The organism is Sphingomonas sp. DG1-23, from assembly GCF_030730875.1.
GTDB lineage: Bacteria > Pseudomonadota > Alphaproteobacteria > Sphingomonadales > Sphingomonadaceae > Sphingomonas.
On record NZ_JAVAMA010000005.1, the window covers coordinates 112503 to 169288 of the forward strand.

Annotated in this window: 51 protein-coding genes (2 of these 51 cut by a window edge); 27 read left to right on the top strand and 24 right to left on the bottom strand. The window is 67.4% G+C overall.

Annotated features, from left to right (window positions below):
- On the bottom strand, positions 1-471 hold the 5' portion of the coding sequence (locus Q9Q95_RS10130) for a hypothetical protein (protein WP_306096601.1). 210 nt of this gene lie to the left of the window's left edge; only the first 471 of its 681 coding nucleotides appear in the window; the start codon lies at positions 469-471; its stop codon lies off the left edge, out of view.
- Positions 472-571: 100 nt separating this feature from the next.
- Positions 572-811: a hypothetical protein gene (locus Q9Q95_RS10135; protein WP_306096603.1), complete on the bottom strand. Its 240-nt coding sequence runs from the start codon at positions 809-811 to the stop codon at positions 572-574.
- 174 nt (positions 812-985) lie between these two features.
- Here Q9Q95_RS10135 and Q9Q95_RS10140 point away from each other — a divergent pair, with 174 nt between their 5' ends.
- Positions 986-1810 (top strand): hypothetical protein, encoded by an 825-nt coding sequence (locus Q9Q95_RS10140; protein WP_306096605.1) that lies wholly within the window; start codon positions 986-988, stop codon positions 1808-1810.
- Between the two features lie 213 nt (positions 1811-2023).
- Here the strand turns inward: Q9Q95_RS10140 and Q9Q95_RS10145 are convergent, their stop codons facing one another.
- Entirely contained in the window at positions 2024-3667 is a 1644-nt protein-coding gene (locus Q9Q95_RS10145) for a DUF4157 domain-containing protein (protein ID WP_306096606.1), read from the bottom strand.
- Between the two features lie 307 nt (positions 3668-3974).
- Between Q9Q95_RS10145 and acnA the strand changes: the two genes are divergently transcribed.
- Positions 3975-6644 (top strand): aconitate hydratase AcnA, encoded by a 2670-nt coding sequence (gene acnA, locus Q9Q95_RS10150; protein ID WP_306096607.1) that lies wholly within the window; start codon positions 3975-3977, stop codon positions 6642-6644.
- A 111-nt stretch (positions 6645-6755) separates the two neighbouring features.
- On the opposite strand, the gene Q9Q95_RS10155 is transcribed toward acnA, so the two are convergent.
- The 4 genes from Q9Q95_RS10155 to Q9Q95_RS10170 all read right to left on the bottom strand — a co-directional run bounded on the left by Q9Q95_RS10155 (position 6756) and on the right by Q9Q95_RS10170 (position 10133).
- On the bottom strand, positions 6756-7262 hold the full coding sequence (locus tag Q9Q95_RS10155; protein ID WP_371876732.1) for an FKBP-type peptidyl-prolyl cis-trans isomerase: 507 nt from the start codon (positions 7260-7262) through the stop codon (positions 6756-6758).
- Positions 7263-7317: 55 nt separating this feature from the next.
- Positions 7318-7749 (bottom strand): hypothetical protein, encoded by a 432-nt coding sequence (locus Q9Q95_RS10160; RefSeq protein WP_306096608.1) that lies wholly within the window; start codon positions 7747-7749, stop codon positions 7318-7320.
- A 99-nt stretch (positions 7750-7848) separates the two neighbouring features.
- Positions 7849-8715, bottom strand: coding sequence for an S-methyl-5'-thioadenosine phosphorylase (gene mtnP / locus Q9Q95_RS10165; RefSeq protein ID WP_306096610.1), 867 nt, complete (start codon positions 8713-8715; stop codon positions 7849-7851).
- Entirely contained in the window at positions 8712-10133 is a 1422-nt protein-coding gene (locus Q9Q95_RS10170) for an amino acid permease (RefSeq protein WP_306096611.1), read from the bottom strand. The genes mtnP and Q9Q95_RS10170 overlap by 4 nt, the downstream gene beginning before the upstream one ends.
- 234 nt (positions 10134-10367) lie before the next feature.
- Here Q9Q95_RS10170 and Q9Q95_RS10175 point away from each other — a divergent pair, with 234 nt between their 5' ends.
- Positions 10368-10871, top strand: a complete 504-nt coding sequence (locus Q9Q95_RS10175; protein WP_306096613.1) for a rhodanese-like domain-containing protein — start codon at positions 10368-10370, stop codon at positions 10869-10871.
- Here the strand turns inward: Q9Q95_RS10175 and Q9Q95_RS10180 are convergent.
- Complete coding sequence (locus tag Q9Q95_RS10180; RefSeq protein ID WP_306096615.1) at positions 10849-11148, bottom strand: YciI family protein; 300 nt, start codon at positions 11146-11148, stop codon at positions 10849-10851. The two genes, Q9Q95_RS10175 and Q9Q95_RS10180, sit on opposite strands and share 23 nt — an antisense overlap.
- Positions 11149-11339: 191 nt before the next feature.
- Here Q9Q95_RS10180 and Q9Q95_RS10185 point away from each other — a divergent pair, with 191 nt between their 5' ends.
- Positions 11340-11777, top strand: coding sequence for a DMT family transporter (locus Q9Q95_RS10185; RefSeq protein WP_306096617.1), 438 nt, complete (start codon positions 11340-11342; stop codon positions 11775-11777).
- Positions 11778-12145: 368 nt separating this feature from the next.
- Positions 12146-12460, top strand: a complete 315-nt coding sequence (locus Q9Q95_RS10190) for an energy transducer TonB (protein WP_306096618.1) — start codon at positions 12146-12148, stop codon at positions 12458-12460.
- Between the two features lie 86 nt (positions 12461-12546).
- Here the strand turns inward: Q9Q95_RS10190 and Q9Q95_RS10195 are convergent, their stop codons facing one another.
- From Q9Q95_RS10195 to mutS, 6 genes are all read right to left on the bottom strand, one after another.
- On the bottom strand, positions 12547-13167 hold the full coding sequence (locus Q9Q95_RS10195; RefSeq protein WP_306096620.1) for an Isoquinoline 1-oxidoreductase subunit: 621 nt from the start codon (positions 13165-13167) through the stop codon (positions 12547-12549).
- A complete protein-coding gene (locus tag Q9Q95_RS10200) occupies positions 13164-15308 on the bottom strand; it encodes a xanthine dehydrogenase family protein molybdopterin-binding subunit (RefSeq protein ID WP_306096622.1) in 2145 nt (714 codons plus the stop codon). Before Q9Q95_RS10200 ends, Q9Q95_RS10195 begins: the two co-directional genes overlap by 4 nt.
- A gap of 3 nt (positions 15309-15311) precedes the next feature.
- A complete protein-coding gene (locus Q9Q95_RS10205; protein WP_306096624.1) occupies positions 15312-15773 on the bottom strand; it encodes a (2Fe-2S)-binding protein in 462 nt (153 codons plus the stop codon).
- Between the two features lie 104 nt (positions 15774-15877).
- Positions 15878-16915 carry a sensor histidine kinase gene (locus tag Q9Q95_RS10210; protein ID WP_306096625.1) on the bottom strand — a complete coding sequence of 346 codons (1038 nt, stop codon included), beginning with the start codon at positions 16913-16915 and terminating at the stop codon, positions 15878-15880.
- Between the two features lie 53 nt (positions 16916-16968).
- Entirely contained in the window at positions 16969-17778 is an 810-nt protein-coding gene (locus Q9Q95_RS10215; protein ID WP_306096627.1) for an ATP-binding protein, read from the bottom strand.
- A 150-nt stretch (positions 17779-17928) separates the two neighbouring features.
- Complete coding sequence (gene mutS, locus Q9Q95_RS10220) at positions 17929-20511, bottom strand: DNA mismatch repair protein MutS (protein ID WP_306096939.1); 2583 nt, start codon at positions 20509-20511, stop codon at positions 17929-17931.
- A 208-nt stretch (positions 20512-20719) separates the two neighbouring features.
- On the opposite strand from mutS, the gene Q9Q95_RS10225 reads away from it, so the two are divergent.
- The 4 genes from Q9Q95_RS10225 to Q9Q95_RS10240 all read left to right on the top strand — a co-directional run bounded on the left by Q9Q95_RS10225 (position 20720) and on the right by Q9Q95_RS10240 (position 25288).
- Positions 20720-22978, top strand: coding sequence for an NADP-dependent malic enzyme (locus Q9Q95_RS10225; protein WP_306096630.1), 2259 nt, complete (start codon positions 20720-20722; stop codon positions 22976-22978).
- Between the two features lie 67 nt (positions 22979-23045).
- Positions 23046-23420: a BlaI/MecI/CopY family transcriptional regulator gene (locus tag Q9Q95_RS10230; RefSeq protein WP_306096632.1), complete on the top strand. Its 375-nt coding sequence runs from the start codon at positions 23046-23048 to the stop codon at positions 23418-23420.
- Entirely contained in the window at positions 23420-24874 is a 1455-nt protein-coding gene (locus Q9Q95_RS10235) for a M56 family metallopeptidase (protein ID WP_306096634.1), read from the top strand. The genes Q9Q95_RS10230 and Q9Q95_RS10235 overlap by 1 nt, the downstream gene beginning before the upstream one ends.
- An 87-nt stretch (positions 24875-24961) precedes the next feature.
- A complete protein-coding gene (locus Q9Q95_RS10240) occupies positions 24962-25288 on the top strand; it encodes a UrcA family protein (protein WP_306096636.1) in 327 nt (108 codons plus the stop codon).
- Here Q9Q95_RS10240 and Q9Q95_RS10245 read toward each other — a convergent pair.
- Positions 25285-26070 (bottom strand): SDR family oxidoreductase, encoded by a 786-nt coding sequence (locus tag Q9Q95_RS10245; RefSeq protein WP_306096638.1) that lies wholly within the window; start codon positions 26068-26070, stop codon positions 25285-25287. The genes Q9Q95_RS10240 and Q9Q95_RS10245 overlap by 4 nt on opposite strands.
- 129 nt (positions 26071-26199) lie before the next feature.
- Positions 26200-27345 carry an acyl-CoA dehydrogenase family protein gene (locus Q9Q95_RS10250; RefSeq protein ID WP_306096640.1) on the bottom strand — a complete coding sequence of 382 codons (1146 nt, stop codon included), beginning with the start codon at positions 27343-27345 and terminating at the stop codon, positions 26200-26202.
- 149 nt (positions 27346-27494) lie between these two features.
- On the opposite strand from Q9Q95_RS10250, the gene Q9Q95_RS10255 reads away from it, so the two are divergent.
- Entirely contained in the window at positions 27495-28928 is a 1434-nt protein-coding gene (locus tag Q9Q95_RS10255; RefSeq protein ID WP_306096642.1) for an MFS transporter, read from the top strand.
- A gap of 217 nt (positions 28929-29145) precedes the next feature.
- Here Q9Q95_RS10255 and Q9Q95_RS10260 read toward each other — a convergent pair whose 3' ends face one another.
- Both Q9Q95_RS10260 and aceA read right to left on the bottom strand, forming a co-directional pair.
- Positions 29146-29304 carry a hypothetical protein gene (locus Q9Q95_RS10260; RefSeq protein WP_306096959.1) on the bottom strand — a complete coding sequence of 53 codons (159 nt, stop codon included), beginning with the start codon at positions 29302-29304 and terminating at the stop codon, positions 29146-29148.
- An 11-nt stretch (positions 29305-29315) separates the two neighbouring features.
- The gene (aceA, locus tag Q9Q95_RS10265; protein WP_306096644.1) at positions 29316-30593 is read right to left on the bottom strand and encodes an isocitrate lyase; all 1278 of its coding nucleotides are present in this window, start codon (positions 30591-30593) and stop codon (positions 29316-29318) included.
- A 198-nt stretch (positions 30594-30791) separates the two neighbouring features.
- Between aceA and Q9Q95_RS10270 the strand changes: the two genes are divergently transcribed.
- From Q9Q95_RS10270 to Q9Q95_RS10285, 4 genes are all read left to right on the top strand, one after another.
- A complete protein-coding gene (locus Q9Q95_RS10270) occupies positions 30792-32171 on the top strand; it encodes a short-chain fatty acyl-CoA regulator family protein (protein ID WP_306096646.1) in 1380 nt (459 codons plus the stop codon).
- Positions 32172-32338: 167 nt separating this feature from the next.
- Positions 32339-32749: a DUF2147 domain-containing protein gene (locus Q9Q95_RS10275; protein ID WP_306096648.1), complete on the top strand. Its 411-nt coding sequence runs from the start codon at positions 32339-32341 to the stop codon at positions 32747-32749.
- A gap of 45 nt (positions 32750-32794) precedes the next feature.
- Positions 32795-34096: an OmpP1/FadL family transporter gene (locus Q9Q95_RS10280; protein WP_306096650.1), complete on the top strand. Its 1302-nt coding sequence runs from the start codon at positions 32795-32797 to the stop codon at positions 34094-34096.
- A gap of 121 nt (positions 34097-34217) precedes the next feature.
- On the top strand, positions 34218-34712 hold the full coding sequence (locus Q9Q95_RS10285; protein WP_306096651.1) for a GAF domain-containing protein: 495 nt from the start codon (positions 34218-34220) through the stop codon (positions 34710-34712).
- A gap of 137 nt (positions 34713-34849) precedes the next feature.
- Here Q9Q95_RS10285 and Q9Q95_RS10290 read toward each other — a convergent pair whose 3' ends face one another.
- Positions 34850-36625 carry an ABC-F family ATP-binding cassette domain-containing protein gene (locus Q9Q95_RS10290; protein WP_306096653.1) on the bottom strand — a complete coding sequence of 592 codons (1776 nt, stop codon included), beginning with the start codon at positions 36623-36625 and terminating at the stop codon, positions 34850-34852.
- Between the two features lie 74 nt (positions 36626-36699).
- Here Q9Q95_RS10290 and Q9Q95_RS10295 point away from each other — a divergent pair, with 74 nt between their 5' ends.
- The 4 genes from Q9Q95_RS10295 to Q9Q95_RS10310 all read left to right on the top strand — a co-directional run bounded on the left by Q9Q95_RS10295 (position 36700) and on the right by Q9Q95_RS10310 (position 40360).
- Positions 36700-37041: a hypothetical protein gene (locus Q9Q95_RS10295; protein WP_306096655.1), complete on the top strand. Its 342-nt coding sequence runs from the start codon at positions 36700-36702 to the stop codon at positions 37039-37041.
- 36 nt (positions 37042-37077) lie between these two features.
- A complete protein-coding gene (locus Q9Q95_RS10300; protein WP_029937243.1) occupies positions 37078-37746 on the top strand; it encodes a response regulator transcription factor in 669 nt (222 codons plus the stop codon).
- 106 nt (positions 37747-37852) lie between these two features.
- Positions 37853-39202 (top strand): HAMP domain-containing sensor histidine kinase, encoded by a 1350-nt coding sequence (locus Q9Q95_RS10305; RefSeq protein ID WP_306096941.1) that lies wholly within the window; start codon positions 37853-37855, stop codon positions 39200-39202.
- A gap of 528 nt (positions 39203-39730) precedes the next feature.
- Positions 39731-40360: a class I SAM-dependent methyltransferase gene (locus Q9Q95_RS10310; RefSeq protein ID WP_306096660.1), complete on the top strand. Its 630-nt coding sequence runs from the start codon at positions 39731-39733 to the stop codon at positions 40358-40360.
- Positions 40361-40399: 39 nt separating this feature from the next.
- Here the strand turns inward: Q9Q95_RS10310 and Q9Q95_RS10315 are convergent, their stop codons facing one another.
- The 3 genes from Q9Q95_RS10315 to Q9Q95_RS10325 form a co-directional block, all read right to left on the bottom strand.
- Complete coding sequence (locus tag Q9Q95_RS10315; RefSeq protein ID WP_306096661.1) at positions 40400-41389, bottom strand: LLM class flavin-dependent oxidoreductase; 990 nt, start codon at positions 41387-41389, stop codon at positions 40400-40402.
- A 104-nt stretch (positions 41390-41493) separates the two neighbouring features.
- Entirely contained in the window at positions 41494-41862 is a 369-nt protein-coding gene (locus Q9Q95_RS10320; RefSeq protein WP_306096664.1) for a hypothetical protein, read from the bottom strand.
- 49 nt (positions 41863-41911) lie between these two features.
- On the bottom strand, positions 41912-44281 hold the full coding sequence (locus Q9Q95_RS10325) for a S8 family peptidase (protein ID WP_306096666.1): 2370 nt from the start codon (positions 44279-44281) through the stop codon (positions 41912-41914).
- Between the two features lie 123 nt (positions 44282-44404).
- On the opposite strand from Q9Q95_RS10325, the gene Q9Q95_RS10330 reads away from it, so the two are divergent.
- The 4 genes from Q9Q95_RS10330 (at position 44405) to Q9Q95_RS10345 (ending at position 47967) form a co-directional block, all read left to right on the top strand.
- Positions 44405-45067, top strand: coding sequence for a pyrimidine 5'-nucleotidase (locus Q9Q95_RS10330; protein ID WP_306096668.1), 663 nt, complete (start codon positions 44405-44407; stop codon positions 45065-45067).
- A 1-nt stretch (position 45068) separates the two neighbouring features.
- Positions 45069-45890 carry a 2,3,4,5-tetrahydropyridine-2,6-dicarboxylate N-succinyltransferase gene (gene dapD / locus Q9Q95_RS10335; RefSeq protein ID WP_306096670.1) on the top strand — a complete coding sequence of 274 codons (822 nt, stop codon included), beginning with the start codon at positions 45069-45071 and terminating at the stop codon, positions 45888-45890.
- Between the two features lie 102 nt (positions 45891-45992).
- A complete protein-coding gene (locus Q9Q95_RS10340) occupies positions 45993-46757 on the top strand; it encodes a tryptophan 2,3-dioxygenase (protein ID WP_306096672.1) in 765 nt (254 codons plus the stop codon).
- Positions 46758-46854: 97 nt separating this feature from the next.
- A complete protein-coding gene (locus Q9Q95_RS10345; protein ID WP_306096673.1) occupies positions 46855-47967 on the top strand; it encodes an aminotransferase class V-fold PLP-dependent enzyme in 1113 nt (370 codons plus the stop codon).
- A 116-nt stretch (positions 47968-48083) separates the two neighbouring features.
- Here Q9Q95_RS10345 and Q9Q95_RS10350 read toward each other — a convergent pair whose 3' ends face one another.
- Both Q9Q95_RS10350 and Q9Q95_RS10355 read right to left on the bottom strand, forming a co-directional pair.
- Positions 48084-48521 (bottom strand): CoA-binding protein, encoded by a 438-nt coding sequence (locus Q9Q95_RS10350; protein ID WP_306096675.1) that lies wholly within the window; start codon positions 48519-48521, stop codon positions 48084-48086.
- Positions 48522-48523: 2 nt separating this feature from the next.
- Complete coding sequence (locus Q9Q95_RS10355; RefSeq protein WP_306096678.1) at positions 48524-49486, bottom strand: Mrp/NBP35 family ATP-binding protein; 963 nt, start codon at positions 49484-49486, stop codon at positions 48524-48526.
- Between the two features lie 70 nt (positions 49487-49556).
- On the opposite strand from Q9Q95_RS10355, the gene hflK reads away from it, so the two are divergent.
- The 5 genes from hflK to Q9Q95_RS10380 form a co-directional block, all read left to right on the top strand.
- Complete coding sequence (gene hflK, locus Q9Q95_RS10360; RefSeq protein ID WP_306096680.1) at positions 49557-50684, top strand: protease modulator HflK; 1128 nt, start codon at positions 49557-49559, stop codon at positions 50682-50684.
- A complete protein-coding gene (gene hflC / locus Q9Q95_RS10365; RefSeq protein ID WP_306096681.1) occupies positions 50681-51538 on the top strand; it encodes a protease modulator HflC in 858 nt (285 codons plus the stop codon). Before hflK ends, hflC begins: the two co-directional genes overlap by 4 nt.
- Before the next feature lie 94 nt (positions 51539-51632).
- A complete protein-coding gene (locus Q9Q95_RS10370) occupies positions 51633-53141 on the top strand; it encodes a Do family serine endopeptidase (protein ID WP_306096682.1) in 1509 nt (502 codons plus the stop codon).
- 70 nt (positions 53142-53211) lie between these two features.
- A complete protein-coding gene (locus Q9Q95_RS10375) occupies positions 53212-54828 on the top strand; it encodes a helicase HerA-like domain-containing protein (RefSeq protein WP_306096684.1) in 1617 nt (538 codons plus the stop codon).
- 221 nt (positions 54829-55049) lie between these two features.
- A protein-coding gene (locus Q9Q95_RS10380; protein WP_306096686.1) for an OPT family oligopeptide transporter crosses the window boundary here: on the top strand, positions 55050-56786 show its 5' portion. Its footprint extends 285 nt past the window's final position; only the first 1737 of its 2022 coding nucleotides appear in the window; its start codon is at positions 55050-55052; its stop codon lies off the right edge, out of view.

Sequence of the window (56786 nt, forward strand, 5' to 3'; positions counted from 1 at the left end):
GTCTCTGGCGCCCGCATAGCGTCGCCCGTTCTCGAACCAGCCGCCCGCCGCTTTCGCCGTTTCCTCGGCATATTTCTCGAGCGCGGCCTGCCCCATCCCCTGCCGGATATCCTTCAAATCGCCGCGCTGGAGCATCACCCGCAGCAGCGAATCCGAATAGCGCTTCCTGCGCGAGATCTCCCTGCCCTCGCGCGTCACCACTTCGTCCCAGCCGAGCACCGCGCGATCGAACGCGGCCTGCTCGACATTGGCCATGCCGCGCGCCTGCGCCCGCGCCCATGCCGCGGCGAATTCCGCCGAATCGCGCCGCGCGCGATAGGCCGAGGTGCTCGAGATCGCCGCCGCACGACAGGCGTCGCGCACGCATCCGGTCTCGCGCAGCCGCTCGAGGAATTTGCGCTGCCGCGCCGGTGTCCAGCCGTCCGCCCGCGGCCGCCGCCCCGGCAGATGCTCCTTGTTCGCTCGCATCATTCCGACTCGCTCCCCCGCTCCGAGAGAACCAGATAAACCGTCATTTCCTATTTTAAAATAACCAAATGGGATATACACAAAGCGCGTATTCGTCGGCCGGCTATTCGCGCACTTCGATCGCGTCGCCGACACAGACCCGCGCGACTTCGGCGCCTTCCTCGTCGGTGACGGTGACGCGGCTGCCGAGCATCAGCCGGCCCTGGCGCTTGATCTGCTCGATCCCGAGGATCAACGCCTCGCGCTTGGCCCATTCGCGCACGGCGCCGTCGTCGGGCAATTCGGCGCCGGCGGGATCGCTCGAATCCTCGGCGCCTTCGCGGTGGAAATAATAACGCGACATGCCCGGAAAATGCGCGAGCCGTCGGGCCGGTTTCGCCGATCAACATGGATCAGGACGATTTCGATGCCCGCTCCCCTTCCGTTCAGGCGAGATCTGTATCATCGCGGATCATTGCCGCCCGCATCCGGCGAAACCCGGATTGGCGATGGCAACAAGGCTGGCTAAGCCACGGCCATGCTTTCGCAAATCGCCACGCTGCTCGCCCTCGTCTTCACACTGGTCCAGCCTGCGCAGACCGGCGGCCAGCCCGATCCGGCGCTCGAGGCCAAGGTCAAGGCGCTCGGCGAGCAGGCCGCCGCCGCGCAGGCCAAGGGCGATCAGGCGACGATGCTCGCGCGGTTCGACGACATCGTCACCCTCACCCAGAATCCCGATGCGATGCACAAGCTCGGCCATTTCTACGAAAGCGTGAAGGATGTGCCCGGCGCGCCGGCCAAGGCGCAGGGCTGGTTCGTCAAGGCGGCCGAGCTCGGCAATGGCGAGGCGCAGAAGGATCTCGCCAAACTGCTCGAGGGCGAGGCGGCTTTGTCGGACAAGGACTATGCCATCCTCGTCGAGGCGCTCGCGCGCGGCGCCGGCAAGGCGTTCAACCCCGAAGGCGATGCGATGCTCGAGAAACTCGCCGCCAAATATGGCGCCGCCACCCGATGTGCGGTCGATGCCGCAAAGCGCCTCGGCTATGTCGCCGACGATTCACAGGCGCTGATGAGCCGCGATCATCCGACCAACTGGTTTCGGGTGCGCAGCGGCAGCGGCACTTCGGCCCGCGGCGACCAGATCAACATTTACGGTGCGGGTGACGACAACGGTTTCCTGCCGGGCGCGCGCTATGCCCGGCTCAAGGTCGGCGGCTCGGGCTTCACCGGCATCAAGGTGAACCGCTATCCGGGCGGCGAGGGCCGCACTCTCGAGGTCAAGGAATATACCGGCTATGTCGAGGCGCCCTCGCCCGAGGGCCAGCGCGACGTAGAGATGATCGCCAAAGCCTGCCGGAGCTGAGCAGCCTCTCTTCGTCATCCCGGATGTTAGGCTTTCCCGGAAAACCGCAGGTTTTACGCTGGAAAGCCTTCAGTCCGGGATCCACTCCTCCGCCGGGGGCTTGCCTCACGGTGGATCCCGGACAGCTCGCTTTTCTTTTCAAATCAAAGATTTGAAGAAAATCGGCTTCCGGGATGACGGTGTGAACCTCGACCCCAAACGGGGCGCGCGCCCTCAAAAAATCACCGGCTCGCGGATCGGTCCGATCACCGGAATCGGCGCAGTCCCGGTCGCGACCGTCACCGGGTTGGCATAGTCGCGCCGCGCCTCGTGGAATTCGTGGAAGCTCTGGCCGCTGCGTTCGCCATACATCTGGAAATACCAGCGCGGATCGGCGCGGCCGCCGCGATTGTCGCCGCGCGCGTAATTCTCCAGCGTCACCCGGTCGCCGCCGCTCTGCGCCACCACCGCGCCGAAATGATAGCCCCACGCCAGCACACGGTCCTCCTGCGCGCGTATGTCGCGCACCGTCGCGGTCCCACGCACGGGATCCGAAGCGATCTGCGGCCCCACCGTCGAGATCATATAGGCCTCGCCGACACCGGGCGCCGCCCAGCGATTCATCCCCAGCCGCTCGACCCGGTCGGTCTCCCACTCCTGCGCATGAAGATAGGCGCCGACATTGGCGTTGGGATCGAAGGTGCGGACTGGCTCGTCGAGCAGCCGCGCCAGCGAGTCGTTCGCCCGCATGCTGGCACGCGTGGTGAACAGGGGGCGATTGACGATCTGCGCGGCGAGATCGTTGCAATTCTGCGACGGTGCGGCAGTGAAATCGGGGACGACCCGGCTCAGCGATTGCTGCGAGTACCAGCCGGTCAGGATCGTCAGCCTGCCGCCCTCGCGCTTGAGCCGGACATTCCCGCGCAGCGCATTATTGGCGTCGGCGATGACGTCGTCGGACGCGAAGAACGCCTTGGGCTGACGATTGACCAGAGTCGAATCCTCGATCGCCATGCTCGCATCGTCGGCGACGCGCAGCGACAGCGACCGCGCATTGCGCCGCCGGTCGACGACATTGGCCCGATCGCCTCGGCCCTGCGCAAGGAACTCATGGACCCCGGTGCGCCCGCCGCTGCGTGCCTGCGCGCTGAACATGGTGTTCGGCGGGATGACGACATAGGGATAGCCGAACCACGGCCGGTTCCGCGGCGTCGGCATCTGGGTGAGGAACTTGTCGCGTCCGACCACGGTGTAGCGCTGGATCGGCCGGCCGGCATGCGCGGGGGCCGGCCGCTGCGGCGGCGCCGCTCGATCCCGTGTCGCGAGCTTGCGCTGCACCGGCGCGCGATGCATCGCCGCGCGCTGGCCCAGCCGGTCGGCCTCGGCCTCGAGCGCGCGGTCCTGCACTATCGAGACCCCATCGCCGCTCGCCCGGACCCGGCCCTGCCGCTGCTGGACGACATGGGCGAGTTCGTGGCCGAGCAATTGCTGCCCCTGCACCGAATCGGGCTGATAGCGCCCCGGCGCGAAATAGATGTCGTTGCCGGTGGTGAAGGCGATCGCCCCGATCCGCGCGGGCTGCGCCCCGACATGGACGCGCACGCCCGAAAAATCGGCGCCGAACGCCGCCTCCATCCTGGCGAGCAGAGGCGCCGGCAGCGGACTGCCCCCGCTCCGCGCCAGCCCGAGCTGGACCGGATCGACGGCAAAGCTTCCCTCGCCACCCTTCGCCTGAACCGCGGCGGCTCTGCTCGAAAAAGCCGGCGCAGGCGGCCCCGGCCGCACCGGTCCCGCCACGCCCCGCCGCTGCACCACCGCCGCAGGGCGCACGCCGGGCAGCGGCCGCGCCTGCCCGCCGACAAAATATCCCTGGATCACGCGTGCCGCCAAAGTCTCGCTCCACGCCGAGTCCGCTTATTCTAGACCAACACGAAATCGGGGCAAGCAGTCCAGCGCGCGATCAATCGGTTCAGGAGAGACTGCGCTGGCATGTCCCGACCGTGCGCAACCCGCCCTCGTCTCGTTCACCTTGATCGAAAACCCCGCCCTTCCCCTGCCGCCGCCTCCGCGCTAAGGCCCGCACGAATCTCGCATTCGCAGCACCCAACCGGCGCGCCCGCGCGGTCCTTGTCGGACCTGCGTCCCCCGAGCGCCCGGGCCGGACAAAGAAAGGACCCCGCGCCCCATGACCGCCATCGGCAACGATACGCTCGGCACTCGCGACACGCTCACCGTCGGCACCGCCACCTACAGCTTCTATTCGCTCCCCAAGGCGGCGAAGAAGCTCGGCGACATCAGCCGCCTGCCCTTCTCGATGAAGGTGCTGCTCGAGAACATGTTGCGCTTCGAGGACGGCAAGACCGTCACGAAGGACGATGCCCAGGCGATCGTCGACTGGCAGAAGGACGCGCGCTCGAACCGCGAGATCCAGTATCGCCCCGCCCGCGTGCTGATGCAGGACTTCACCGGCGTCCCCTGCGTGGTCGATCTCGCGGCGATGCGCGACGCGATCACCAAGCTCGGCGGCGATGCCGGCAAGATCAATCCGCAGGTCCCCGTCCATCTCGTCATCGACCATTCGGTGATGGTCGACGAGTTCGGCACGCCCAAGGCGTTCGAGGCGAACGTCGAGATCGAGTATGAGCGCAACAACGAGCGCTACGAGTTCCTCAAATGGGGCTCGAAGGCGCTCGACAATTTCCAGGTCGTCCCGCCGGGCACCGGCATCTGCCACCAGGTCAATCTCGAATATATCGCGCAGTCGATCTGGTCGTCGCAGGCCGCCGACGGCGCGACGATCGCCTATCCCGACACGCTCGTCGGCACCGACAGCCACACCACCATGGTCAACGGCCTCGGCGTGCTCGGCTGGGGCGTCGGCGGGATCGAGGCCGAGGCGGCGATGCTCGGCCAGCCCGTCTCGATGCTGATCCCCGAAGTCGTCGGCTTCAAGCTGACCGGCGCGCTCCAGGAAGGCATCACCGCCACCGATCTGGTGCTCACCGTCACCCAGATGCTGCGCGCCAAGGGCGTGGTCGGCCGCTTCGTCGAATTCTACGGCCCGGGCCTCCACTCGATGACCCTCGCCGATCGCGCGACCATCGCCAACATGGCCCCCGAATATGGCGCGACCTGCGGCTTCTTCCCGATCGACGAGAAGACCATGGATTACATGCGTCTCACCGGCCGTCCGGACGCGACGGTCGCGCTGGTCGAGGCTTATGCCAGGGCGCAGGGCATGTGGCATGATATGGACAGCCCCGAGCCGATCTTCACCGACAGCCTCGAGCTCGACATGAGCAGCGTCCGCCCGTCGCTCGCCGGCCCCAAGCGTCCGCAGGACCGGGTGAGCCTCGACGCGGTCGACGAAGTGTTCAACGCCGATCTCCAGAAGGTCTATCACAAGGACCGTCCCGAGCGCGCGCAAGTCGAAGGCGCGGAGCATGACATCGGCGACGGCGACGTGGTGATCGCCGCGATCACCAGCTGCACCAACACCTCGAACCCGTCGGTGCTGATCGCCGCCGGCCTCGTCGCGCGCAAGGCGCGCGCGCTCGGCCTGACGCGCAAGCCGTGGGTCAAGACCAGCCTCGCCCCCGGCAGCCAGGTCGTCACCGATTATCTCAACAAGGCGGGCCTCAGCGAGGATCTCGACGCGATCGGGTTCAATCTCGTCGGCTATGGTTGCACCACCTGCATCGGCAATTCGGGCCCGCTCGCCGAGCCGATCTCGGCAGCGATCAACGGCAACGACATCGTCGCCGCCTCGGTGCTCTCGGGCAACCGCAACTTCGAGGGCCGGGTGAGCCCTGACGTCCGCGCCAACTTCCTCGCCTCGCCGCCGCTCGTCGTCGCTTATGCGCTCAAGGGCACGGTGACCGAGGACATGTACGAGACGCCGATCGGCGAGGGCACCGACGGCCCGGTGTTCCTCAAGGACATCTGGCCCTCGAACGAGGAAGTCCAGGGGCTGATCGCCGCCAATATCGACGACGAGATGTTCCGCGCGCGTTACGGCAACGTCTATCTCGGCGACCGCCACTGGCAGGGCATCACCGTCACCGGCTCGGACACCTATAGCTGGCCGGCCGGCAGCACCTACATCCACAACCCGCCTTATTTCGAGGGCATGACGATGACTCCGGCGCCGGTGCAGGACATCATCGAGGCCAAGCCGCTGGCGATCCTCGGCGATTCGATCACCACCGACCACATCTCGCCCGCGGGCTCGATCAAGGCGGATTCGCCGGCCGGGAAATTCCTGCAAGAACATCAGGTTAGCCGGAAGGACTTCAACAGCTACGGCGCCCGCCGCGGCAATGACGAAGTGATGGTCCGCGGCACCTTCGCCAATATCCGCATCAAGAACGAGATGGTCCCCGGCATCGAGGGCGGCATGACCAAATATCACGATCAGGTCATGCCGATCTACGACGCCGCGATGCGCCACAAGGCCGACGGCACGCCGCTGGTGATCGTCGCCGGCAAGGAATATGGCACCGGTTCGTCGCGCGACTGGGCGGCCAAGGGCACCAATCTGCTCGGCGTCCGCGCGGTGATCACCGAGAGTTTCGAGCGCATCCATCGCTCGAACCTCGTCGGCATGGGCGTGGTACCGCTCCAGTTCGCCGAGGGGGTCACCCGCGAGACGCTCAAGCTCAACGGCTCGGAGACCTTTACGATCACCGGCATCGCCGGGCTGCGCCCGCGCCAGGACGTCGAGGTCATGCTGACCCGCGCCGACGGCACCACCGAGACCTTCCTGACCCGCTGCCGCATCGATACGGTCAACGAGCTGGAATATTTCCTCCACGGCGGGATTTTGCAGTACGTGCTGCGCAACCTCGCCGCGTAAGGGCGGGCCAAACAAAAGGCCGCGGTGGATCTCCACCGCGGCCTTTTTGCTGCCCGCTCGCCTGATGCGCTCCCCTCCCGCTTGCGGGAGGGGGATCCGCCGGGACGGCGCTTACTCCCCGACTCCCAGCAATTCGATCTTGAACAGCAAGGTCGCGCCGCCGGGGATCGGCCCCTTGCCGACCGGACCGTAAGCGAGGTCCGAAGGCGAGGCGATCTCGATCGTGTCGCCCACGCCCATCTGCGGCACCGCCATCTGCCACGCCGGGATCAGCGCGCCGAGCGGGAAGCTCGCCGGCTCGCCGCGGCTGTACGAGCTGTCGAACTCGGTGCCGTCGATCAGGGTGCCGGCATAATGGATCTTGACCATGTCCTGCACGGTCGGATGCTTGCCCGAGCCGTCGCCCTTGATCCGCCGCCAGCGCAGCCCGCCGGGCAGCGACTGCCAGCCGTCGCTCGCCTTCAATTGCGCCAGCGCCAGCATCTGCCGGTTGTGCCACGCCGCATCCTGCGACGGGCCCTGCTCGCCGCCGGCCTGCATTCCCATCGCCATCGCCACCGCCGCCGTGCCGGCCAGCACCACGGCAAGGCCGAGCCCGACGAATTTCGCGTTCTTCAAACCAGTCACTCCTGTCCCGGATCGTTACCGGACAGCGCCATAGCGTGGCGACGGCCTAGTTGAACAGCGCGTAGAGGACCGCCTTGCCGCGCTTGTCCGCGCCGCGGCCGAGGAACAGGTCGATCGCTCCCTTGACCGGATGCGCGACCGAATAGGTCCGCTGGCCGGCGGGCGCGAGACGCGCCTCCATCTCGAACCAGGCAGTGAAGGGCTGGAAGCGCGCAAGCTCGGCCGGCCGCTTCGGATCGATCGCCGGACGCTCGACCATGACCAGCCGGGCGACGGCCTTGCCCGCCTCGCCGCCGATCAGGAAGCTCGCGCCGGCCAGCTTCTCCCACTCAGCCACTTCGCTCGGCGCGGACGGCGCGGTCTGGCGCTTGAACGAAGGCAGCGGCGCCCGCGCCAGCTTGGCGACGGCCAGCGGCCCCGCGACAATGGCGGCGGCGCCACCGCCCAGCACGAACGCGCGCCGCGAACTACGACTCATGGTTTTCATTGATGTCACCCCCCGGTGCGCCGAGCCTAGCCCGGCTGGCCGCAACGCACCAGAAACATCTCCAGGACGAGCGTTCCCGATCCTGGACGATTAGCCCAGCGCCCGGCCCGCCACCGCATCGAGCTTCGCCAGCAGATCAGGATCGCGCGCCGAAGGCGCCGTGATCAGCGCGGTGTCGAGACAATTATCGATCGGCGAGGCCGGCCGCTCCGCGGGCAGTCCGCGCAGCAGATGCATCACCATCGCGCGCGCCTTGACGGCATTGGCCGAGAGCTGGGCGATCACCTGCGCCACGTCGACCGCCTCCTCGCCTTCGCGCCAGCAATCATAGTCGGTGACCATGCCGACCAACGCGTAGGGCAGCTCTGCCTCGCGCGCGAGCTTGGCCTCGGGCATGCCGGTCATGCCGATGATGTGGCAGCCCCAATTGCGATAGAGATGGCTCTCGGCGCGGGTCGAGAATTGCGGCCCTTCCATCGCCAGATAGGTGCCGCCGACATGCGTCTCCGCCCCCGCCGCCCGCGCTGCGTCGACAGCCAATGCCGACAGTCGCGGGCATACCGGATCGGCCATCGAGACATGCGCGACCATGCCCGTCCCGAAAAAGCTCGACGGCCGCCCCTTGGTGCGGTCGATGAATTGGTCGGCGATGGTGAAGCTGCCCGGCGGACGGTCCTCGATCAGACTGCCGACCGAGGACACCGCGAGAATATCGGTGACTCCCAGCCGCTTGAGCACGTCGATATTGGCGCGCGCGTTGAGTTCGGACGGGCTGATCCGGTGCCCGCGCCCGTGCCGCGGCAGGAAAACCACGCGGACATGGCCGACTCGGCCGACAAAGCATGCGTCGGAGGGCCGCCCCCACGGGCTCCCCGTCTCGACCCATTCACCGTCTTCAATTCCTTCGACGTCGTACAGTCCCGAACCGCCGATGATTCCGATCGTCCAGCCGCTCACGCCACCCCCTTGTCCACGTTGCGCCGCGCCCAGCCGAAATAGAGCAGCAGTCCGATGATGTTCCACGCGCCGAACAGCAATTGCGTCTGATGCGGCAGGCTTATGAAAAGATAGAGACAGCCGAACGCCGCGCCGAGCCCGACCAGCCACGCCGCCGGCGCGCGGAACGGGCGCACCGCATCGGGCGCGCGGCGACGCATCACCAGCATGCAGATGCCCACTGCTGCGAACGCGGTCAGCGTGCCGGCATTGGCGAGCGCGGCGATCTGATCGATCGGGAAGAACGCCGCGAAGAAGCTCACCACACAGGCAGTGAAGATCGTGATCCGCACCGGCGTCCCGCGTCGCGACACCGCCGCGAGGCGCTCGGGCAGCATGCGATCGCGTGCCATCACGAAGAAGATGCGGCTCTGGCCATACAGAAAGGCGAGGATCACCGTCGGCAGCGCGACGATCGTGCACCCGGCGAGGAATTTGGCGGCTCCGGGCTGGCCGAGCTCGCGCAGGATCAGCGCGAGCGGCTCGGGGCTGTTGGTGAAGCGCGTATAGCCGATCGCGCCCACCGCGGCGACGGCGACGATCATGTAGATCGCGACGCACGCCACCATCGAGCCGACGATGCCGATCGAGAGATCGCGCGCCGGGTTCTTCGCTTCCTCGGCCGCGGTCGAGATCGCGTCGAAGCCGTAGAATGCGAAGAAGATGATCGCCGCCGCCGCCATCACCCCGCGCTCGACGCCGTCCGGCGACAGGTGCTTGGCGAAGCCGAACGGTGCGAATGGTGCGAGATTGGCCGCGTCGAAATAGGGCAAGGCGACGGCGACGAACACCGCGAGCGCGATCAGCTTGACCACCACGAGGATCGCGTTGAGCGTCGCGCTCTCGCGCGTGCCGAGGATGAGCAGCCCCGCAACCAGCCAGACGACGAACAGGGCGGGCACGTTCACGCCCCATTGCATGACCTGCCACCGGTCCATCAGCGGGCCATGGGTGAGCGCTTCCGGCACCCCCATCGCGGTCAGGAACGGCGTCGCATAGCCCGACCAGCCGACTGCCACCGTGCCGACCACGAGGGTATATTCGGCGAGCAGGCTCCACCCGACCACCCAGGCGATGATCTCGCCGAGCACGACATAGCTGTAGGTATAGGCGCTGCCCGAGGCGGGAATCATCGTCGCCATCTCGGCATATGCCAGCGCCGCGCACGCGCAGATCGCCCCCGCGACGACGAAGGACAGGATCACCGCCGGCCCTGCCCGATCGGCCCCGACTCCGATCAGCGTGAGGATGCCGGTCCCGACGATCGCCCCGACCCCGAGCGCGACGAGATGCGGCCACGACAAGGTCCGCGCGAGCTGGCGCCCCTCAGCCCGATCCGCCTCCGCGACGATCGCCTTCAGGCGAAACAGGCTGGCCATGTCATCTCTCCCTTGGGTTGCGAAGGGTGATAGCGCCTCGCTTGGGGCTTACAACCACTCGTCACCCCGGCCTTGTGCCGGGGTCCACGGTGCGGCGACCGCTGCATTCACGCATCTACACCTTTCGCCTTCGGCGCGGTGGACCCCGGCACAAGGCCGGAGTGACGAAACTTGTTCAGGGTTGGTGCAGCCAGACACCGTGATCGTCACGGCATCGATCGAAGGAGTGTCCCGATGCTGCTCCCCGCCCTCGCCTTGCTGCTCGCCGTTCCGAACGATCCCGCGCCCAATCCGCAGGTCGATTATGCCGGCTTCGCCGCGCTCACCCGCGACGTGCACAGGCTCCGCGCGCCGCGCCTGCTCGACTTCGCTGCGTTCAAGGCGAAGGCCGCGGACAAGCATGCGTTGATCCTCGACGCCCGCTCGGCGGACAAGTTCGCGGAAGGGCATATCGCCGGCGCGGTCAATCTGCCGCTCACCGACTTCACTGCCGAGGCATTGGCCAAAGCGATCGGGCCGAACCGCGACCGCCCGATCCTGATCTATTGCAACAATAATTTCTCGAACCACCGCGCCCCGGTGATGCTCAAGAAAGCCGAGCTCGCACTCAACATCCAGACCTTCATCAACCTTGTCGGCTATGGCTATCCCAATGTCTGGGAATTGCGCGACGTGGTGGATTTCGAAGATCCCAAGGTCGGCTGGACCACCGGTCCTAGCTCGCCGGGTGGTACATGAACTCGCGGAGTTCCTGCGCGCAGCGGCACGCGACGGCGAGCTTTCGCGCCCATTCGACGGCATCCGCGCGCGTCGGCAATTCGAGCACGGTGAACCCGCCGTCGAGGCGGCTGCCCGGATAGGTCTGGTCGGAGACCGACCCGTCGCCCGAGACCAGCATGGGGTCGATCTGCGCGTTTATGCCCCCGCCGAACACATAGACGCCCGCCGCCTTGGCCTCTTCGATCACCGCAAGCGAATCGGCCGAGACGATCGGGAAGTCTTCCGGGGTGAGCACTAAGGCTTCGCTCGGGAAGGAGATGAGGTATTTGGTCATTCGGCGATGATGCATCGCCGAGCCCGGCAGAGTCCACGCCGTTCGACTATTTGCGGCCCACTGCCTCGACCCGCTTTCGGGCGGCCGGCGAACCGTATAGGGCGCTGACGACGCCGCCTCTCGCCCGGCCGGGCGCAATCTCCGTGGATTCGATGCAGCATATCCTCCCGATCATTCTCGCCCTCGTCGCCGGCTTGTGCGTCGCGGTTCAGACTCCGAGCAATGCGATGCTCGCGCGCAGCACCGGCTCGCTGTGGCTGGCGGCCTCGACCTCGTTCCTCGGCGGCACGGCGGCGGTCGTCACGATCTGGCTGCTGATCGATCGCACGCCGCTCGCCTCGGTGCGTCAGGCCCCGCCCTGGGCCTGGGTCGGCGGATTCTATGGCGCCTTCTTCGTCGCCGCGGTCGCCTTCGCCGCGCCGCGGCTCGGGCTGGCCCTCACGCTCACCTTGACGATCGGCGCACAGCTGACCGCCGCCGTGATCCTCGACCATTTCGGGCTGCTGGGCCTCGATCGCTCCCCGATCACGCTCGCGCGCGTGGCAGGCGTGACCTGCATCCTGATCGGCGTTCTGCTGGTTCGCCGCTGATCCTGAGCCGTCCCTCTCGCCCGGTCGCCGGCGCACCATTGCGCGCTCCGGAGATCGAGCCAGGGCTGATATTGGTGGAAAGCGGACCTTCTGCTTCCGAGAGCCTGAGGCAGGGTAGCTGCCGATGTGGACTGGACCTGCGCGAAGGCGATTAACGCCGATTTTGCAGATATTGGAGTTCCAGGCCGTCTTTCGTGCAGATTGACGCGCTTCGCCTTCGTTAATAGCTTGAAAAGATGCCCTCGGTCCTTTTGCTGCTAGCACTTTTAAGCGTTTCGTCCGTGGGCGCGCAGACCTTCGGTTACCCTCCCGACCCGGGCTCGGGTCAGCCCGCTGCTGTGCAGCCGGTTCCAAGGGTGCCGTTGGAAATGCTGATCGTGCCCGAGGATCATCCCCCCTCCGCCGTTCGTGGCAACCAAGAAGGCACTGTTGGGGTTCACCTGACCGTCACGGCCGGTGGCAAGGTGAGCGATTGTGCCGTCCGGCAATCGAGTGGCGCCCAGATACTCGATATCACTACGTGCAAGCTGCTGGGTCGACGCGCGCGCTTCACCCCGGCACTGGATGCGGCAGGAAAACCGACTGAGGGTCATTTCGACCATGTCGTCCGTTGGAAAATTGCGGCGCGCTGGGAAGTCAACATCCAACTCCCGCGCAAGGTTGATAGCCGCGCTCGCCCTTAAGCTGAATGTGTGTCTGCTTCGGGCAGAGGCGCGGCGATGCCGAATGACCAGCTCCGGGGCGTCAGCTGCCGGCGCATCTTCTCCACTCAGCCCGCCGGGCATTTCGCTCCGCTCGCGAGCCACGCCCGGCTCAATTCGCCGAACTGCGCCTGCGTCCCCGGCACGGGTGTGCGCCCCGGCCCCGGATTCCAGCCCCAGCCGACGAGGCTGTCATGCGCATTATGCTCGACGATCTGCGCGAGGGTCTTGCCGCCGTTGCGCCCACGGTCCTTGATCTGCTGGCAGATCTGGCCGAGCGTCTTGTCTTCCCACGCCATCTCGATCGGCGCGGCGTGCCATTCGGGATGGCCGGGAATGCTCCCCGTGCCGTTGGCGAAGGCGACGTTGCGCGGCCCGTGGCAGGTGCTGCATTCGAGCCCCGCCACCCCGCGATCCTGCGGCCCACGCGCAACCGGCGGATTGTGCGGCTGCTGCGCGTCGCCCTGCAGCGGGCGATCGGTGCGCGGATGGCAATTCACGCAGCGCGGATGCTGGATCACCTTGCCCATTTCGGTGAAGATCGCGACCGAGCGCGCCGCCGGATCGGCGATCCCGGCAAAGGCGCTGACCGGCTTCAGCCCCTCGGTCTGCTGCTCCTTCGCCTGGCCGGCGATCGCGAGCCCGAGCGTCAGCGCCGCGGCGCCGAGTGCGAGTGCGCCCGCTTTCATGCCTTGCCTCCCACCGTGAAGGGCAGCCGCCGCACCGCCTTGCCGGTCAGCTTGCGCCACGCATTGGCGACCGCGGGTGCGATCGGCGGCAATCCCGGCTCGCCGACCCCCGTCGGGTTCTCGGTCGAGTCGAGGATCGCGACCTCGACCTCCGGCATCTCGCCGATCCGGAGCGAGCGATAGCCGTCGAAATTGCTCTGCTTGACGATCCCTCCCTCGCCGAGCTCGACCTCCGAATAGAGCGCATGGCCCAGCCCATAGCCGATGCCGCTCTCCATCTGCGCGCGGATGACGTTGGGATTGACCGCGATCCCGCAATCCACCGCGCACCATACCTTATGCACTTTGGGCAGCCCGTCAGGCCCCTTCGACACCTCCGCGACCTGCGCGACGTACGAGCCGAAGCTCTTCCACGCCGCGACTCCGCGCGCGCGCCCCGCCGGCACTGCCTTGCCCCAGCCGGCGATCTCGGCCGCTTTGGTCAGCACCGCCCTGGTCCGCGGGTCCGCCATCAGCGCGAGCCGTCCGGCGACCGGATCCTTGCCGCCCAGTTCGAGCATTTGATCGAGGAAGGTCTCGACCGCGTACGCCGTGTGGGTATTGCCCACCGATCGCCACCACAGGGTCGGCACGCCGCCTTCCATGATGTGCTGGCCGACATAATGATTGGCGAATTTGTAGCTGTCGGCGATGCCTTCGGTCAGCGCGTCGTCGACTCCGTCCTTCATCCCCATCCCCTCCATCGGGGTGTTCTTGAAGAAGCTCTGCGCCGCGACGACCTGATCCCAGGCGATGATCGTGCCCGAGGGATCGAGCCCGCCGCGCACCGTGTGCACCGCGAGCGGGCGATAGCGGCCGCCGCGAATGTCGTTCTCGCGGGTCCAGACATGCTTGATCGGGCCCTTGCCCCACGCCTTGAACGCCGCCGCCGCCTCGACCGCGAATTCCATCGCGGGCGTCGCCCGCCGCCCGAAGCTGCCCCCGGCATATTGCTCGTGCAGCGCCGCTTTCTCGATCGGCACCCCGAGGGTCGCGCAGATCGCGCGCAGCTCGCCGACCTGGAACTGGCTCCCCATCCACACGTCGAGCCGGTCGCCGTTCATCTCGATCACCGCGTCGAGCGGCTCCATCGGCGCATGCGCCAGATAGGGGAATTGATAGACTGCCTCGAGCTTCCGCGCCGCGCCTTTGAGCGCCGCCACGGTGTCGCCGGTCTTCTCGACCTGCTTGCCCGGCGTCTCGCTCGCTTCGGCAAATTGCGCATAGAGCGCGTCGCTGGTCCTTTTCTCGGCTTTGGCGAAATCCCAGGTCACGTCGAGCGCCGCGGCGCCCCTGCGCGCGGCATAGCTGTCCCGCGCATAGACCACGACGCCGTGCGGAATGGTCTTGACCGCGAGCACGCCGGGCACCGCCAGCGCGGCGGTATCGATCACCGACTTCACCGTCGCGCCGAACGCCGGCGGATGCGCGATCGCAGTGTGGACCATGCCGGGGCGCTGCACGTCCATCGTGAACATCGCGCTGCCATTGGTCTTGGCGGCGCTGTCGACCTTGGGCGTGTCCTTGCCGATCAGGGTGAACTGGTCGGCGGTCTTGAGTACCGGCTTTTCGGGCGGCTTGAGTTGCGCCGCATCCGCGGCGAGCTCGCCGAAGCGCGCCTTGCGCGATCCGCTCGAGACGACACCCTTCGCAATCTTGACCGACGCGACGGGCACGCCCCAGCGCTTCGCCGCCGCCTCGACCAGCATCGCCCGTGCCGAAGCCCCGGCGCTGCGCATCTGGATCCAGCTGTTCGAGATCGCCGAGGACCCGCCGGTGCCCATCGTCCCGAACGCGAGATTTTTGTAGAGCGGGTCGTTGGCCGGCGCCATCTCGACGCGGATCTGGCCCCAATCGGCATCCAGCTCGTCGGCGACCAAAGTCGCGAGGCCGGTCGCCGGCCCCTGGCCGAACTCGACATGCTTGATGATCACCGTGACCAGATCGTCGGTGCCGATGCGGACGAAGGCGTTGGGCGCGAAGGGCAGCCCCGCCGACTGGCCCGGCGCAGCCTGCGCCGCCTTGCCGAGTGGCAGGACCATGCCGAGCACCAGCCCGGTCGATTGCAGGAAGCCGCGGCGCGTGGGCGTGACTGCGTTCATCGCTCAGGCCTCCATCGCGTGCGCGGCGTCTTTGATAGCCTGACGGATGCGGACATAGGTGGCGCAGCGGCAGATATTCCCCGCCATCGCCGCGTCGATGTCCGCGTCACTGGGCTTTCGCTTGATCCTGAGCAGCCCGATCGCCGACATCACTTGTCCCGATTGGCAGAAGCCGCATTGCGGCACGTCGATCGCCACCCATGCGCGCTGCACCGCTTTGGCTTCCTTGCCCGCGACGCCCTCGATCGTGACGACCTGTCTGCCGCCGACCATCGACACCGGCGTGACGCAGGATCGCCGGTTCTTGCCGTCGAGATGCACGGTGCACGCGCCGCATTGCGCGATGCCGCAGCCATATTTGGTGCCGGTCAACCCGAGATGGTCGCGCAGGACGTAGAGAAGCGGGGTTTCGGGATCGCCGTCGAAGCTTGCCGGCTTGCCGTTGAGCGTGAAGTCGGTGGTCATGATCCCTCCGTGGCCGCTGGCCCGGAGGATCATAGGCATGTTTGGGGGGCGGAATCTACCGTCCGGTACAAATCCTCCCCCGGAAGGGGGAGGATTGAGACGGCTTACCCTTCCAAATCCACGGTAACCACAGTCCCCTCCGGTCCGCTCTCGGTCCGGATCGTTCCGCGCGCCTGGCGAACGAACCCTTCGACCAGCCGATGCCCCAGCCCCCCGCCGCGGCGTGCCGCAATGGCGACCGGCGACATCCCCGCACCATTGTCCGCCACGGTCAGGCGCCAGCCTGGCCCGCGCGTTTCGAAGGCGACCTTGATCGCTCCACCGTCGCGGTCGTCAAAGGCATGCTTGGCGGCGTTGGTGACGAGCTCGTTGACGATCAGTCCGATCGAAACCGCCCGGTCGCGGGGCAGCGCGGCGTGATCCGCGGTGCAGGTCAGCGTGATCGCCCCACGCAGGAAAAGCGCCTCCTCCAGCGCGGTGCAGAGTTCGTGGATATAGGTCGCCATGTCGACCGTTCCCGGCGCGGCGGTGCCGCGATAGAGATGGCGATGCGCGCGTGCGATGCTCTCCACCCGCGCCAGCGCGCTCGCCAGCGCCTCGGCGGTCTCGCCGTCGCCGGCGCGGCGGCGCTGCATGTCGAGCAGAGAGGCGACGAGGGTGAAATTGTTCTTCACCCGATGGTCGAACTCTTCGAGGAACAGGTCGCGTTCGGCGATCTGGCGGTCGCGCTCCGTGGCGGCGCGGCGCACTGCGCGGCGGAAGGTCTCCGCAACGGCGATCATGATCACATAGGCGATTACGATCACCAGCAGCCGCGATCCGTCGCCCGGGCCTTTGGGGTAGAAACTGTTGACCGGCGCGAGCAGGAAGTACCAGCTGTGGAGCAAGGTCAGCAGCGCCGCCAGCGCCCCGGACTGCCAGCGGGCGAACAGGGCCGCGACGAGCACCGCCGGATAGCCCAAAGCAAACGGGCCCGCGCCCGGCGCGAAAATGTCGACGATCAGGCGCGCGACGACGCCGGCGGCCGCGCAAAGCAGCGCAAATAACAGCTGCGTCAGCCAGGCCGGCGCGTAAGGCGCCAGTCTCGCGGGCAGATCGAGTTCGCCTATTCGCCCCATCCTGGGCGAAACAGGCGCGTTCATCCAAAGTCTGTCAAGCTCGGTATTTGCGCTGACTAATCTGGATCAACTTTATTTTACAGAGACTTGTTGGAACGACCTGCAAGATCGACGACATATTGCCACGCAACCCGGCCGGAACGGCTGCCGCGGCGCGTCGCCCAGTTGATCGCCTCGGCCGGATCGAAGGTCAGCCCATGCGCGTCGGCATAACCGCGGACGATGTCGACATAGGTGTCCTGATCGATCGCGTGGAAGCCGAGGCTCAATCCGAAACGATCGGCGAGCGCGAGGCTGTCGTCCACCGAATCGCGCGGATTGATCGCGCTGGCCTGCTCGGCGATATCGCGCGGGATCAGATGGCGGCGGTTCGAGGTGACGATCAGCCGCGTATTGGCCGGCCGCGCCTCGGCGCCGCCTTCGAGCAGCGAGCGCAGCGCGCGGGCGTCCCCGGCGGCGTCGAAGCCGAGATCGTCGAGGAAGATCACGAACGGCCGCGCCGATGCGGCGAGCAAGGCGAATAGTTCGGGCAGCGCGTCGAGATGCTGGGTGACCGCCTCGACCAATGCGAGGTTGCCGCCTTGCGCCTGCACCGCCGCGACGGCGCTCTTCACCAGCGCCGACTTGCCGGTGCCGCGCGCGCCCCACAGCAGCACGTCCTGCGCGGCATTGCCGTTCGCGAGGCGTTCGAGATTGGCAACCAACGCGTCGCGCTGCGCCGCGACGCCGCGCAGCATGTCCAACGGCAGCGGCGCGAAGGCGCGCGCGGCGGCGAGGCTATGCCCGCGCCAGACATAAGCGGGGTGGGCGAGCGAATCGGCAGGCGGCGCCGGCGGCGGCGCGAGGCGATCGAGCGCATCGGCGATGCGGGTCAGGGGATCGGTCATCGAGCGGGGCTATAGCTAAAAATCCTCCCCCGGGAACCCGGGGGAGGTGGCGCCGAAGGCGACGGAGGGGCTCTCCGCGAGGGGGACGCTCGCGGTGAGGGCCCCTTCCGTCATGCTGGGCGTGTCACCTTCCCCGCTTCGCGAGGGGTTTCAGGAAGCTTCGCCTGCCAGCCCCTTGAGCCGGTACAACGCCTCCAGCGCATCGCGCGGGCTCAGCGCGTCCACGTCGAGACCATCCAGTTCGGCGCGCAACGCGTCGACCTTCTCTTCCTCGGCCTCGGCGGCGGCGGCGAACAGCGGAAGATCGTCGAGTCCCGCCGCGATCCCGCCGGTCCTGGCGCGTCCCGCCTCGAGCTTGTCGAGTACTGCCTTGGCGCGCTTGAGCGTCGTCGGCGGCAGCCCCGCCAGCCGCGCGACGGCGATGCCGAAGCTGCGATCCGCCGGCCCGTCCGCCACTTCGTGGAGCAGAACGAGATCGCCTTTCCATTCGCGCGCCCGAACATGGTGGAGCGACAGCGCGTCGCAGCGCTCGGCGAGGCGGGTCAGCTCGTGATAATGCGTCGCGAACAGGCAGCGGCAGCGATTGTCCTCGTGGATCGCCTCGACCACCGCCCAGGCGATGGCCAGCCCGTCATAGGTCGAAGTGCCGCGCCCGACCTCGTCGAGGATGACGAAACTGCGCGGCGTTGCCTGGGCGAGGATCGCAGCGGTCTCGACCATCTCGACCATGAAGGTCGATCGGCCCCGGGCGAGGTTGTCCGAGGCGCCGACGCGGCTGAACAGCCGATCGACCAGTCCGAGCGTCGCCGCGCTGGCCGGAACATAGCTGCCCGCCTGCGCCAGCACGGCGATCAGCGCGTTCTGGCGCAGGAATGTCGATTTGCCGCCCATGTTCGGCCCGGTGACCAGCCACAGCCGGGAGTCTTCCGAAAGCCTGCAGTCATTGGCGACGAAGCGCCCACCGCTCCGCGCGACGGCGTCCTCGACCACCGGATGCCGCCCGCCCGCGATCTCGAAACAGGCATGGTCGACCAGTGCCGGGCGCGCCCAGCCGCCTTCGGCGGCACGTTCGGCGAGCGCGGCGGCGACGTCGATCCGGGCGAGCGCGTCGGCGGTCGCGGCCACGCCCTCGCGGCGTTCGAGCGCGGTGCCGGTCAGCTCCTCGAGATGCGCCGCCTCGGCGGCGAGCGCGTGTGCGCCGGCCTGCGTCACCTTTAGTGCCACGTCGTGCAGGTCGGGGGCATTGAAGCGCACCACGCCGGCCAGCGTCTGGCGATGGGTAAAGCCGCTATCGGGCTTCATCAGCGGGTCGGCGGCGCGCGCAGGGACTTCGATATGATAGCCGAGCACGCCGTTGTGGCGGATCTTGAGCGCGCCGATGCCGGTACGGGTGCGATAGTCGGCCTCGAGCGCGGCGATCGCCCGGCGCCCGCCCGCGCCGGCGTCGCGCAGATCGTCGAGCGCGGCGTCATAGCCTTCGGCGATATAGCCGCCATGCGCGGCGTCGATCGGCGGCTCGGGGACGAGCGCGCGGGCAAGCAGATCGATCAGCGCGCCATGGCCGCGCAGCTGCGGCGCCAGCTCGGCGAGCAGCGGCGGCGGGGTACCGATCCCGTCGAGCCGCTCGCCCAGCCGCCACGCGCCGTCCAGCCCGTCGCGCAACTGGCCGAGATCGCGGGGCGAACCGCGTCCCGCGGCGAGCCGGCCCAGAGCGCGGCCGATATCGGGAAGCGCGCGCAGGCTGCCGCGAACCATATCGCGCAGGCCCGGATCGTCGTGGAAACGTTGCACGAGGTCGAGCCGGGCCTCAATCGCGCCGCGGTCCATCAGCGGCGCGGCCACGTCCTGCCCGAGCAGGCGCGCGCCGGCGCCGGTGACGGTGCGGTCCACGGAGTCGAGCAAGCTGCCCTTTCGGACGCCGGACTGGCTGACGCAAAGCTCGAGGCTCTCGCGCGTCGCCGCGTCGATCGCCATCGCCGCATCGGTGCGGCTGAGCCGCGGCGGGCGCAGGAACGGCAGCGATCCCTTGGCGGTGTGTTCGAGATAGGCGACGAGCCCGCCCGCTGCGGCGAGCGCGGCACGCGAGAAGCTGCCGAAGCCGTCGAGCGTCGCCACCCCGAACAGTCGCTTGAGCCGCGCCTCGCCCCCGGCGCTGTCGAAGTCGACCTTGGGCCGCGTGACGGTGGCGAGATCGGGGATGGCGGTGGCGTCGCAGACGATCGTCTCCGCGGGGTTCAACCGGGCGATCTCGGCGGCGACGCGATCCACGTCGGTCTCGATCACTTCGAAACGCCCGGTCGAGATATCGGCGCAGGCGATCGCCATGCCGGTCGCGGCCTCGCCGATCGCCGCGCACCAGTTCGCCGATCGGCTGTCGAGCAAGGCCTCCTCGGTCAGCGTCCCCGCAGTGACCACGCGGACGATCGCGCGGTTGACCAGCGCCTTCGACCCCATCCGCCTGCGCGCGGCTTCGGGGGTCTCGGTCTGCTCGGCGACGGCGACGCGGTGCCCCGCCTTGATCAACCGCGCGAGATACCCGTCCATCGCGTGGACCGGCACGCCGCACATCGGGATGCGCTCGCCGTCATGCTCGCCGCGCGCAGTGAGCGCGATGTCGAGGCAGGCGCTGGCGATCTTCGCGTCCTCGAAGAACAATTCGAAGAAATCGCCCATCCGGTAGAAGAGCAGGCAGTCCTCGGCCTCGGCCTTGAGGGCGAGATATTGCGCCATCATCGGAGTGGGGGCTGCGGAGGACATGGTGCTGGGTAGCCGATGCGCGCGGGCGATCAACACCCCGTGCGGCGGAATCCTGGGGAAAAGTGGCGCCGGCGCGACTGGCGAATATCTATGGTAGCGCTATCAAATTTTCGTATACTTTTGATCCTCGCGTGTTGCGGCCCGGGTATGCGGCTCCTAAAGGATTGGGATCAGGGAGAGCTGCATGTCTGAGGAATCGAACGTCCAATTTTCGGAGCGCGAGGCGCTGCTCTACCACTCCGAGGGACGGCCGGGTAAGATCGAGATCATCGCCTCGAAGCCGATGGCGACCCAGCGCGACCTCGCGCTTGCCTATTCGCCCGGCGTCGCGGTGCCCGTGCGCGCGATCGCCGAGGATCCGGCGCTGGCGTACGATTATACCGCCAAGGGCAATCTGGTCGCGGTGATCTCGAACGGCACGGCGATCCTCGGCCTGGGCAATCTCGGCGCGCTGGCGTCCAAGCCGGTGATGGAGGGCAAGGCGGTGCTGTTCAAGCGCTTCGCCGACGTGGATTCGATCGACCTCGAATTGAAGACCGAGGATGTCGACCGCTTCATCGACGCAGTCGAATTGATGGAGCCGAGCTTCGGCGGGATCAATCTCGAGGACATCAAGTCCCCCGAATGCTTCGTGATCGAGCAGACTCTCCGCGAGCGCATGAACATCCCGGTTTTCCATGACGACCAGCACGGCACCGCGATCATCGCCGCCGCCGGACTGATCAATGCGCTCCATCTCACCGGCCGCGATTTCAAGACCACCAATGTGGTGATGCTCGGCGCCGGCGCCGCGGCGATCGCCTGTGCCGAACTGATCAAGGCGATGGGGCTGCCGCACGACAATCTGCTGATGCTCGACCTTACCGGCGTGATCTATCAGGGCCGGCAGGAGAGCATGAATCAGTGGAAGTCGGCGCATGCCGTCGCGACCGAAAAGCGCAGCCTCGCCGACGCGCTCGACGGCGCCGACGTGTTCATCGGCCTCGCTTCGGCCAATTCCCTCTCGCCCGAACTGCTCAAGACGATGGCGCCCAATCCGATCGTCTTCGCGATGGCCAATCCCGATCCCGAGATCAGCCCGCCAGTCGCGAAGGCGGCGCGCCCCGACGCGATCATCGCCACCGGTCGCTCGGACTATCCGAACCAGGTCAACAACGTGCTCGGCTTCCCGTTCATCTTCCGCGGCGCGCTCGACGTCCGCGCGACGACGATCAACGACGCGATGAAGATCGCCGCCGCCCGCGCGCTCGCCGAGCTGGCGCGCCAGCAGGTGCCCGAGGAAGTTGCCGCCGCCTACGGCACGCAGCACAGCTTCGGCCCGGACTATATCATCCCCGCGCCGTTCGATCCGCGGCTGATGGAGATCGTCCCCGCCGCAGTGGCGCAGGCGGCGATGGATTCGGGAGTGGCGACCAAGCCGATCGTCGACATGGCGGCCTATCGCCAGTCGCTGCGCGCGCGGCTCAACCCGACCACCTCGGTGCTCAGCCTCGCTTATGAAGGTGCGCGCGCCAATCCCAAGCGCGTGATCTTCGCCGAGGGCGAGGAAGAAGTCGTGCTCCGCGCGGCGATCGCGTTCAAGGAAGGCGGCTATGGCACGCCGGTGCTGGTCGGGCGTGAATCGGTGCACGAGCGGCTGCAGAAGCTCGGCGCCAATCCCGAGGATTTCGAGCTCCACAACAGCGTCAACTCGCCGCTCGTGCCGAAGATGGTCGAGTTCCTCTACGGCCGCCTCCAGCGCCGCGGCTATCTGCGCCGCGACATCGAGCGGATCGTCAATCGCGATCGCAACATCTTCGGCGCGCTGCTGCTCCAATTGGGCGAGGCCGATGCGATGATCACCGGCGTCACCCGCACCTATGCCGAGACGATGCGGCAGGTGAAGCGCGTGATCGATTACGAGCAGGGCCGCACGGCGTTCGGCATCCATGTGCTGGTCGGCCAGTCGCATACGGTGTTCATCGCCGATACCACGGTCAACGAGCGGCCGACCGCCGAGGAGCTCGCCGCGATCGCCGAGGGCACCGCGCAGGTCGCGCGCCGCATGGGCCACGAAGCGCGCGTCGCTTTCCTGAGCTACTCGAACTTCGGCAACCCCGAGGGCCGCTGGCTCGACAATGTCCGCGGCGCGATCAAGCTACTCGACGAGCGTTCGGTCGAGTTCGAATATGAAGGCGAGATGTCGCCCGACGTCGCGCTCAACCCGCGCCAGATGGCGAAATATCCGTTCGCGCGCCTCTCGGGCCCGGCCAATGTGCTGATCATGCCGGGGCTCCAGTCGGCCAACATCTCGGCCAAATTGCTCCGCGAGCTGGGCGGCGATTCGACGATCGGCCCGATGCTGATCGGGATGGAGAAGCCGGTCCAGATCGCGCCGATGACCGCGACCGCGAGCGAACTGGTCACCTTGGCGGTGCTCGCCGCGGGAGGCATCGCCCGCTGACGTCAGCGCCCTTGCTGCTACATTTGTAGCATGCTACAAATGTAGCATGATAAGCAGTGAGGGCGTGATGATCGAGTCGCTGCCGCGCCGCGAGCGCGAGGTTTTTGAAGTCTTGTGCGGCCTCGGCGAAGGGACTGCGGCGGCGGTGCGCGGCGCGCTTGCCGATCCGCCCAGCGATTCGGCGGTGCGCACCTTGCTCGGCCGGCTGGTGGCCAAGGATCTCGTCAGCCATCGCACCGTCAATCAGGCCTATGTCTATGCGCCGGTCGAGCAGACCGAAGCGGTTGCCGAGACCGCGCTGCAGCGGCTGGTGCAGACCTTTTTCCAGGGTTCCGCCGCCCAGGCCGCGACGGCCCTGCTGGGCATGGAGCCGCGCCTCGATTCCGACGAGATCGAGATGCTCCAGCGCGCGATCGACAAGGCGCGCAGGGAGGCCGAGTGATGCTGGCGATACTCGTCGATCTGGGCTGGAAATCGGCGTTGATCGCCGGCGCCGCCTTGCTGGCCAATCGCGCGATGCAGCGAAGGCCGGCGAGCGAGCGGGTTTTCCTGCTGCGTACCGCGATCGCGATGTTGCTCGCCCTGCCGGTGGCGGCGGCGCTGGTCCCGGCGCTGGATCTGGCGATATTGCCCGCGCTCACGCCGGTCCAGCCGGTGCCTGTGCGCGCGCTGGCGCCGGTGGTGCCGCCTGCGCCGCGCGCGGATCTCGACGCAGCAACGCTCGCCACGGCGCTGTATATCGCCGGCACCGCAGCGCTGCTGCTGCATCTCGGAGCGGGCATCTTCACGCTCGCCGGTTGGACGCGGCGCGGAACGCCGGTTGCCGACCCGCAATGGCGGGCAGCGCTGCTCCGTGCGACGGCGGGGCTGCCCCGACCGGTGCGGCTGCTAGAATCCCGCGATGTCGTGTCCCCGCTGAGCTGGGGCGCAGCGCCCGCCTGGATATTGGTCGATCGTGACAGTCTGGCGCGACGCGAGCAGGCCGATGCGGTGATCGCGCACGAGATGGCACATATCCGCCGCTTCGACTGGCCGATGCTGATCGCGGTCCGGATCACGGTCGCGCTCTTCTGGGGCAACCCGCTGGCGTGGCTGGTGGCCCGCGCGCTTGCCCATGAGAACGAGATCGCCGCCGATGAGGTTGCGATGTTGCGCGTCGCGAGGCTCGATTATGCCCAGGCCCTTCTCGCCTTCGCCACGGCGCCGGCCGGACATCGGGCCGCGACCGGCATGGCGTTGTGGCCGGGCGCGCTAAAGGATCGGATCTCGCGCATCATCGAGGGAAGCGGGCCGCGGCGGCGCAGCCGGGTATTGCTGGCCGCGATCCTGGTCTGCGGAAGCGGCGCGACCCCAACCCTCGCGGCGCTGCAATTCGTGCGTGCCACCGACAGGGAGAGCACGGTTTCGTCTGCATGGGCGCCAGTCCCGCCGGCGACCACGCACCACACCGCGCCGCCCGCCGAGGTACGAATCACGGGTACCGCGCCCGCGGCATGGCGCGCGCCGCAACCCGCGGCAAATTTCCAGCCGTCGTCCGAAGCTTCGCCGATGGTCGTCACCGGTCCGGTGGTCGTGGCTGCTCCCACTCCCGTTCCGGTTACACTGGCTCCAATCGTCGCGCCGGAAGATCAGGCGGAGGCGCGGCGCGAGATGGAAGAGGAGCGCCAAGACGCGGAGGAAACCGCGCGCGAGGTCAGGCTCGAACGCCGCGAGATCGCAAGGGAGCTGCGTGCCGCGGCCGCAGACATGAGGCGGCAGGCGGACGAACTCGACCGTATCGCCAACGAGCCGGGGCAGCCCCCTTCCCTCCGCGAGGGGCATGCCAGCGGCAGCAAGAGCCTGCGCGACAACGCCGCGAAGATGGAGGCGCAGGCAGCGGGGCTCGAGAAGGGCTAGGCCCCGCCGCCGCCTGTCAAAGCAACGAAAACGGAAGCGCGATTTCGCGCCACGAGGGCGGCTTGCCCTACGCACAAGGGAGCTAGGATGATGCTGTTGACCAAATTGATATCTCTGGCGCTGCTCGGCGCCAGCGTCGTGCAGGCGACCGAGCCGAGCTTCGGCATAGCCTATAGCGACCTCTCGCTCGACAGCCGCTTCGGACGCGCCGAGCTTCGCCAACGGGTGACCGCTGCAATAGGCGGCTATTGTCGGCGGCACGGCGACCGCGTCACGCCGCAGGCGCTGCGGAACGACAGATATTACTGCCCCGACATGATGCGCTCGGCGCTGATGGCCGAAATGCCGCGCGAAGTCCGGCATGCCTATATGCAGGCGCGGCGCGAGGCGGGGGTACGTGGCCGCCGGCTCTAGCCGTCGATGCTGCCCAGCGATGCGTTGACCAGCCCGCCATCGACGGTGATCGTCTCGCCGATCACATAGTCGCCGGCGCGGCTGGCGAGGTAGATCGCGGTGCCGGCCATGTCCTCGTCGCTGCCGATGCGCTTCGCCGGGATCGCCCTGGCGACGGCGTCGCCATGATCGCGCGCGGCCTTGTTCATGTCGCTGGCAAAGGCACCGGGGGCGATCGAGGTGACGTTGATGTGATCGCGCACCAGCCGTGCCGCCATCCGCTTGGTCAGGTAGATCAGCGCCGATTTGGAAGCGTGATAGCTGTACGTTTCCCAAAGATTGAGCCGCTGGCCGTCGATCGAGGTGATGTTGATCACCTTGGCGGGGCGTTCGGCCGAGCCGCCGGCCTTGAGCAACCCGTGCAGCGCCTGGGTCAGGAAGAAGGGCGATTTGACGTTGAGGTCCATCACCTTGTCCCACCCCTTTTCGGGGAAGGTCTCGAACGGCTCTCCCCACGCCGCGCCGGCATTGTTGACGAGTATGTCGAGACGGGATTCGCGCGCGGCGAGGTCCTCGGCGAGCGCGCGACAGCCTTCGACGGTCGCGATGTCGTGGGGCAGCGCGATGCAATTGTCGCCGAGTGCCGCCGCGGTCTCCTCGCACGCCTCGGCCTTGCGCGACGAGACATAGACCTTTGCCCCCTGGGCGACGAAACCCGCGGCGATCATCCGCCCAATCCCGCGCGAGCCGCCGGTGACGAGTGCGATCCGGCCGTCGAGGCGGAAAAGGGTGTTGGTATCCATCTTCTCTCTCCTGTTTCTCCCTCTCCCGCTTGCCGGAGAGGGGGCGGGGTGAGGGTTCAGAGGGATGCCCTTCGAGATGGCATTGCGCTGAACCCTCCCCCTAACCCCTCCCGCGAGCGGGAAGGGAATTTACCCGCCCCGCCTCAATGTCTCGCGGGCGATGATCAATTGCTGGATCTGGCTGGTGCCTTCGTAGATCCGGAACAGCCGCACGTCGCGGTAGAGCCGCTCGATGCCGTAATCGGCGATATAGCCCGCCCCGCCGAAGATCTGCACCGCGCGATCGGCGACGCGGCCGACCATCTCGCTGGCGAAATATTTGGTCGCGGCGGCTTCCATCGTGGTGTTGTCGCCGGCGTCCTTCTTCGCCGCAGTCTCGAGCATGAGCGCGCGCGCCGCCATCGCTTCGGTCTTCGAATCGGCGATCATCGCCTGGATCAGCTGGTGCTCGGCAATCGGCTTGCCGAATTGCTTGCGTGTCGACGCATAGGCCACGCAATCCGCGATCAGCCGCTCGGCGACGCCGACGCACACCGCCGAGATGTGCAGCCGGCCGCGATCGAGCACCTGCATCGCAAGTCTGAAGCCCTGGCCCTCCGCGCCGAGCCGGTTGGCGGCGGGAACCGGGGTGTCGTCGAACACCACGTCGGCGACGCGCGCGCCCTTCTGCCCCATCTTCTTCTCGGGCTCGCCGATCGACACGCCGGGCAAGTCGCGCGGCACGAGGAAAGCGGAGACTCCGCGGCCGCCGGGTTCGTCGCCGGTGCGGGCCATCACGGTGAACAGCTGCGCCTTGTCGGCATTGGTGATGAACCGCTTGGTGCCCGAAAGGCGATAGACGTCGCCGTCGCGGACGGCGCGGGTCTTCACCGAGCCGCTATCGGAGCCGATATCGGGCTCGGTGAGCGCGAAGCTGGTGACGATCTCGCCGCTGGCGATGCGCGGCAGCCATTCGGCCTTTTGCTGCGGGGTGCCGGCCATCACCAGCCCTTGGCTGCCGATCCCGACATTGGTGCCGAAGGAGGAGCGAAACGCCGGCGTGGTGCGACCGAGCTCGATCGCGACCTTGCATTCCTCGACCATATTCAGACCGAGTCCGCCATATTCCTCGGCGATCGACAGCCCGAACAGGCCGAGCCCCTTCATCTCCTCGATCACCGCGTCCGGGATGGCGTCGGCGGCTTCGACATCGCCTTCGAGCGGACGCAGCCTTTCGCCGACGAAGCGGCGGATCGTATCGATCAGCGTATCGAAGATCTCGGGGTCGAGCGCCATCGGAGCAACCGTTCCTGTTGTTCGAACCGGCATTCTATAGCTGCGGCTGCGTATCGGGCAAGCCATACCCGATATTCCAATCGTCGTGATTGACGCGGCTACCACACCTCCTATGGTGCGCCTGAAGAGCATAGTTGAGAGGATCGGCGATGGCGGCGAACCAGGCCAATGCGAGCGCGCCCGCCGTTCCGCCGGTGCGTCGCGTGCGCCAGGCGACGATGCTCGCTTACGGCTTCGGCGCGGTCGCCTATGGGGTGAAGGACCTCTGCTTCTCGACCTTCCTTCTGCTGTTCTACAATCAGGTGCTCGGACTGCCCTCGGCGCAGGTCGGCTTCGCGATCATGTGCGCCTTGCTGCTCGACGCGTTCATCGATCCGGCGATCGGTTTCCTCTCGGATCGCGCTGGCGGGCGCTGGGGACGGCGGCATCCCTGGATGTATGCTTCGGCGGCGCCGATCGCGCTCGGCTGGCTGCTGCTATGGAACCCGCCGGCATGGTCGCAACCGGCGATGCTGGTCTGGGTGTTCGCGACCGCAGTGCTCGTGCGGACTGCGGTCTCGGCCTATGAGGTGCCGTCGCAGGCGCTGAGCCCGGAGCTTTCGGCCGATTATGACGAGCGGACGCGGATCATGGCGTATCGCTATCTGTTCGGCTGGGCGGGCGGCATGGCGATGCTGATGGCATCGTACGGCTATTTTCTCGCCGACGGGCTGCTCGACCGGCGCGGCTATGTCGGCTTTGCCGCCGCGGGGGCCGCGGCGATGTTCGTCGCGATCCTCGTCTCGGCGCTGGGCACCCACCGCGAGATCGCCCGGCTGCCCCGTGCCGAGATCGAGCGCCAGTCGCTTGGCCAGAATTTCCGCGAGCTGCGCGAGAGCGTGCGCAACCGCGCCTTCCTGATCCTGATGGCGGCGGGGATCTGCTATTATTCGGCGCAGGGAATCAGCTATGCGCTGTCCAACTATCTCTACGCCCATGTCTGGGGCTTTCGCGGCGCCGATTTCCAATGGCTCGGGCTGGTCCTGCTGCTCGGGGTGATCGGGGCGTTCCTGATCTCCCCGCGGGTGGCGAAGCGGACCGGCAAGCCGGTCGCCGCGATGGGATTCATGATCAGCGCGGCGATCCTGCTGACCCTGCCCTATTGGCTGCGGCTGGCGGGGCTGTTCCCGGCGCCGGGAAACCCGCTGCTGGTGCCCCTGCTGCTGTCGATCTTCACCGTCAACGCCACCTGCGTGGTCTCCTCGACGATCCTCGGCGCGTCGATGATGGCCGATGTCGTCGAGCATTCCGAGGTCGAGACCGGACGACGGTCCGAAGGGGTATTCTTCGCCGGCGCCTTCTTCGTCCAGAAATGCACCAGCGGACTCGGCATCTTCGTCGCGGGCTCGATCCTCGCTCTGGCCGGCTTCCCCGAGGCGGCGAAGCCGGGGACGGTGCCGGCCGAGACGGTCGACCGGCTGACCATCCTGTTCGCTGCACTCTATCTCTCGCTCGGCTTCGCCGCGGCGTTCTTCTACCGGCGCTTCCCGTTCGGCAAGGCCGAGCATCTCGCGCGGGTCGAGCGGCTGGCTGGTAGCGCTTGAGCGACAGAGCGGGACCATACCGATACTGCTCATCATCCGTTCGCTCCGAGCGAAGTCGAGAAGCGTGAGAGCAAGCGTTTCTCAACTTCGCTCGAAACGAACGGAAAGGAATATCCCGCATTCCAGCGCTGTGCGCTGAACGCGGAAATGCCCGCCGGGGTGTGACCCCCGGCGAGCATCCTTTCCTCCCCAGGAAAGTCTGGCCTCAGGCCCAGAGTCAGGCGACCCGGCCGAGGCGATGATAGAGATTGGCGTATTTGGTCGATTCAGGGGCGTCCTTGACCTTCTCGAGATGGGTGCCGACCGCTTCGCGGATCAGGCGGAAATCCTCGGTCGAGAAGACGGCGCGGCTGCGCTGGGGTTCTCCGGTCATCATCGTGCCTCCTTTCAGGCAGCTTGCTGGTTGAACTGGGCGGCTTCGGTGCTTTCGGCGAGCGCGGTGGTCGAGCTCTCGCCGCCGGCCACGGCCTGGGCGATCGCGTCGAAATAGCCGGTGCCGACCTCGCGCTGATGGCGCGTCGCGGTGTAGCCATGGCCTTCCGCGGCGAACTCGGCCTGCTGGAGCTCCGAATAGGCGGCCATGCCCCGGTCCTTGTACCCGCGCGCCAGCTCGAACATCCCGTAATTGAGCTGGTGGAAGCCCGCGAGCGTGACGAACTGGAACTTGTACCCCATCGCGCCGATCTCGCGCTGGAAACGGGCGATGTCGTCCTTGTCGAGATTCTTCTCCCAGTTGAAGCTGGGCGAGCAATTATAGGCCAGCATCTTGTTCGGATGCGCGCGCTTGATCGCTTCGGCGAAGCGGCGGGCGTCGTCGAGATTGGGCTTCGACGTCTCCCACCACAGCAGGTCGGCATGGGCAGCGAAAGCGAGCCCGCGCTTGATGCAATGATCGACCCCGGTGCCGTCCTTCAGGCGGAAAAAGCCCTCGGCGGTGCGCTCGCCGGTGAGGAATTCGTGATCGCGTTCGTCGACATCGCTGGTGATCAGCTTCGCGCTCTCGGCATCGGTGCGTGCGCAAATCACCGTCGGCACGCCACAGACGTCCGCGGCGAGCCGGGCGCTGTCGAGGTTGCGGATATGCGCCTGGGTGGGGATCAGCACCTTGCCGCCGAGGTGCCCGCATTTCTTTTCCGATGCGAGCTGGTCTTCATAATGCACCCCGGCGGCACCCGCGGCGATATAGGCCTTCATGATCTCGAAGCAGTTGAGCGGCCCGCCGAAGCCGGCCTCGGCATCGGCGACGATCGGCGCGAACCAGTCGCGGGTGGCGCCGCCTTCCATATGCTCGATCTGATCGGCGCGCTGGAGCGTGGCGTTGATCTTGCGCGCCAGTTCGGGACCGGCATTGGCGGGGTAGAGCGACTGATCGGGATACATCTGGCCGGCGGTGTTGGCGTCGGCGGCGACCTGCCAGCCGGAGAGATAGATCGCCTTCAATCCGGCGCGGACCATCTGCATCGCCTGATTGCCCGAGAGCGCGCCGAGCGCGTGGACATAATCCTCGCTGCCGAGCAGCTCCCACAGCTTGAGCGCACCGCGGCGGGCGATGGTGTGCTCGATCGGCAGCGAGCCGCGGAGCCTGGCCACGTCTTCGGCGGCATAGGGACGGACGATACCGTCGAAGCGGCCACCGGGAGCAGGAACGAGGTCTTCGAAGGTCATCGTCTGTCACTTCCTTGACAAGAAATCAGTGTCGGAAGCCAGATTGCGCCCTAAATTGACTAACTCAATCGAATCTCAATTCATCTCCGGGTCTATCGGTGGCTGAAAATGCACCTTCGCTTGTAATCGTGTAAATAGATTTACAAACTGCTCGAATCATCGAGTGTCGAACATAACAAGAACGGGGCAAATAGGAAAATGGCGGATCCGAAACTGTTTGCCGGACATGCGGTCCGCCGCCTGCGCCGCCAGCTGGGGCTGAGCCAGGTGGCGATGGCCGAGGCGCTGGAAGTGAGCGCGAGCTATCTCAACCTCGTCGAGCGCAACCAGCGCCCGGTTTCGGCGACGCTGATGCTCCGGCTCGCCCAGACCTATGACTTCGATCCGCGCCGGCTCGCGGCGAGCGAGCCCGGCGGCGGCGGCGAGGCGCTGCGGCGCCGGCTCGCCGACCCGCTGTTCGCCGATCTCGAGATCGACCGGCACCAGATGGAGGAATGGCTGGCCGGGGCGCCGGGCGGCGCCGAAGCCTTTGCGCGCGCCTATGACCGGATCGGCGCGGGGACGGGCACGCTGCCCGAGGCCGACGATCCCGGCCGGCAGGTTCGCCGCGAGATCGAGCGCTGGCGCAACCATTTCGCCGATCTCGACGCCAAGGCCGAGGCGCTTGCCGACGAACTCCGCATCGCCGCGGGCGATCTCTACGGCGCGATGGCCGAGCGGCTGCGGGCCAAGCATCAGCTCGCGGTGCGCATCCTCCCCGCCGACGTGATGCCCGACCGGATGAAGCGGCTCGACCTGCATGCGCGCCAGATCCAGCTCTCCGAAATGCTCGATTCGTCTGCGCGCAGCTTCGCGCTCGCCGAGCGGCTGGCCGAGGAGGCGCGGCCCGAGATCGACGCGCTGGCCAAAGGTGCCGCGCTCGACCGCGTCGCCGAGCGGCTCTATCGGCGGCACCTCACCGGCTATTTCGCCGCGGCGGTGATGATGCCCTATGCCCGCTTCCTGCGCGCGTGCGAGGCGAGCGGCTATGATCTCGAGCTGCTTCAGCGCCGCTTCGGGGCGAGCTTCAGCCAGGTCGCGCACCGGCTGACCACGCTCCAGCGAGTCGGCGCGCGCGGACTGCCTTTCTTCCTGCTGCGAGTCGATCGGGCCGGGCAGATTTCGAAGCGATACGCCGGAGCGAGCGCCTCGCCGTTGGCCGATGGCCCCGGAATCTGTCCGCTGTGGAATATTTTTGAATCCTTCGCCCGCGATGAATTGGTCAGCCAATTGGTCGAGCTCGAGGATGGCAGTCGGTGGTTCACCCTGGCGCGCGCGGTCCAGCCGCAGGGTGCCCGGGTGGCGAGCGTTCCCGCGCGGTTCGCGCTGGGCATCGGGCTGGCCGCGAGCGAGGCGCGCACGCTTGCCGTAACGGCGGGGCGCGATCTGGCCGGACGTGCCGTACCGATCGGGCTCGGCTGCCGGGCGTGCACGCGCCCCGATTGCCCGCAGCGTTCGGCGCCGCCGGCCGGGCGGGCAGCGCTGCTTTCGAACGAACGCGAGAGTGGGGTGACGCCGTTCGGCTTCGCCATGGACTGAGCCTCGCCGACATACCGCAGACGCAAATCGCCATATTTCGGTCGGCTTGCGGTGGAACCAGCGCGCTCCCCCGCGGTTGCGTGCATCGAGTTGCGTGCCATGGGTCGCTGCCACGAGCCGCTGTCGGTCGCACCCGCGATACGACAGGGCGTGCCGAGAGGATGTTTATGTTGCTTACCCTGATTGGATTGACCCTTGCGGCGGCCAGCCCGCAATCGGCCGATGCGGCGGTGGGCCGCTGGAAGACCGAGACGCGCGGCGGGATCGTCGAGATCCAGCGCTGCGGCGCCTCGATCTGCGGACGGCTCGTGACGTCCGACATGCTGCGCACCAATCCGAATCTGAAAGATACCAAAAATTCGAACGCGGCGTTGCGCAACCGGCCGCTGCGCGGGATGCAGATCCTCAGCGGCTTCACCCAGAGCGGCAATTACTGGACCGGCGGCAAGATCTACAATGCCGAGGACGGCAAGACCTATGGCTCGGACGTGACTCCGCTGGGCGCCGACCGGCTCAAGGTGCGCGGCTGCGTGTTCAAGCCGTTCTGCAAGACCCAGACCTGGACCCGCGTGCGCTGATCGCGCCGCCAGTCAGTTTTCGTACCGCGTACAAGGACCAATAGAATGTCGCATCTCAAGCTTTCGCTCGTCGCCGCCACTGCGCTGGCGGGCTCGACCGGTTTCGCCGCCTCGGCCCATGCCCAGGCCTTTTACCTGCAGGAGCAGTCCGCCCGCGCCGCCGGCCGCGCCTTCTCGGGCGAGGTCGCCGATACCGGCGCCGCGTCCTTGTGGTGGAACCCGGCGTCGATCGCCGGCGCCACCGAGGGCGAGGCGACGATCAGCGCCTCGCTGATCCTGCCGCGCGGCGAAGTGAGCGACGCCGGCACGCTGATCCGTCGCCCCGGCGGCACCTTCGCCCCGGTCGGCGGCGACGCGACGACGCGCAATCCGATCAATAACGGCGTGCTGCCCTCGGGCGCGATCGCGATACCGTTCGGCGACCGCGTCGCGGTCGGCCTCGCGGTGACCTCGCCGTACAGCTTCACCACCGATTATCCGGAGACCAGCTGGGCCCGCTACAGCGCGCTCAAGACCCAATTGCGCACGATCGACATCCAGCCGAGCCTCGCGGTGGCGGTGACCGACTGGCTGCGCGTCGGCGCCGGCGTCAATGTCGAATATACCGACGCCAGCCTCGCCAATGCGCTGCCCAACGTCTCGGCGGCGCTGCCCGACGGCAAGCAGGAGCTGAAGGGCGACGGCTGGGATCTCGGCTGGAGCGCGGGCTTCCAGATGCACAATGACGCCGTGACGATCGGCATGAGCTACAAATCGGCGATCAAGCACAATCTCAAGGGCGATCTCGAGGTCAGCGGGCTGGTCGGCCCGCTCGCCGGCTCGAACCTGTCGCTGTCGGACATCACCGCGAATTTCTACACCCCGGCGCAGGTGATCGTCGGCGGGCGCTGGCGGCTGAGCGACCGGTTCACGCTCAACGGCCAGGCGGTGCATTATCAGTGGAGCAAGTTCGACGCGATCCGGCTCGGCGCGCCGGTCAGCCAGGCCATTCCTGAGAACTATCGCGACACGTGGAGCCTCGCGGGCGGGTTCGATTATGCCGCGTCTGACAAATTGACCGTGCGCGCCGGCGTCCAGCGCACCCAGACCCCGACGCGCGACGGCGAGCGCGACGCGCGCGTGCCCGATTCGGACCGCTGGAACTATGGCGTCGGCGCTTCCTATGCGCTGACGCCGAAATTCACCCTCGACGCCGGCGCCAATTATGTCGATTTCGAGGACACCAGCATCGACCGCGTCACCGCGGCCTATCCCGGCACCGCGGCGCAGACGCCGATCCTGACTTCGGGCACGCTCACCGATGCCCGCGCATTGGTCTTCTCGCTCGGCGGGCGGATGCGATTCTGATCGCGGCCCGCCGCCGCATGGTTGCGGCGGCGGGCGCGTTTTACGGAGGCGGGACGTTACCGGGGCTTAGGAGTTTGCGACTAGCGGAAGCATGAATTCAAAAATTGCGGGACTTTTCAGCGTGTTGTCTTTTCTCAGACCAGCAAAACCCGACAATGAGGCCGAACGGCAGGCGGCGGTCGACCGCTATGGCGTGACGAAGAAACGCTCGCGGGTCGCCGACGCGCTGGTAGCCGATGCGGCGAAGCTGTTCGACGCCAAATTCGGCATCGCGACGATCATCGATCGCGAGAAGATGATCGTCACCGCGCGCTATCGGAGCGATCTCGAGGAAGTCGATCGCGCGATCTCGTTTTGCGGGCATGCGATCCTCAACCCGCACAATGTGATGGTGATCTTCAATGCCGGCATCGATCGGCGCTTCGCCGGCAATCCGCTGGTGCGCGGCAGCCCGAACATCGCATTCTATGTCGGCGCGCCGCTGATCGCGCCGTGCGGGCAGGTGCTCGGGGCGCTCTGCGCGATCGACAATCTGCCGCGCGCGCAATTGCTGCCCGAAGCGCGCGCCGAACTGCAGCGGCTCGCGGGGCGGGTGACGGAGGAATTGCTGCGCTAGCGTTCCGCTGAATCCTCCCCCGGAGGGAGGGGGAACCGAGAAGCGGTGGAGGGTAAGGTAGCCCCGAGCAACATCGCCCGTCGAGAATACCCCTCGGTCAGCCCGCGGCTGCCACCTCCCCATTCGGGGAGGATCGTTCAGCCCAAAGCCTCGACCTGTTCGGCCAATTCGAGCCAACGCATTTCCGCTGCGTCCTTCTCCTCGCGCAGCTTGCCGATGCCGTCGCTCAAACTGGCGAACCTGCCCGGATCACGGGTGTAGAGATTCGGATCGGCCAATGCCGCCTCGTCGCGGGCGATCTGCGCCTCGATCTCCTCGATCCGCCCGGGCAGCAGATCGTAATCGCGCTGGTCCTTGTAGCTGAGCTTGGTCGCCTTGGCCTTCGGCGCCTCGGCGACGGGTTTCGCCGCGGCCTTTTTCGGCTCGACGCGTGAAGTGCGACGCGCTTCCCAATCGGCATAGCCGCCGGCGACGACATCGACCTTGCCGCTGCCGTCGAGCCCCAAGGTCACCGTCACGGTGCGATCGAGAAAGTCGCGATCATGGCTGACGATCAGCACGGTGCCTTCATAGTCGGCGATGACTTCCTGGAGCAGGTCGAGCGTCTCGAGGTCGAGATCGTTGGTCGGCTCGTCGAGCACCAGCAGGTTCGACGGCCGCGCGAACTCGCGCGCGAGCAATAGCCGCGAGCGCTCGCCCCCCGAAAGCGTGCCGATCTTCGCATCGGCGAGATTGGGCTCGAACAGGAACTCCTTGAGATAGCCGTGGATGTGCTTCTTCACGCCGAGCACGTCGATCCATTCGCCGCCCTGGGTCAGCACGTCGCGCACCGTCTTCGCCGGGTCCATCAGGCTGCGCTGCTGATCGATGATCACTTCGTCGAGCGTCCTGGCCAGCCTTACGCTGCCTTCGTCGGGCGCCAGTTCGCCGGTGAGCAGCCTGAGCAAGGTGGTCTTGCCCGCGCCGTTCCTGCCGACCACGCCGATCCGGTCGCCTTTGGTCACCCGCAGCGTCAGGTCCTTGATGATCGTGCGCTCGCCGAAGCGCTTGGTGATGTTCTTGGCGTCGATCACCACCTTGGTCTGGGCATCGTCGCTGCCGATCTGTAGTCGCGCTGCGCCCTGCGGACCCATCATCGACGCGCGCTCGGCACGCATTTCCTTCAATTTGGTCAGCCGGCCCTGGTTGCGTCGCCGTCGCCCGGTGACCCCGCGCAGCAGCCAATGCTCCTCGATCTTGAGCTTCGCGTCGAGCTTCTGCGCGTTGCGTTCTTCCTCGGCATAGACTTGCTCGGTCCACGCCTCGAATCCGCCGAAACCGATCTCGGCGCGGCGGATCGTCCCACGATCGAGCCACAGGGTCTGCCTGGTCAGCCGGGTGAGGAAGGTGCGATCGTGGCTGATCGCGATGAACGCGCCGGTATAGCGCCCGAGCCAGCTTTCGAGCCAATCGATCGCGGCGATGTCGAGATGGTTGGTCGGCTCGTCCATCAGCAGCACGTCGGGATTCTGGGCCAGCGCGCGGGCGATCGCGGCGCGCCGCCGCTCGCCGCCCGAGGCGGTCGCCGCCTCGCGGCCGAGATCGATGCCGAGCTGGCCGGCGATCGCCTCGGCCTCGTAGCGTTCGGGAGCGTCGTCGCCGGCAAGGACGAAATCGAGCAGGGTCGCGAAGCCGGCGACCTGCGGATCCTGCTCGAGCAGCACGACGTGGGTGCCCGGCTGGATCGTCCGGCGGCCTTCGTCGGAATCGATGCGGCCGGCGATCAGGCGGAGCAGCGTCGATTTGCCGGCACCGTTGCGGCCGATCAGCGCGAGCCGGTCGCGCTCGCCGATATAGAGATCGAGCCCGCGAAACAGCCAGCCCGAGCCCTGGATCAGCCCGAGGCCCTCATATGCAAGTACAGGTGCAGCCATGGCGGGGCACCTAGGGGGCTCGCGCCCGCGCCGCAAGTTGCCCGCGCGTGACCGGCACGTTCAGGGGCTATTCAATGGCGGGACCCTATGCCATGCGCATGAAGATGCTGGTTAAGCCTGTTTTCTGCGCGTGTCTGGCAGCTCTCTCGTTCGCCGGGAGCGTCGACGCGCGCGCGTCCGACGCGCAGGACAGCGGCCAGGAAGCCGCAAGCCAGCGCCGCATGCAGGGCGACCTGCTTCCGGTGCGCGAAATCGAGCGCCGCGTCGTCCCCCGCATGCCCGGGGCACAGTATCTCGGTTTCGACTATGAACCGTCGACGGGCGTTTACACGCTCAAATTCCTGCGCAATGGATCGGTGATCTGGGTGGACGCGGACGGGCGGACGGGCAACATCCTTCGGCGCACCGGCAACTGAGCGTCGCGGCAGGCGCAACGGCACAGGGATTAGAGAATGCGACTTTTGATCGTCGAGGATGAACCCAATCTCGGACAGCAATTGCGCAACGCGCTCGAGGGCGCGGGCTATGCCGTCGATCTCGCCACCGACGGCGAGGAAGGGCATTTCCTCGGCTCGACCGAGCAATATGACGCGGTGATCCTCGATCTCGGCCTGCCCGAGATCGACGGGCTCACCGTGCTCGACCGCTGGCGCAAGGAAGGCAAGACCACGCCGGTGCTGGTGCTGACCGCGCGCGACAGCTGGTCGGACAAGGTCGCCGGACTCGATGCCGGCGCCGACGATTATGTCGCCAAGCCGTTCCAGACCGAGGAGCTGATCGCCCGGCTGCGCGCGCTGATCCGCCGCGCCTCGGGCAATGCCTCGGCGGAGCTCATTGCGGGCGACATCCGCCTCGACACCCGCAGCGGCAAGGTCACCAAGGCCGGCGAGCCGGTCAAGCTCACCGCGCAGGAATACAAGCTGCTGAGCTACCTGCTCCACCACAAGGGCAAGGTGGTCAGCCGCACCGAGCTGATCGAGCATATCTACGATCAGGATTTCGATCGCGATTCGAACACGATCGAAGTGTTCGTGACGCGGATCCGCAAGAAGCTCGGCGCCGACGTGATCACCACCATCCGGGGGCTGGGCTACAGCCTCGAGGAACCCGCGGACGCCTGAGATGGAGCCAGCCGGGGACAGCGTCCCGTCCCCCTTGAACGACGAAGCGCCCGAACCGCAGCCGCGCTATTACGCGCCACGCGCCACCGGTTCGGTGAGCCGGCGGATGATCCTGATCGCGAGCGCGTGGATCTTCGTGTTGCTGGTCGGCGGCGGCGTCGCGCTCGATCGGGTGCTGACCACGGCGATCACCCGCAATTTCGACGAGCAGCTCGATTATCTGCTCACCTCGATGATCGTCTCGGCCGAGCTCGATTCGCTGGGCCAGGTCATCCTGAATCGCGAGCTGGCGGACCAGCGCTTCCTCGAACCCGGTTCGGGCGCGTATTGGCAGATCAGCGGCAAGGGGTTCGAGCCTTTCCCGTCGCGCTCGCTGTGGGACCGCAAGCTGCGGGTCAACCAGCGCCACGACGACCGCGAGCTCCACATCTATGACAGCGACGAATTCGTCGACAAGACGCCGCGGGTCGATCGCGATCCCAACGATCCGAGCAACCAGCTGCTGCGGATCGCCGAACGCGACCTGAAGCTGCCCGGTTCGCCGGTGCGCTGGAAATTCCAGGTCGCGCAGAGCCGCGACGGACTCGACGCGCAGATCGCCACCTTGCGGCGAACCCTCGTGCGCAGCTTCGTCTTGCTCGGGCTCGGGCTGATCGTGATGGTCGGGCTGCAGACCTGGTACGGGCTGTTGCCGCTGCGCAAGGTGCGCAAGGAGATCGCACGGCTGCGCGCCGGCAAGGCCAAGCGCATCGAGGACCGCATGCCCGCCGAGATCGCGCCGATGGTCGACGAGCTCAACGCGCTGGTCGAGCACAACGACCGCCAGGCCGAGGAAGCGCGGCGCCACGCCGGCAATCTCGCCCATGCGCTCAAGACGCCGCTCAGCGTGATCATGAACGCCGCGGCGGCGGGACAGGAAGACCTCGCCCCCACGATCATCCGCGAGGCGCGGACGATGCGCCGCCAGATCGACCACCATCTCGCCCGCGCCCGCGCGGTCGGCCGCCGCGGCAGCGCGCATAGCCGCGCACAGGTCTGGCCCTCGGTCGAGGCGGTCGAGCGCGCGGTGGCGCGGCTCTATCCCAATGTCCGCATCGACGTGGACGGGCAGAAGGACCTGATCGCGCATATCGAGCGGCAGGACCTCGACGACCTGCTCGGCAACCTCGTCGAGAATGCCGCCAAATATGGGGGCGGCAGCGTGTTCATCACGGTGCGCGTCGAGGCCGGGTTCGTCGAGATCCTCGTCGAGGACGATGGCGGGGGCATTCCCGAAGCCGACCGTATCCGCATCTTCGACCGCGGCGTGCGGCTCGACAGCGGCAAGCCGGGCACCGGGCTCGGCCTCGCGATCGTCCGCGACGTCGCCGAGATTTACGACGGCACCGTCAGCCTCGAGGAGAGCGAGGATCTGGGCGGACTGCTCGTACGGCTGCGGCTGCCCGCAGCGAACTGAGCTCCGGTTCTCAGCTCAGGACCGCAATATCCTCCAGAACTACGCGGTGCGGGTGCCGATGCGGCACCTCCCAAGGGGTTCCTGTGGGCCTTGGCTTGACTAAATTGACGGAGACGCGATCTATCTCGCAACATTATTTCGCGCGCGAATTCCTATTCTTCCAACAAGTTGAAAGAGCGGCCGGCGACGAGCCGACCGCGCGAGCCAAGCACCCGAAATCCTACATTGCAAGCCGCAGCGACGGCGATCGGACCAAGGCGTGGCCCCATAAGCGGACCGGCGGAAAACGCCCGTTGACGGTAGCCTGTATTGCTTGCGGCTTGCCCTCGGGCTTCGGGTAGGCCGCATCAAGACGATCGAGTTTTTTTCGAATGCCGCCGGCCTGCGCAACAATTCGGTCCGATTGCTATCGACAACGGCTGTGCGTTACCTGCCAAATTCGTGGCCGCTCGCTTCAGAGCGCCATTTTGAGCGGTCAGGGGCGCGCCACTTCGTCTCGCCCTGGGCTCTCGCGGGGAGGAGGACGCAATGACAGGCGCGGTCGATTTCGGTGATCTCAGGCGCTTCACGCCCTTCTGCACGAATTGGGGAAACACGCGCGGCTCCGTGATTGACCGCTATTTGATAGATCCCTTCATTGCGCTCTCGCTGAGAGGGACCTCGGGACGCTATCTCGAGTGCGGCGGTATTCGCTACCGCAATCTGGTGGGTGACGATCAGGTCACCAGCTACGACGTGCTCGATATCAGGGAGAATACGCCAGGACTGACGATCCAGGCTGATCTGCATGATCTGTCATGCCTTGGCGAGGGAAGCTTCGACGTCATCATCTGCACGCAAGTTCTTCAATATGTCGCCTCGCCAGGTCGGTGCGTGGAGGAGCTGCACAGGGTCCTGAGAGCGGGAGGCGTCCTGCTGCTCTCGGTGCCGTTCATCGAAAAGGACAATGTCGGCCTGGGGGACAATTGGCGGTTCACCCGGAAACAGGTGATCGATCTGCTCCAGCCGTTTCAGGAATGCGCGGTGCAAGGACGAGGGAATCTGCTGTCGTCGATCGCGTACCTCCAGGGCTTGTCAGCGGAAGACATGGATGCCGGCGATCTCATCAGAACCGACCCGGTCTTCTATCAGCTGGTCGTGGCGGCGGCTAGAAAATGAGGGCGTCAGCCGGGTCCAGGGCCCGGCGCTGGCCTCGCTTCAGAGCCCTTTCATCGCCTCCGCCGCGATCGTCAGGCTCTTCCTGCGGGCTTCATGGTCGAACATCGCGCTGGTGAGGATCAATTCATCGGCGCCGGTACGGGCAAGGAAGGCGGCGAGCTGCTCGCGCACCTTGGCGGGGCCGCCGATCGCACTGGCCGAAAGCACATGATCGAGCGTCGCATTGCCGTGCGCGCCGAGGCTCTCGCGATAGCCGCGTACCGGCGGGGGCAGCTGGATGCCGCGTCCGGTGGTGCGGATCGCGACGAACGCCTGTTGCTGCGAGCTGGCGAGATATTCGGCCTCGTCGTCGGTATCGGCGGCGAAGACGTTGAAGCCGAGCATCAGATGCGGCTTCTCCAAAGCCGCCGACGGACGGAAATTGCGGCGATAGACCTGACCGGCCTCGTCGAGCAGCCCCGGCGCGAAATGCGAGGCGAAGGCGTAGGGCAGCCCCAGCGCCGCAGCGAGCTGCGCGCCGAACAGGCTCGAGCCGAGGATCCATAATTTGACGTCGGCGCCCGCGCCGGGCGTGGCGCGGATGCCGGTCTGGCCGTCATCGGCGAAATAGCTCTGCAGCTCGACCACGTCCTGCGGGAATTCGTTGCCGTCGCCGCCCATCCCGCGGCGGATCGCGGCGGCGACCCGCTGATCCGATCCGGGCGCGCGACCCAGCCCGAGATCGACGCGGCCGGGGAACAGCGCGTCGAGCGTGCCGAACTGCTCGGCGACCTGGAGCGGCGAATGATTGGGAAGCATGATGCCCCCTGCCCCGACGCGGATCGTGGAAGTCGCGGCGCCGACATGCGCGATCACCACCGCGGTGGCGGCGCTGGCGATTCCCTCCATGCCGTGATGCTCGGCCACCCAATAGCGCGTGAAGCCGAGGCTCTCGGCATGGCGCGCGAGATCGGCGGCGTTGGCCAGTGCCTGTCCGGCGCTCCCGCCCTGGACGATGGGAACGAGATCGAGCAGCGAATATGCGGTCATGGACGAGGAGATGGGTGGCGCACCGCCCGTCCGCCAGCCGAAGCTTTGCTTTCAGGCGGCGAAGACGTTCGTTGCCGTCGCACGCCGGGACTCGTCTGGCGGCGCTATGACCGGATCGTCTGGCCGTCGGGCAGGCGGCGAAGGCGACGAAGCCCGATCACGATCGCCATCGTGATCAGCGCGGCCGCCATGTCGGCGAGCCAATCCAGTATGTCGGACGATCGGTGCAGCGCCGGGATCGCCTGCACGATCTCGATCAACGCGCCGAAGCCGGCGAGCGCGAGCACCAGCGTCATCGGCCGCAACCTCGGATATCCTGCGTTGGCGAGGATCGTCAGCACGACAAAGGCAAGGATGTGCTGGATCTTGTCGGTGGGCGCGCCGGGGAGCTGGGGGGGCTTGGGCAGGACCGCCATCACGAAAGCGAAGATCAAGGCGATCCAGAAAGCGAATCGGCAGAGGCGTTCGAACATGTGCCTCCCTACCGCACAATCACCCGCCGCGGCCAAGCCCCGTTTCGACCTACCAGCCGAGGGTCAGTCGTACTGCTCCGCCCTTGTCGCCGGGAAAGGCGGCATAATTGCCGGGATTGCGGCGCAGGAACAGGTTGCTGCTGAGCTCGCCGCCGAGCAGCGGCCACGCATAACGCAGCTCATAGTCGATCTCGCGGCCCTGCGGTGCGAGATTGATGAAACCCTTGTCCCACGCGCTGACCGCCATCGCCGAATAATCCCAATCACTGGGCAGCGCGAGGTTGATCCCGCCGCTGGCGACGCGCAGCGGCTGGGCGATGCGGAAGCCGAAACTGTCTCCCGCCGTCAACAGATCGTCCTTGCCGAGATCGGCGGCGAAGGCATTGGTGCGGATCAGGCCGCTGCCCCGCACGCCGCTGCGCAGCTCCGCGCGGGTCCAGCCCTGCCGCATCGAGCCGCCGAGCGACCAGCCCGCGCCCATGAAATAGCGCAGCCCTAGATCGACGAAATTGCTGTCGGCACGCGCCGCGCCGAGCCCGCCGCTGAAGCGGGCGCCGAGCAAGGTATCGCGCTCGCGGAGCCGGGTCAGCGACAGGCCGGCGCGCAGATCGCCGAAGCGGCGATCGAGCCCGAGCGTGGTGCGCCAATAGCCCGAGCGTTGCGCGTCCCAGCGGAGCGCGGCGAATGGAGTGTCGCGGCGGCTGAGCACCTGCCCCTGCTCCTGCGCGAGGCTGACGCCCCAGCGTCCGAGCGACTGGCGGACCGCGACCGAACCGCGGACATCGACATCGAAGCCGGCGCTGTGCAGCGGATCGCGCGCGACCAGAAAGGCGGGCTCGTCGCGGCCGGCGAGCCGCGCGACGAGCGTGTTCCCGCTCTCCGACGCGCCGATCGCGAACTGCGCCTTGCCGCCGAGCCTGCCGCTCACCGTGGCGGCGAGCATCCGCGCGACATCGGCGTCGCGCGTGCCGATCCCGAGCCGCTCGATGCGGATCGAATCGCGCGCGGGGACCAGCGACACCGCGACGCTGAGATCGCGGACGCCCACCGAAAAGCTGCGCTGACGAGTCGCCATCAATGCCGGCAACCGCCGTGCCGGACCCTGACGGACGATCGTGCGCGCGAGTTCGGTGGCGAAGGCGCGATCGAAGGAATCGAGCACGACGGCGCCGAGCGCGGCTTGCCTGGCGTCGCCCATGGGACCCGAGAGTGCGCCGTTGACCCCGGTGGAGACCGCTCCGGTCGATCCGGCGAGCGAAGTCGTGCCCACCGGCTGGAACGCCCGGGTGAGATCGAGCACGCCGCGGCCATAGACCGGGTCGATGCCCGCAGCGCCGACATCGCGTGCGGTGGCATAGAGCAACTGGACGATCTGCGCGCCGGTGAGGTTCGGGAAGGCCTGGGCGAGCAACGCCACCGCGCCGGCGATCTGCGGCGCGGAGAAGGAGGTGCCCGACCAGAGCAACGGGGTATTGCTCTGGTCCGGCGCGCGCACCCGCTCGCCGACCGCCGCCAGATAATTGTTGGCGCCGGTGCCGGCGCGATTGCTGAAGCTCGAAATCTGATCTCCGGAGCCCACCGAGCCGGCGATGATCACCAGCCCGCGCGCGCCCGCGCTCGCCGCGGCGCCGCCGGCGAAGGGATCGGGATTGACGCCTTCGGGCTGATCGCCGTCATTGCCGGCCGAGATCACGATGACGATGCCGGCCGCGGTGGCGTTGCCGATCGCCTGGAGCAAGCGGGCGTTGGGCGGGTCGCCGCCCAGCGAGATGTTGACCACGCGCGCGCCGCCGGTCCGCGCCGCGTCGAGCCCGGCGGCGATCGCATTGTCGCCGAAGCTGCAGCCGCTGTCCGCGTCGCCATTTTCGGTGGCGCAGCTGCCGGGGGCATCGGCACGCGCCACGATCAACTGGGCGTCGAACGCGACCCCGTGGGTGCCGGCATCGTTGCGCCGTCCCGCGATCGTGAACGCGACCGCGGTGCCGTGCCCGCCTTCGTCGTCGATGCTGCTATTGCCCGCCGCGGCGATCGAGGCGCCGGAGATGCGACAGCTGCCGGTGCCGATTCCGCCCGAGCAATCGCCGAACTCGGCGCTCTGCAAATCGATGCCGCTGTCGATCACGCCGACGCGGATGCCCGCGCCGGTGCCGCCATGTTCATAGGCAGTGAGCGCATTCATCGAGACCGCGCCCGCGGTCGCGCGATATTCGGCGGTGTCGTATTGCACGCCCGGTACCGGCGTCGGGGTCGGGGCGGGTATCGGGGTGGGCGTCGGAACCGGGGTGGGCGTCGGAGCCGGAACCGGCGCGGGGATCGGCGCCGGGCGACTGCTCCCGCCGCCGCCGCCGCACGCGCCGAGCGCGAGGAGACCGCCGATCGCAGCGGTTCGCATCAGACGCGCATCCACAAGTGCCCGCATCGATTTCATCCCTGTCGAAGAGGATCGGCAACGCAGATAGTTCCGCATAGTTTACCGTAACTTAACGCTATTCCTCCCTGCCGCCTTGCGGCACTGGCGTCCACTCCGTAGAGCCCCGGACATATGCTTCCCGAGCTCGCGCACATCCGCAACTGGATCTTCGATCTGGACAATACGCTCTACCCGGTGAGCGCGAACCTGTTCGCGATGATAGATGCGCGGATCGGCGAATATGTCCGCAATCTGCTGAACTGCTCGCCCGAGGAGGCGCATCGCATCCAGAAGGGCTATTTCCATGCCCATGGCACGACGCTGTCGGGGCTGATTGCCGAGCATGGGGTCGACCCGGAGCATTATCTCGCCGACGTCCACGACGTCGACATGGGCGTGCTGGAGCGCAACGAGGCGCTGATCGAGGCGCTGGCACGGCTGCCCGGGCGCAAATTGGTCTTCACCAACGGCGACGCGCCTTATGCCGGCAAGGTGCTCGAACGGCTCGGCCTCGGCGAGAGTTTCGAGGCGATCCACGACATCCACGCCACCGACTATCGCCCCAAGCCGGATCCCCTCGCCTATCGCGGGCTGTGCGATGCCTATGGTCTCGATCCGGAGCAGTCGCTGTTCGTCGATGACATGGCGCGCAATCTGAAGCCGGCCAGGGCGATCGGCATGACCACCGTGTGGATCGACAACGGCTCCGAACAGGGGCCGGACGAAGACCGCAGCTTCATCGACTATAAGGTCAGCGACCTCGGCCGCTGGCTGCACGAAATATTGGAGGATTGATTTGACCGACCTCGCATCGACCATCGACGCCGCGTGGGAGAACCGCGCGGATCTCGGCTTCTCGACCACGGGCGCCGTGCGCGAGGCAGTGGCCGAAGCGCTGAACCTGCTCGACAGCGGCGAAGCGCGGGTGGCCGAACCGACCGCGGACGGCGGCTGGCAGGTCAATCAATGGCTCAAAAAGGCGGTTCTGCTGAGCTTCCGGCTCAACGACAATAGGGTGATCGAGGGCCCGGGCGGGGCGAACTGGTTCGACAAGGTGCCGAGCAAGTTCGCCGGCTGGGACGAAGCCGCGTTCCGCAGCGCGGGCTTCCGCGCGGTGCCCGGATCGATCGTGCGGCGCGGCGCGCACATCGCCAGGGGCGCGGTGCTGATGCCGAGCTTCGTCAATATCGGCGCCTTTGTCGGCGAAGGCACGATGGTCGACGGCTGGGCGACCGTCGGCAGCTGCGCGCAGATCGGCAGGAACGTCCATCTTTCGGGCGGCGTCGGCATCGGCGGGGTGCTCGAGCCGCTCCAGGCCGATCCGGTGATCATCGGCGACGGCGCGTTCATCGGCGCGCGCGCCGAAGTCGCCGAGGGGGTTCGCGTCGGCGAGGGCGCGGTGCTGTCGATGGGGGTCTATCTCGGCGCCTCGACCAGGATCATCGACCGCGCGACCGGCGAAGTGCATCGCGGGCATGTGCCGCCTTATTCGGTGGTGGTGCCGGGCACGGTGCCGGGCGAGGCCGGCAAGCCGGGGCTGTATTGCGCGGTGATCGTCAAGACGGTGGACGCCCAGACGCGGAGCAAGACCGGGATCAACGAATTGCTGCGGGACTGAGTAGTGCTCCTGCGAAAGCAGGAGCCCAGAGCCACAGACGATCCGCTCGCGGCCCCGGGCTCCTGCTTTCGCAAGAGCACGGAAATGGCCTAAGGCTCCGTCATGACCCAACCCATGACCTATGGGCGCTATCTCGCGCTCGATACCTTGCTGGCGTCGCAGCATCCGCTGTCGGACCGCGACGACGAATTGCTGTTCATCATCATCCATCAGACCAAGGAGCTGTGGCTCAAGCAGATGATCGTCGAGATCCGCTCGGCGCTCGCGCTGGTCCGCGCCGACAAGCCGGTCGAAGCGTACAAGTCGCTCGCCCGGGTGAGCCGGATCCAGGCGGTGATGACCCTTAGCTGGGACGTGCTCGCGACGATGACGCCGTCCGACTACACCCGCTTTCGCGAAGTGCTGGGGACCAGCTCGGGCTTCCAGTCGGACCAGTTCCGGGCGGTCGAGGCGATGCTGGGCCTGCGCGGCGGCGGGGTGCCGGGGCCGCTCACCGTGGAATTCGCCGCCGTGCCGAGCCTGTGGGACGAAGCCAATGCCGCGCTCGCCCGTGCCGGTTTCGCGCTGCCCGCCACGGCATTGGCGCGCGACTGGCGCGAACCCTATGTGCCGAGCAAGGCGGTCGAGGACGCCTGGGCCGAAATCTATCGCGACACCGCGGGCAATTGGGAGCTGTACCAGCTCGCCGAGAAACTGGTCGACATCGACGACGCGCTCGCGACGTGGCGCCACAAGCATGTCCTCACGGTGAGCCGGGTGATCGGGATGAAGCCGGGCACCGGCGGCACGGCCGGCGTGCCCTATCTCGAATCGACTCTGGCCAAGCGCGCCTTTCCGGAACTGTGGTCGCTGAGGACCCAATTGTGATGCCTGGCTTTTCCGGTTCCCCTGCGAAAGCAGGGGCCCGGGGCCGCGAGCGGGTCGCCCGTGACTCCGGGCTCCTGCTTTCGCAGGAGCACGGCGCGTGACCAGCTACAAGCGCCTGTTCCAGCGCGCGATCGCGGCGGCGCCCGAGCGGCTGCATTTCGCCGCGCATTCGCACCATCTCTGGCCCGACGCCTCCTATGTCGGCCAGCTCGCCGCGTGGGAGGACGGGGTGCGCCTCGCCGACCGCAAATGGGAGCGGGTGATGGGCGAGATCTGGCCCGCGGCGCAGCGCCATGTCGCGACCGAATTGGGGCTGCCCGACCCGGCGACGATCGTGTTCGCACCGAACACCCATGAATTGCTGCTGCGCATCGTCTCGGCGCTGCCGCGGCGGCCGCTGCGGATTTTGGCGAGCGACGGCGAGTTCCACAGCTTCCGCCGGCAGAGCGCGCGCTGGGAGGAAGCCGGCAGCGCCACGGTCGAGCGGGTGCCGCTCGACCAGGTCGTCACGCGCGCGGGATCGGGGGAGCACAATTTGATCTTCGTCAGCCAGGTCCAGTTCGGCACCGGACATGTCTTCGAGCGCATCGCCGAACTGGCGGCGCTGGCGCGGCCCGAGGGGCCGTGGGTGGTGATCGACGGCTATCACGGCTTCATGGCCATGCCGACCGATCTGTCGGCGGTGGCCGACCGGGTCTTCTACCTCGCCGGCGGCTATAAATATGCGATGGCAGGCGAGGGCTGCGCGTTTCTCCACGCCCCACCCGGCTTCGGGGCGCGGCCCGAGATCACCGGCTGGTATGCCGAATTCGACGATCTGTCCTTGCCGCCGGGCAGCCTCGGCTACGCCCCCGACGCGCGGCGCTTCCTCGGCGCGACCTTCGATCCCTCGGGCATCTACCGCTTTGTCGCAGTGCGCGACATGCTGCGGCAGGAAGGGCTGACCACGCCCGACATCGCGGCGCATGCGGGGGCGCTCAAGGCCGCGTTGCTGGCCGCGCTGCCGATCGAGGCCGAGTTGCTCAACGCGGAATCGCCGGCGCGCTTCCTCGCGCTCCGATCGCCCGAGGCGTGGCGGTGGAAGGCCCAGCTCGAGGCCGAGGAGGTGATCGTCGACGTGCGCGGCGACGTGCTGCGGATCGGCTTCGGGCTGTATCAGGATGCGCGCGATCTGGACGAGCTGATCGCGGCGTTGCGGCGGCTCACCTGACCCTTCGTCACCCCGGACTTGTTCCGGGGTCCACCCGGCTTCACGCGAAAAGCCCCAGCTTCTTGTCCAACCATTGCTGCCTGGTGAACCCCGGCCCAAGGCCGGGGTGACAAGGTTCAATGCGCGCCGCCGACCATCGGCACGCCGAGCCGGGGGATGTCGATCTTGGGGCAGCGATCCATCACCACCTTGAGCCCGGCCGCCTCGGCGCGGGCGGCAGCCTCCTCGTTGATCACGCCGATCTGCAGCCAGACCGACTTCGCCCCCGCCGCGATCGCCTCGTCGACGGCCTCGCCCGCCGCGATCGGACGGCGGAAGATGTCGACCATGTCTACGGCCACGCCAATCTGGGCGAGCTCGCGGAAGACGAATTCGCCGTGGATATGCTCGCCGGTGATCTGCGGATTGACCGGGATCACCCGATAGCCGCGGCTCTGGAGATAGGCCATCACGCCATAGCTCGGCCGATCGGGCCGGTCCGACGCGCCGATCATCGCGATCGTCCGGGTCTCCTCGAGCAATTGGCGTATGTCTTCGTCGCGCGTCAGCGGCATGTTCAGCCTCCTGCGGTGAGCCAGTCGTCCAGCCTTGCCGCCAATGCGGCGAACGTCTCCGCGTGCGGGCCGTTCCCTGCGGCGGGCGGATCACCGGCGTCCGAGGCGGTGCGGATCGCCAGCTCGAGCGGGACCCGCCCGAGGAAGGGCAGCCCCATCCTGCCCGCCGCCGCCTCGGCGCCGCCGCTGCCGAACGGATCCGAGATCTCGCCGCAATGCGGACAGGCATAGCCGCTCATATTCTCGATCACCCCGATGACGGGCACATTGACCTTGGCGAACAGATCGATCGCGCGGGTGGCGTCGATCAAGGCGAGATCCTGCGGCGTCGAGACGATGATCGCGCCCGCCGGCTTGTGCTTCTGGACCATGGTCAATTGCAGATCGCCGGTGCCCGGCGGCAGATCGAGGATCAGTATCTCGGCATCGCCCCAATCGGCATCGACCATCTGGCCGAGCGCGCCGCCGGCCATCGATCCGCGCCACGCGATCGCCTGTCCCTCGGGCACCAGTCCGCCCATCGACAGCAGCGGCACGCCGAATTTGGTCTCGACCGGAATCAGGGTCTTTTCGCGCGCCTGCGGCCGAATGCCGTCGACGGCGAGCAAACGGGTCTGCGAGGGTCCGTAAATATCGGCGTCGACCAGCCCGACGCGCCGCCCGCGCCGGGCCAAAGCGATCGCGAGATTGGCCGCGACGGTGGACTTGCCCACCCCGCCCTTGCCGCTGCCGACCGCGATCAGCCGCCGCGTCCGCCGCTCGCTGGTGAGCAGCACGCGCACCTCGGTCACGCCCGGCGATGCTTCGGCGGTCCGCCGGACATCGGCCTCGAGCTCTTCGCTCGCGGCCTTTCCCAGGCCGGTGACGTCGAGGACGATGCTCGCCTTTCCGCCTTCGAATCGGACCGTGGCGCGGTCCGCCGCGATCGGTGCCAGCGCCGCTTTCAAGCTGTGGACATCATTCATTACACGCCAGATAGGCGCACAATCGCCGGCTGCCACTGTAAATCCACGGATGCCGCCTTATAAAGGCAGGATGGTGAACCAATCGGGCTGGCGCGGACTGGCCGGCATCTTCAAGAACGAAGCTCCCAAGAGTCCATGGGGCAGTGGCGGCGGAAGCGGCGGTTCCGGCAACGGCGGCGGTTCAGGCAATGGCGGCGGCGGCGGCCCCCGCAACCCCTGGTCCTTCCCGCCCGACGGCAAGCGTCCCCGACCCGGCGCGACCAGCCTCGACGAATTGCTCAAGCGCGCGCGCGGCGGCGGCGGCCCGGGGATTCCCGGCCTTCCCAGCGGCAGCCGGCTATGGACCCTGGTGATCGGCGCGCTGCTGCTGATCTGGGTCTTCTACACCAGCACGCACTCGATCGGCCCGCGCGAGCGCGGCGTGGTGACGACGCTCGGCAGCTATTCGCGGACGCTCGGTCCCGGCAGCTTCCAGTTCACCTTGCCCGCGCCGCTGCAGCTGGTCGACGTGATCGACGTCGCCAATATCCGCACCGAGAATTTCCCGACCGGCGGCGAGAATCTGATGCTGACCGGCGACCAGAACATCGTCGATCTTGCCTATTCGGTGCGCTGGGACATCAGCAGCGCGGTCGATTACAAGTTCCAGATCGCGCGGCCCGAGGACACCGTCCGCGCCACTGCCGAGAGCGCGATGCGCGCGGTCGTCGCCACCACCAGCCTCAACGAAGCGATCGGCCAGGGCCGCGCGCGCATCGAGGGGCAGGTCCAGGCATCGATCCAGCAGATCCTCGACCAATATCATTCGGGTATCCGCATCCAGGGCGTCGCGATCCAGAAGGCCGCCGCCCCGCAGGCCGTGGACGAGGACTTCAAGCAAGTCACCGCAGCGCAGCAGGAGGCGCAGGCCAACAAGAACAACGCCAATGCCTATGCCCAGCAGGTGCTCGCCGCCGCGCAGGGCGAGGCCGCCGAGTTCGACAAGATCTACGAGCAGTACAAGGCCGCGCCCGAAGTGACGCGCCGCCGCATCTATTACGAGACGATGGAGCAGATCCTGTCCCGCACCAACAAGACGATCGTCGAGGCCCCAGGCGTGACGCCCTATCTGCCGCTGCCCGCGCTTCGCGGCGGCGGCGGGACTCCCGCGGCTGACGCCCCGGCCCAGCCCCGCACCCAATCGGGAGCGGCACGATGACCCTGAGCTGGCTGCGCAGCCCGATCGGCATCGCAATTGCCGTGATCCTCGCGCTCGTGGTGCTGATGAGCACCGTCGCGATCGTCCCCGAGAGCAAGCAGGCAGTGATCCTGCGGCTCGAGCAGCCGCATCGGACGGTCAACGCCTACAAGCCCAACGAGCAATATGGCCGCACCCAGGCAGGGCCGATCTTCCGCCTGCCGTTCTTCGACCGCATCGTCTGGGTCGACAAGCGCGTGCTCGACATCGACCTGCCCAACCAGCCGGTGCTGTCGACCGACCAGTTGCGGCTCGAAGTCGACGCCTATGCCCGGTTCCGCGTGGTCGATCCGCTGCGCATGGTGGTGACCGTGGGTTCGGAGGAGCGCGTCCGCGAGCAGCTCCAGCCCTTGTTCGGCTCGTCGCTGCGCAACGAGCTCGGCAAGCGCACTTCGGCGACCCTGCTCAGCCCCGAGCGCGGCGAAGTGATGGACAATATTCAGAACGCGCTGCAGCGGCTGGCCAGCCAGTACGGCGTCGAGATCGTCGACGTCCGCATCAAGCAGACCGAGCTGCCGAGCGGATCGCCGCTCGAGAGCGCACTCAACCGCATGGCGACGGCGCGGCGGCAGGAAGCGGCGACGATCAAGGCCCAAGGCCTCAAGGAAGCGCAGATCATCCGCGCCACCGCGCAGGCGCAGGCCGCGCAGGTCTATGCCCAGGCGTTCAACAAGGATCCCGCTTTCTACGATTTCTACCGCGCGATGCAGTCGTACCGGACGACCTTCCTCGCCCAGGGCGAGGGCAAGGGCGAGACCTCGGTGATCCTGTCCCCCCAGAACAGCTATCTGCGCGAGTTCATGGGGCAACGATGATCCTGCAGCTTCGTTCATATTCAATCAGCGTTCAGCAACCGGGCGCGACAACCGCGCCCGAACGCTTACCCGTCCTTTGAGAGGATTCGCCCACGTGCGTTACGTCTACGCTCTTACCACTGCCCTTGCCCTTGGTGGCGCCGCCACTGCCCTGACGCTGAATCACCCCGCCGGCGCGCAGACCGCGCAGAACGAGCCGGGCGCGATCCAGGCGAGCGTGCCGCGCGCCGGCGCGCCGATGAGCTTCGCCGACATGGTCGCCAAGCTGCAGCCGGCGGTGGTCAACATCTCGACCACCCAGCGCATCACCGTCCAGCAGCAGAATCCGTTCCAGGGCACGCCGTTCGAGATGTTCGGCCGCGGCCAGGGCGGCGGTCCGGTGACCCGTCAGGCCGAATCGCTGGGCTCGGGCTTCCTGATCTCGGCCGACGGCTACATCGTCACCAACAACCATGTCGTCACTGCGGGCACGCGCGGCGCGGTGGTCGAATCGATCACCGTCACGCTGAACGACCGCAAGGAATATAAAGCGCGCCTGATCGGCCGCGATGCCTCTTCCGACCTCGCGGTTCTCAAGATCGACGCCACCGCGCTTCCCTTTGTCCGCCTCGGCGATTCGAACCAGGCGCGAGTCGGCGACTGGGTGGTCGCGATCGGCAGTCCGTTCGGCCTCGGCGGATCGGTGACCGCGGGCATCGTCTCGGCGCTGCATCGCTCCACCGTGGGCGGCGCGTTCGACCGCTTCATCCAGACAGACGCCTCGATCAACCGCGGCAATTCGGGCGGCCCGCTGTTCGATCTCAACGGCAACGTGATCGGGATCAACTCGCAGATTCTGTCGCCGACCGGCGGCAATGTCGGCATCGGCTTCGCCATCCCTTCGACCGAAGCCAAGCCGATCCTCGACCGGCTGATGAAGGGGCAGACGATCCAGCGCGGCTATCTGGGCATCCAGATGCAGGACCTGACCGCCGACCTCGCCGATTCGTTCGGCGTGCCCAAGGGCAACGGCACGATCGTCGCGCGCGTCGAGCCGGGCCAGCCCGCCGAGAAGGCCGGCATCCGCCAGGGCGACGTGATCGTCCGGGTCAACAATCGCGACGTCACTCCCGACCAGACCTTGAGCTATCTGGTCGCCAATGTGCCCCCCGGCACGCGGATCCCGATCGAGCTGGTGCGCGACGGCAAGCGCCAGACCGTGACGCTCACCCTCGGCACCCGCCCGCCCGACGAGGAGCTGGCGCAGCAATTCGACCTCGAGGACAATGACAGCGGCCCCGGTGCGCAAGACGGCGATACGATGGGTGCCGCCTCGCTCGGCATCGCGGTCACCCCGCTCACTCCGCAGATCGCGCGCCAGATCGGCGCCGACACCAATGCGCAGGGCGTTGTGGTGCTCGGCGTCGATGCGAGCAGCGACGCGGCCGGCAAGGGCCTTGCCCGCGGCGACCTGATCACCACTGCGAACCGCACCCCGGTGCGCAACGCCGCGGATCTGGCGCGGATCGTCGGCCAGGCCAAGAGCGCGGGCAGCAAGCAGGTCGTGCTGTTCATCCAGCGCAAGGGCGTAGGCCGCTACGTGCCGGTGCAGATCCCGAACTGATTGCGGTCTTTTGGGCTGACGAAATGCCCGTCTTTCCCCTAGAACCGCCTTCTGAACAAGGAGTGCGGTGATGGCGGGAGAGACGGGCATTTTCGTGGGCGCGGCCGGCACTGCCCGGCAGGAATTGGTGCTCCGCCGCGCGAACCGTCACGGGCTGATCGCCGGCGCGACCGGCACCGGCAAGACCGTGACCTTGCAGGTGCTCGCCGAGGGTTTCTCGGCGGCGGGCGTGCCGGTGTTCGTGTCGGACGTGAAGGGCGATCTTTCGGGGCTCGGCATGGCCGGATCGCCGACCGCGAAGACCCACGAGATCTTCGCGAGTCGCGCGCGCGAGATCGGCGACACCGCATGGCGCTACGACGCATTGCCGGTGCAGCTCTGGGATTTGTTCGGCGCCCAGGGCCACCCGATCCGCGCGACGATCTCCGAGATGGGTCCGCTGCTGCTCGCGCGGCTGCTCGACCTCAACGAGACGCAGGAAGGCGTGCTCAACGTCGCGTTCCACGTCGCCGACGAGGAGGGCCTGCTCCTTCTCGACATGGACGATCTGCAGGCGATGCTCGCGCATTGCGCCGAGCGGGCAAGCGAGCTCTCGACCAAATTCGGCAACATCACCAAAGCCAGCGTCGGCACGATCCAGCGGCAATTGCTCCAGCTGCGCAGCCAGGGCGCCGAGAATTTCTTCGGCGAGCCCGCGCTCGACATAAGCGAGTTCATCCGCACCGACGACCGCGGCCGCGGGGTGGTCAACATCCTCGCCGCGGACAAGCTCATGGCGAGCCCGCGGCTCTATGGCAGCTTCCTGCTGTGGCTGCTGTCCGAGCTGTTCGAGGTCCTTCCCGAGATCGGCGACCCCGACAGACCGGTGCTCGTCTTCTTCTTCGACGAGGCGCATCTGCTGTTCGACGACGCGCCCAAGGCGTTGCTCGACAAGATCGAGCAAGTCGTGCGGCTGATCCGATCGAAGGGGGTCGGCGTCTATTTCATCACCCAAAATCCGATCGACATTCCCGAGGACGTCGCCGGGCAGCTCGGCAACCGGGTGCAGCACGCCTTGCGCGCCTTCACGCCGAAGGACGCCAGGGCGGTGCGATCGGCGGCGGAGACCTTCCGCGCCAATCCGCAAGTCGACGTCGCCACGGCAATCACCGAATTGAAGGTCGGCGAGGCCTTGGTGTCGGTGCTGCAGGAAGACGGATCGCCCTCGCCGGTCGAGCGCACCCTGATCCGCGCGCCGGGCACGCGGGTCGGCCCGCTGACTGCCGAGGAACGCGCATTGCTGGTCACCACCGACGCGGTAGCCGACAAATACGACGTGGCGGTCGACCGCGAATCGGCCGAGGAGATGCTCCGCGCCAAGGCCGAGGAAGCCGTCGCCGCGGCGGCCGAGGCGCAGGCCGACAACGAAGCGGACAAGGCCGCCGCCGCCCAGGCCAAGGAACAGGCGCGGCTCGCCAAGGAGGCCGAGCGCACCCGCCTCGCCACCGAGCGCGCGCAGGCGACCGCGACTTCGCCCTGGGCCAAGATGGCAACGTCGGCGGCGCGCTCGGCTTCGTCGTCGCTGGGGCGTCAGGTCGCCAACGAGATCGGCCGCGAGATCTTCGGCGGCGGCAGCCGGCGGCGCTCGGGCGGCGGGCTCGGCGCGCAGCTGGTGCGCGGGGTGCTGGGCGGGCTGTTCAGAGGCTAGCCCACCTACTCAGCCGTCACCCCGGCCGCAGTGCCGGGGTCCACCAAGGGGCTGGAGGACAAGCAAGAGGCGCGAGCCCTTCCTTCGCGGCGCAGTGGACCCCGGCACAAGGCCGGGGTGACGGTTTGGTGTGCCTCCACCGCCCCCGCCGCCACGCAATGAAATTGCCCATCCCCGCTTCTTGTGCCTAAGCTCGGCGAAACCTCTCCAAGGAGCGCCGAATGGCCACCGCCCCCCGCCCGCTTTCCGAACTGACGCTGCGCGGCGTCCTCCTGGGCGCGCTGATCACGATCCTGTTCACGGCCGCCAACGTCTATGCCGGTCTCAAGGTCGGGCTGACCTTCGCCACCTCGATCCCCGCCGCGGTGGTCTCGATGGCGATATTGCGCTTCTTTCGCGGCAGCTCGATCCTCGAGAACAACATCGTCCAGACGATCGCCAGCGCCGCGGGCACGCTCGCCGCGATCGTGTTCGTGCTGCCCGGGCTGATCATGGTCGGCTGGTGGTCGGGCTTTCCTTATTGGACCACGGTCGCGGTGTGCGTCACCGGCGGCGTGCTCGGCGTGATGTTCTCGGTGCCGCTGCGCCGCGCGCTGGTGACCGGGTCCGACCTGCCTTATCCCGAGGGCGTCGCCGCCGCCGAAGTGCTCAAGGTCGGCTCGAACAGCCGCGCGGGCGATGTCGAGAACGCCAAGGGCCTGCGCGTGCTCATGCTCGGCGCGCTGTTCTCGGGCGCCTTCGCGCTGCTCGCCAAGATGAAGCTGGTCGCCGACGAAGCAGGCAAGAACTTCGCGGTGGGCGGCACCGCCACCGGCTGGTCGACCAGTTGGTCGATGCTGCTGATCGGCGTCGGGCACCTCGTCGGCATCTCGGTCGGCGCGGCGATGTTCTTCGGAATGATCATCTCGTGGACCGTCCTCGTCCCGTACTTCGCCTCGGGCGGCGACCTGTCGGCGGGGATCGATGCGTTGGTCGGCGGCACTTTCCGCGGGCAGGTGCGCTTCATCGGCGCGGGAACGATCGGCGTCGCGGCGATCTGGTCGCTGCTCAAGATCATCGGGCCGATCGTCGCCGGGCTGCGCTCGGCGCTGGCCGCATCGCGCGCACGCGGCGCAGGCGAAACGCTCGACATCACCGAGCGCGACTTGCCGATCGGCGTGGTCGGGCTGGTGACTTTGCTGATCCTCGCGCCGATCGCGTGGCTGCTCTGGGACTTTTCGACCGGCGGGCCGGTGCACGATTATCCGGCGGCGGTGATCGGCGGTTCGCTGGTCTATGTGCTGATCGTCGGCGTGCTGATCGCAGCGATCTGCGGCTATATGGCCGGGCTGATCGGCGCGTCGAACTCGCCGGTTTCGGGCGTGGGCATCCTCGCGGTGCTCGGCGCGTCGCTGCTGCTGGTGGCGATCTTCGGGCACGAGGCCGATCCGACGCGGACCAATGCGCTGATCGCCTATGCCTTGTTCACCACGGCGATCGTCTTCTCGATCGCGACGATCTCGAACGACAATCTCCAGGACCTAAAGACCGGCCAATTGGTCGGCGCGACGCCGTGGAAGCAGCAGGTCGCATTGGTGCTGGGGGTGATCTTCGGCAGCCTCGCGATCCCGCTCGTGCTCGACCTGCTCAAGGACACGCTCGGCTTCGTCGGCATGCCCGGCGCCGGGCCCAACGCGCTGTCGGCGCCGCAGGCGGCGTTGATCTCGTCGATCGCCAAGGGCGTGCTGGGCGGCGACATTGACTGGGGGCTGATCGGGATCGGCGCGGCGATCGGCGCCGGCGTCATCGCGATCGACGAGTTGCTCGGCCGTTCGGGCAAGATGCGCCTGCCGCCGCTCGCGGTGGGCATGGGCATCTATCTGCCGATGGGGCTGACCCTGCTGATCCCGGTCGGCGCGCTGATCGGCCATTTCTACAATCGCTGGGCGGCGCGGCGCGCGAATCCGGAATTCGCCGAG

Coding starts and splice junctions, on each gene's coding strand:
- Q9Q95_RS10135 (WP_306096603.1), bottom strand. CDS start 811: ATGTCGCGTTATTATTTCCACCGCGAAGGCGCCGAGGATTCGAGCGAT.
- Q9Q95_RS10140 (WP_306096605.1), top strand. CDS start 986: ATGCTTTCGCAAATCGCCACGCTGCTCGCCCTCGTCTTCACACTGGTC.
- acnA (WP_306096607.1), top strand. CDS start 3,975: ATGACCGCCATCGGCAACGATACGCTCGGCACTCGCGACACGCTCACC.
- Q9Q95_RS10160 (WP_306096608.1), bottom strand. CDS start 7,749: ATGAGTCGTAGTTCGCGGCGCGCGTTCGTGCTGGGCGGTGGCGCCGCC.
- Q9Q95_RS10170 (WP_306096611.1), bottom strand. CDS start 10,133: ATGGCCAGCCTGTTTCGCCTGAAGGCGATCGTCGCGGAGGCGGATCGG.
- Q9Q95_RS10175 (WP_306096613.1), top strand. CDS start 10,368: ATGCTGCTCCCCGCCCTCGCCTTGCTGCTCGCCGTTCCGAACGATCCC.
- Q9Q95_RS10185 (WP_306096617.1), top strand. CDS start 11,340: ATGCAGCATATCCTCCCGATCATTCTCGCCCTCGTCGCCGGCTTGTGC.
- Q9Q95_RS10190 (WP_306096618.1), top strand. CDS start 12,146: ATGCTGATCGTGCCCGAGGATCATCCCCCCTCCGCCGTTCGTGGCAAC.
- Q9Q95_RS10195 (WP_306096620.1), bottom strand. CDS start 13,167: ATGAAAGCGGGCGCACTCGCACTCGGCGCCGCGGCGCTGACGCTCGGG.
- Q9Q95_RS10200 (WP_306096622.1), bottom strand. CDS start 15,308: ATGAACGCAGTCACGCCCACGCGCCGCGGCTTCCTGCAATCGACCGGG.
- Q9Q95_RS10205 (WP_306096624.1), bottom strand. CDS start 15,773: ATGACCACCGACTTCACGCTCAACGGCAAGCCGGCAAGCTTCGACGGC.
- Q9Q95_RS10210 (WP_306096625.1), bottom strand. CDS start 16,915: ATGAACGCGCCTGTTTCGCCCAGGATGGGGCGAATAGGCGAACTCGAT.
- Q9Q95_RS10215 (WP_306096627.1), bottom strand. CDS start 17,778: ATGACCGATCCCCTGACCCGCATCGCCGATGCGCTCGATCGCCTCGCG.
- mutS (WP_306096939.1), bottom strand. CDS start 20,511: ATGATGGCGCAATATCTCGCCCTCAAGGCCGAGGCCGAGGACTGCCTG.
- Q9Q95_RS10225 (WP_306096630.1), top strand. CDS start 20,720: ATGTCTGAGGAATCGAACGTCCAATTTTCGGAGCGCGAGGCGCTGCTC.
- Q9Q95_RS10230 (WP_306096632.1), top strand. CDS start 23,046: ATGATCGAGTCGCTGCCGCGCCGCGAGCGCGAGGTTTTTGAAGTCTTG.
- Q9Q95_RS10235 (WP_306096634.1), top strand. CDS start 23,420: ATGCTGGCGATACTCGTCGATCTGGGCTGGAAATCGGCGTTGATCGCC.
- Q9Q95_RS10240 (WP_306096636.1), top strand. CDS start 24,962: ATGATGCTGTTGACCAAATTGATATCTCTGGCGCTGCTCGGCGCCAGC.
- Q9Q95_RS10245 (WP_306096638.1), bottom strand. CDS start 26,070: ATGGATACCAACACCCTTTTCCGCCTCGACGGCCGGATCGCACTCGTC.
- Q9Q95_RS10250 (WP_306096640.1), bottom strand. CDS start 27,345: ATGGCGCTCGACCCCGAGATCTTCGATACGCTGATCGATACGATCCGC.
- Q9Q95_RS10255 (WP_306096642.1), top strand. CDS start 27,495: ATGGCGGCGAACCAGGCCAATGCGAGCGCGCCCGCCGTTCCGCCGGTG.
- Q9Q95_RS10260 (WP_306096959.1), bottom strand. CDS start 29,304: ATGATGACCGGAGAACCCCAGCGCAGCCGCGCCGTCTTCTCGACCGAG.
- aceA (WP_306096644.1), bottom strand. CDS start 30,593: ATGACCTTCGAAGACCTCGTTCCTGCTCCCGGTGGCCGCTTCGACGGT.
- Q9Q95_RS10270 (WP_306096646.1), top strand. CDS start 30,792: ATGGCGGATCCGAAACTGTTTGCCGGACATGCGGTCCGCCGCCTGCGC.
- Q9Q95_RS10275 (WP_306096648.1), top strand. CDS start 32,339: ATGTTGCTTACCCTGATTGGATTGACCCTTGCGGCGGCCAGCCCGCAA.
- Q9Q95_RS10280 (WP_306096650.1), top strand. CDS start 32,795: ATGTCGCATCTCAAGCTTTCGCTCGTCGCCGCCACTGCGCTGGCGGGC.
- Q9Q95_RS10290 (WP_306096653.1), bottom strand. CDS start 36,625: ATGGCTGCACCTGTACTTGCATATGAGGGCCTCGGGCTGATCCAGGGC.
- Q9Q95_RS10295 (WP_306096655.1), top strand. CDS start 36,700: ATGGCGGGACCCTATGCCATGCGCATGAAGATGCTGGTTAAGCCTGTT.
- Q9Q95_RS10300 (WP_029937243.1), top strand. CDS start 37,078: ATGCGACTTTTGATCGTCGAGGATGAACCCAATCTCGGACAGCAATTG.
- Q9Q95_RS10305 (WP_306096941.1), top strand. CDS start 37,853: ATGATCCTGATCGCGAGCGCGTGGATCTTCGTGTTGCTGGTCGGCGGC.
- Q9Q95_RS10310 (WP_306096660.1), top strand. CDS start 39,731: ATGACAGGCGCGGTCGATTTCGGTGATCTCAGGCGCTTCACGCCCTTC.
- Q9Q95_RS10315 (WP_306096661.1), bottom strand. CDS start 41,389: ATGACCGCATATTCGCTGCTCGATCTCGTTCCCATCGTCCAGGGCGGG.
- Q9Q95_RS10320 (WP_306096664.1), bottom strand. CDS start 41,862: ATGTTCGAACGCCTCTGCCGATTCGCTTTCTGGATCGCCTTGATCTTC.
- Q9Q95_RS10325 (WP_306096666.1), bottom strand. CDS start 44,281: ATGCGGGCACTTGTGGATGCGCGTCTGATGCGAACCGCTGCGATCGGC.
- Q9Q95_RS10330 (WP_306096668.1), top strand. CDS start 44,405: ATGCTTCCCGAGCTCGCGCACATCCGCAACTGGATCTTCGATCTGGAC.
- Q9Q95_RS10340 (WP_306096672.1), top strand. CDS start 45,993: ATGACCCAACCCATGACCTATGGGCGCTATCTCGCGCTCGATACCTTG.
- Q9Q95_RS10350 (WP_306096675.1), bottom strand. CDS start 48,521: ATGCCGCTGACGCGCGACGAAGACATACGCCAATTGCTCGAGGAGACC.
- Q9Q95_RS10355 (WP_306096678.1), bottom strand. CDS start 49,486: ATGAATGATGTCCACAGCTTGAAAGCGGCGCTGGCACCGATCGCGGCG.
- hflK (WP_306096680.1), top strand. CDS start 49,557: ATGGTGAACCAATCGGGCTGGCGCGGACTGGCCGGCATCTTCAAGAAC.
- hflC (WP_306096681.1), top strand. CDS start 50,681: ATGACCCTGAGCTGGCTGCGCAGCCCGATCGGCATCGCAATTGCCGTG.
- Q9Q95_RS10375 (WP_306096684.1), top strand. CDS start 53,212: ATGGCGGGAGAGACGGGCATTTTCGTGGGCGCGGCCGGCACTGCCCGG.